Source organism: Anaeromonas frigoriresistens, from assembly GCF_016820655.1.
Classification (GTDB): domain Bacteria; phylum Bacillota; class Clostridia; order Tissierellales; family SIT17; genus Anaeromonas; species Anaeromonas frigoriresistens.
This window is the reverse complement of the sequence record NZ_WSFT01000016.1, coordinates 115,344-169,642: the sequence shown is the minus strand read 5'-3', so window position 1 is coordinate 169,642 and position 54,299 is coordinate 115,344. Positions and strand designations below refer to the sequence as shown.

At 28.6% G+C, this 54,299-nt stretch carries 76 protein-coding genes and 1 riboswitch (1 of these 77 only partly in view); of the genes, 69 read left to right on the top strand and 7 right to left on the bottom strand.

Going from position 1 to position 54,299, the window contains the following annotated elements; translation table 11 throughout:
* Positions 1–46 precede the first annotated feature (46 nt).
* From GOQ27_RS03635 to GOQ27_RS03610, 6 genes are all read left to right on the top strand, one after another.
* Positions 47–1,186 (top strand): hypothetical protein, encoded by a 1,140-nt coding sequence (locus GOQ27_RS03635; RefSeq protein WP_203365459.1) that lies wholly within the window; start codon positions 47–49, stop codon positions 1,184–1,186.
* 72 nt (positions 1,187–1,258) lie between these two features.
* A complete protein-coding gene (locus tag GOQ27_RS03630) occupies positions 1,259–1,735 on the top strand; it encodes a pyridoxamine 5'-phosphate oxidase family protein (RefSeq protein WP_203365458.1) in 477 nt (158 codons plus the stop codon).
* A 377-nt stretch (positions 1,736–2,112) separates the two neighbouring features.
* The gene (locus GOQ27_RS03625) at positions 2,113–2,577 is read left to right on the top strand and encodes a GNAT family N-acetyltransferase (RefSeq protein ID WP_203365457.1); all 465 of its coding nucleotides are present in this window, start codon (positions 2,113–2,115) and stop codon (positions 2,575–2,577) included.
* A gap of 277 nt (positions 2,578–2,854) precedes the next feature.
* Positions 2,855–3,649, top strand: coding sequence for a class I SAM-dependent methyltransferase (locus GOQ27_RS03620; protein WP_203365456.1), 795 nt, complete (start codon positions 2,855–2,857; stop codon positions 3,647–3,649).
* Positions 3,650–3,847: 198 nt separating this feature from the next.
* Entirely contained in the window at positions 3,848–4,618 is a 771-nt protein-coding gene (locus GOQ27_RS03615) for a class I SAM-dependent methyltransferase (RefSeq protein ID WP_203365455.1), read from the top strand.
* A 197-nt stretch (positions 4,619–4,815) separates the two neighbouring features.
* On the top strand, positions 4,816–4,986 hold the full coding sequence (locus tag GOQ27_RS03610; protein WP_203365454.1) for a hypothetical protein: 171 nt from the start codon (positions 4,816–4,818) through the stop codon (positions 4,984–4,986).
* Here GOQ27_RS03610 and GOQ27_RS03605 read toward each other — a convergent pair.
* A complete protein-coding gene (locus GOQ27_RS03605; RefSeq protein ID WP_203365453.1) occupies positions 4,983–5,645 on the bottom strand; it encodes a pentapeptide repeat-containing protein in 663 nt (220 codons plus the stop codon). The genes GOQ27_RS03610 and GOQ27_RS03605 overlap by 4 nt on opposite strands.
* Before the next feature lie 946 nt (positions 5,646–6,591).
* Between GOQ27_RS03605 and GOQ27_RS03600 the strand changes: the two genes are divergently transcribed.
* Positions 6,592–8,532, top strand: coding sequence for a S9 family peptidase (locus tag GOQ27_RS03600; protein WP_203365452.1), 1,941 nt, complete (start codon positions 6,592–6,594; stop codon positions 8,530–8,532).
* Positions 8,533–8,746: 214 nt separating this feature from the next.
* Here the strand turns inward: GOQ27_RS03600 and GOQ27_RS03595 are convergent, their stop codons facing one another.
* On the bottom strand, positions 8,747–9,160 hold the full coding sequence (locus GOQ27_RS03595; RefSeq protein WP_286673009.1) for a YmaF family protein: 414 nt from the start codon (positions 9,158–9,160) through the stop codon (positions 8,747–8,749).
* Between the two features lie 485 nt (positions 9,161–9,645).
* On the opposite strand from GOQ27_RS03595, the gene GOQ27_RS03590 reads away from it, so the two are divergent.
* From GOQ27_RS03590 to GOQ27_RS03580, 3 genes are all read left to right on the top strand, one after another.
* Positions 9,646–9,831: a hypothetical protein gene (locus GOQ27_RS03590; protein ID WP_203365451.1), complete on the top strand. Its 186-nt coding sequence runs from the start codon at positions 9,646–9,648 to the stop codon at positions 9,829–9,831.
* Positions 9,832–9,848: 17 nt separating this feature from the next.
* Complete coding sequence (locus GOQ27_RS03585) at positions 9,849–10,121, top strand: DsrE family protein (protein ID WP_252187729.1); 273 nt, start codon at positions 9,849–9,851, stop codon at positions 10,119–10,121.
* A 416-nt stretch (positions 10,122–10,537) separates the two neighbouring features.
* Complete coding sequence (locus tag GOQ27_RS03580) at positions 10,538–11,602, top strand: GNAT family N-acetyltransferase (protein ID WP_203365449.1); 1,065 nt, start codon at positions 10,538–10,540, stop codon at positions 11,600–11,602.
* A gap of 199 nt (positions 11,603–11,801) precedes the next feature.
* Here GOQ27_RS03580 and GOQ27_RS03575 read toward each other — a convergent pair whose 3' ends face one another.
* Complete coding sequence (locus tag GOQ27_RS03575) at positions 11,802–12,242, bottom strand: DUF3221 domain-containing protein (protein ID WP_203365448.1); 441 nt, start codon at positions 12,240–12,242, stop codon at positions 11,802–11,804.
* A 142-nt stretch (positions 12,243–12,384) separates the two neighbouring features.
* Complete coding sequence (locus GOQ27_RS03570; RefSeq protein ID WP_203365447.1) at positions 12,385–12,555, bottom strand: hypothetical protein; 171 nt, start codon at positions 12,553–12,555, stop codon at positions 12,385–12,387.
* 636 nt (positions 12,556–13,191) lie between these two features.
* Between GOQ27_RS03570 and GOQ27_RS03565 the strand changes: the two genes are divergently transcribed.
* The 39 genes from GOQ27_RS03565 (at position 13,192) to GOQ27_RS03375 (ending at position 38,197) form a co-directional block, all read left to right on the top strand.
* Positions 13,192–13,986, top strand: a complete 795-nt coding sequence (locus GOQ27_RS03565) for an alpha/beta fold hydrolase (protein WP_203365446.1) — start codon at positions 13,192–13,194, stop codon at positions 13,984–13,986.
* Between the two features lie 110 nt (positions 13,987–14,096).
* The gene (locus tag GOQ27_RS17420) at positions 14,097–14,882 is read left to right on the top strand and encodes an aminoglycoside adenylyltransferase domain-containing protein (protein WP_203365445.1); all 786 of its coding nucleotides are present in this window, start codon (positions 14,097–14,099) and stop codon (positions 14,880–14,882) included.
* Between the two features lie 78 nt (positions 14,883–14,960).
* A complete protein-coding gene (locus GOQ27_RS03555) occupies positions 14,961–15,401 on the top strand; it encodes an HIT family protein (RefSeq protein WP_350445871.1) in 441 nt (146 codons plus the stop codon).
* Positions 15,402–15,459: 58 nt separating this feature from the next.
* Complete coding sequence (locus GOQ27_RS03550) at positions 15,460–16,071, top strand: HD domain-containing protein (RefSeq protein WP_203365443.1); 612 nt, start codon at positions 15,460–15,462, stop codon at positions 16,069–16,071.
* Positions 16,072–16,136: 65 nt separating this feature from the next.
* The gene (locus tag GOQ27_RS03545; RefSeq protein WP_203365442.1) at positions 16,137–16,997 is read left to right on the top strand and encodes a damage-control phosphatase ARMT1 family protein; all 861 of its coding nucleotides are present in this window, start codon (positions 16,137–16,139) and stop codon (positions 16,995–16,997) included.
* A 120-nt stretch (positions 16,998–17,117) separates the two neighbouring features.
* Positions 17,118–17,930 (top strand): arylamine N-acetyltransferase family protein, encoded by an 813-nt coding sequence (locus GOQ27_RS03540; RefSeq protein WP_203365441.1) that lies wholly within the window; start codon positions 17,118–17,120, stop codon positions 17,928–17,930.
* A 51-nt stretch (positions 17,931–17,981) separates the two neighbouring features.
* The gene (locus GOQ27_RS03535; RefSeq protein WP_203365440.1) at positions 17,982–18,578 is read left to right on the top strand and encodes a GNAT family N-acetyltransferase; all 597 of its coding nucleotides are present in this window, start codon (positions 17,982–17,984) and stop codon (positions 18,576–18,578) included.
* 84 nt (positions 18,579–18,662) lie between these two features.
* Complete coding sequence (locus tag GOQ27_RS03530) at positions 18,663–19,106, top strand: hypothetical protein (RefSeq protein ID WP_203365439.1); 444 nt, start codon at positions 18,663–18,665, stop codon at positions 19,104–19,106.
* Positions 19,096–19,656 carry a non-canonical purine NTP pyrophosphatase gene (locus GOQ27_RS03525; RefSeq protein WP_203365438.1) on the top strand — a complete coding sequence of 187 codons (561 nt, stop codon included), beginning with the start codon at positions 19,096–19,098 and terminating at the stop codon, positions 19,654–19,656. Before GOQ27_RS03530 ends, GOQ27_RS03525 begins: the two co-directional genes overlap by 11 nt.
* 152 nt (positions 19,657–19,808) lie before the next feature.
* Entirely contained in the window at positions 19,809–20,210 is a 402-nt protein-coding gene (locus GOQ27_RS03520; RefSeq protein WP_203365437.1) for a hypothetical protein, read from the top strand.
* Between the two features lie 69 nt (positions 20,211–20,279).
* Positions 20,280–21,155 carry an AraC family transcriptional regulator gene (locus GOQ27_RS03515; RefSeq protein ID WP_203365436.1) on the top strand — a complete coding sequence of 292 codons (876 nt, stop codon included), beginning with the start codon at positions 20,280–20,282 and terminating at the stop codon, positions 21,153–21,155.
* Between the two features lie 261 nt (positions 21,156–21,416).
* On the top strand, positions 21,417–22,070 hold the full coding sequence (locus tag GOQ27_RS03510; protein ID WP_203365435.1) for a Type 1 glutamine amidotransferase-like domain-containing protein: 654 nt from the start codon (positions 21,417–21,419) through the stop codon (positions 22,068–22,070).
* 81 nt (positions 22,071–22,151) lie between these two features.
* Complete coding sequence (locus GOQ27_RS03505) at positions 22,152–22,295, top strand: hypothetical protein (protein ID WP_203365434.1); 144 nt, start codon at positions 22,152–22,154, stop codon at positions 22,293–22,295.
* 41 nt (positions 22,296–22,336) lie between these two features.
* Positions 22,337–22,696, top strand: a complete 360-nt coding sequence (locus GOQ27_RS03500; RefSeq protein ID WP_203365433.1) for a DUF6483 family protein — start codon at positions 22,337–22,339, stop codon at positions 22,694–22,696.
* 221 nt (positions 22,697–22,917) lie between these two features.
* Positions 22,918–23,319: a VOC family protein gene (locus tag GOQ27_RS03495; protein WP_203365432.1), complete on the top strand. Its 402-nt coding sequence runs from the start codon at positions 22,918–22,920 to the stop codon at positions 23,317–23,319.
* 53 nt (positions 23,320–23,372) lie between these two features.
* On the top strand, positions 23,373–23,957 hold the full coding sequence (locus tag GOQ27_RS03490) for a GNAT family N-acetyltransferase (protein ID WP_203365431.1): 585 nt from the start codon (positions 23,373–23,375) through the stop codon (positions 23,955–23,957).
* Positions 23,958–24,136: 179 nt separating this feature from the next.
* Entirely contained in the window at positions 24,137–24,577 is a 441-nt protein-coding gene (locus GOQ27_RS03485; protein WP_203365430.1) for an NUDIX domain-containing protein, read from the top strand.
* 42 nt (positions 24,578–24,619) lie between these two features.
* Positions 24,620–25,105, top strand: coding sequence for a hypothetical protein (locus tag GOQ27_RS03480; RefSeq protein ID WP_203365429.1), 486 nt, complete (start codon positions 24,620–24,622; stop codon positions 25,103–25,105).
* Positions 25,106–25,165: 60 nt separating this feature from the next.
* Positions 25,166–25,501 carry a YqfO family protein gene (locus GOQ27_RS03475; protein ID WP_203365428.1) on the top strand — a complete coding sequence of 112 codons (336 nt, stop codon included), beginning with the start codon at positions 25,166–25,168 and terminating at the stop codon, positions 25,499–25,501.
* A gap of 18 nt (positions 25,502–25,519) precedes the next feature.
* Positions 25,520–25,663, top strand: a complete 144-nt coding sequence (locus GOQ27_RS03470) for a hypothetical protein (protein WP_203365427.1) — start codon at positions 25,520–25,522, stop codon at positions 25,661–25,663.
* 127 nt (positions 25,664–25,790) lie between these two features.
* Positions 25,791–26,018: a GNAT family N-acetyltransferase gene (locus GOQ27_RS03465; protein WP_203365467.1), complete on the top strand. Its 228-nt coding sequence runs from the start codon at positions 25,791–25,793 to the stop codon at positions 26,016–26,018.
* Positions 26,019–26,040: 22 nt separating this feature from the next.
* Entirely contained in the window at positions 26,041–26,331 is a 291-nt protein-coding gene (locus GOQ27_RS03460) for a hypothetical protein (protein ID WP_203365426.1), read from the top strand.
* 43 nt (positions 26,332–26,374) lie between these two features.
* On the top strand, positions 26,375–26,935 hold the full coding sequence (locus GOQ27_RS03455) for a nitroreductase family protein (protein WP_203365425.1): 561 nt from the start codon (positions 26,375–26,377) through the stop codon (positions 26,933–26,935).
* Positions 26,936–26,996: 61 nt separating this feature from the next.
* Positions 26,997–28,007: a serine hydrolase domain-containing protein gene (locus tag GOQ27_RS03450; protein WP_203365424.1), complete on the top strand. Its 1,011-nt coding sequence runs from the start codon at positions 26,997–26,999 to the stop codon at positions 28,005–28,007.
* Positions 28,008–28,018: 11 nt separating this feature from the next.
* Complete coding sequence (locus tag GOQ27_RS03445) at positions 28,019–28,507, top strand: GNAT family N-acetyltransferase (RefSeq protein WP_203365423.1); 489 nt, start codon at positions 28,019–28,021, stop codon at positions 28,505–28,507.
* 233 nt (positions 28,508–28,740) lie between these two features.
* Entirely contained in the window at positions 28,741–29,565 is an 825-nt protein-coding gene (locus GOQ27_RS03440) for a GNAT family N-acetyltransferase (protein WP_203365422.1), read from the top strand.
* Between the two features lie 269 nt (positions 29,566–29,834).
* Positions 29,835–30,224, top strand: a complete 390-nt coding sequence (locus GOQ27_RS03435; protein WP_203365421.1) for a hypothetical protein — start codon at positions 29,835–29,837, stop codon at positions 30,222–30,224.
* A 204-nt stretch (positions 30,225–30,428) separates the two neighbouring features.
* A complete protein-coding gene (locus GOQ27_RS03430; RefSeq protein ID WP_203365420.1) occupies positions 30,429–30,917 on the top strand; it encodes a GNAT family N-acetyltransferase in 489 nt (162 codons plus the stop codon).
* Between the two features lie 39 nt (positions 30,918–30,956).
* The gene (locus tag GOQ27_RS03425; protein ID WP_203365419.1) at positions 30,957–31,208 is read left to right on the top strand and encodes a hypothetical protein; all 252 of its coding nucleotides are present in this window, start codon (positions 30,957–30,959) and stop codon (positions 31,206–31,208) included.
* 175 nt (positions 31,209–31,383) lie between these two features.
* A complete protein-coding gene (locus GOQ27_RS03420; RefSeq protein WP_203365418.1) occupies positions 31,384–32,211 on the top strand; it encodes a flavodoxin family protein in 828 nt (275 codons plus the stop codon).
* 45 nt (positions 32,212–32,256) lie between these two features.
* Entirely contained in the window at positions 32,257–33,303 is a 1,047-nt protein-coding gene (locus GOQ27_RS03415) for an alpha/beta fold hydrolase (RefSeq protein WP_203365417.1), read from the top strand.
* 75 nt (positions 33,304–33,378) lie between these two features.
* Complete coding sequence (locus GOQ27_RS03410; protein WP_203365416.1) at positions 33,379–33,645, top strand: putative signal transducing protein; 267 nt, start codon at positions 33,379–33,381, stop codon at positions 33,643–33,645.
* A 72-nt stretch (positions 33,646–33,717) separates the two neighbouring features.
* Positions 33,718–34,140, top strand: a complete 423-nt coding sequence (locus GOQ27_RS03405; RefSeq protein ID WP_203365415.1) for a hypothetical protein — start codon at positions 33,718–33,720, stop codon at positions 34,138–34,140.
* A 122-nt stretch (positions 34,141–34,262) separates the two neighbouring features.
* Positions 34,263–35,177 (top strand): AraC family transcriptional regulator, encoded by a 915-nt coding sequence (locus tag GOQ27_RS03400; protein WP_203365414.1) that lies wholly within the window; start codon positions 34,263–34,265, stop codon positions 35,175–35,177.
* Positions 35,178–35,341: 164 nt separating this feature from the next.
* Positions 35,342–36,151, top strand: a complete 810-nt coding sequence (locus GOQ27_RS03395; RefSeq protein WP_203365413.1) for a CPBP family intramembrane glutamic endopeptidase — start codon at positions 35,342–35,344, stop codon at positions 36,149–36,151.
* 49 nt (positions 36,152–36,200) lie between these two features.
* Entirely contained in the window at positions 36,201–36,725 is a 525-nt protein-coding gene (locus GOQ27_RS03390) for a GNAT family N-acetyltransferase (protein ID WP_203365412.1), read from the top strand.
* A gap of 73 nt (positions 36,726–36,798) precedes the next feature.
* A complete protein-coding gene (locus GOQ27_RS03385) occupies positions 36,799–37,230 on the top strand; it encodes a nuclear transport factor 2 family protein (protein ID WP_203365411.1) in 432 nt (143 codons plus the stop codon).
* A gap of 128 nt (positions 37,231–37,358) precedes the next feature.
* Positions 37,359–37,667 (top strand): hypothetical protein, encoded by a 309-nt coding sequence (locus GOQ27_RS03380; protein ID WP_203365410.1) that lies wholly within the window; start codon positions 37,359–37,361, stop codon positions 37,665–37,667.
* An 83-nt stretch (positions 37,668–37,750) separates the two neighbouring features.
* Positions 37,751–38,197: a protease complex subunit PrcB family protein gene (locus tag GOQ27_RS03375; RefSeq protein ID WP_203365409.1), complete on the top strand. Its 447-nt coding sequence runs from the start codon at positions 37,751–37,753 to the stop codon at positions 38,195–38,197.
* A 37-nt stretch (positions 38,198–38,234) separates the two neighbouring features.
* Here the strand turns inward: GOQ27_RS03375 and GOQ27_RS03370 are convergent, their stop codons facing one another.
* Positions 38,235–38,615, bottom strand: coding sequence for a helix-turn-helix domain-containing protein (locus GOQ27_RS03370; RefSeq protein WP_203365408.1), 381 nt, complete (start codon positions 38,613–38,615; stop codon positions 38,235–38,237).
* Between the two features lie 143 nt (positions 38,616–38,758).
* Here GOQ27_RS03370 and GOQ27_RS03365 point away from each other — a divergent pair, with 143 nt between their 5' ends.
* The 8 genes from GOQ27_RS03365 to GOQ27_RS03330 all read left to right on the top strand — a co-directional run bounded on the left by GOQ27_RS03365 (position 38,759) and on the right by GOQ27_RS03330 (position 42,814).
* The gene (locus GOQ27_RS03365) at positions 38,759–38,965 is read left to right on the top strand and encodes a hypothetical protein (RefSeq protein ID WP_203365407.1); all 207 of its coding nucleotides are present in this window, start codon (positions 38,759–38,761) and stop codon (positions 38,963–38,965) included.
* On the top strand, positions 38,928–39,290 hold the full coding sequence (locus tag GOQ27_RS03360; RefSeq protein ID WP_203365406.1) for a cupin domain-containing protein: 363 nt from the start codon (positions 38,928–38,930) through the stop codon (positions 39,288–39,290). The genes GOQ27_RS03365 and GOQ27_RS03360 overlap by 38 nt, the downstream gene beginning before the upstream one ends.
* Before the next feature lie 140 nt (positions 39,291–39,430).
* Positions 39,431–39,805 (top strand): GntR family transcriptional regulator, encoded by a 375-nt coding sequence (locus tag GOQ27_RS03355; protein ID WP_203365405.1) that lies wholly within the window; start codon positions 39,431–39,433, stop codon positions 39,803–39,805.
* Position 39,806: 1 nt separating this feature from the next.
* Positions 39,807–40,673 (top strand): ABC transporter ATP-binding protein, encoded by an 867-nt coding sequence (locus GOQ27_RS03350; protein WP_203365404.1) that lies wholly within the window; start codon positions 39,807–39,809, stop codon positions 40,671–40,673.
* A complete protein-coding gene (locus GOQ27_RS03345) occupies positions 40,666–41,328 on the top strand; it encodes an ABC-2 transporter permease (protein WP_203365403.1) in 663 nt (220 codons plus the stop codon). The genes GOQ27_RS03350 and GOQ27_RS03345 overlap by 8 nt, the downstream gene beginning before the upstream one ends.
* Before the next feature lie 366 nt (positions 41,329–41,694).
* On the top strand, positions 41,695–41,916 hold the full coding sequence (locus GOQ27_RS03340) for a YdbC family protein (RefSeq protein ID WP_203365402.1): 222 nt from the start codon (positions 41,695–41,697) through the stop codon (positions 41,914–41,916).
* Between the two features lie 24 nt (positions 41,917–41,940).
* A complete protein-coding gene (locus tag GOQ27_RS03335) occupies positions 41,941–42,261 on the top strand; it encodes a putative heavy metal-binding protein (RefSeq protein ID WP_203365401.1) in 321 nt (106 codons plus the stop codon).
* Between the two features lie 220 nt (positions 42,262–42,481).
* Positions 42,482–42,814 carry a hypothetical protein gene (locus tag GOQ27_RS03330; RefSeq protein WP_203365400.1) on the top strand — a complete coding sequence of 111 codons (333 nt, stop codon included), beginning with the start codon at positions 42,482–42,484 and terminating at the stop codon, positions 42,812–42,814.
* 36 nt (positions 42,815–42,850) lie between these two features.
* Here the strand turns inward: GOQ27_RS03330 and GOQ27_RS03325 are convergent, their stop codons facing one another.
* A complete protein-coding gene (locus GOQ27_RS03325) occupies positions 42,851–44,179 on the bottom strand; it encodes an amino acid permease (RefSeq protein WP_203365399.1) in 1,329 nt (442 codons plus the stop codon).
* Between the two features lie 173 nt (positions 44,180–44,352).
* On the opposite strand from GOQ27_RS03325, the gene GOQ27_RS03320 reads away from it, so the two are divergent.
* From GOQ27_RS03320 to GOQ27_RS03290, 7 genes are all read left to right on the top strand, one after another.
* Complete coding sequence (locus GOQ27_RS03320; RefSeq protein ID WP_203365398.1) at positions 44,353–45,543, top strand: anaerobic nitric oxide reductase flavorubredoxin; 1,191 nt, start codon at positions 44,353–44,355, stop codon at positions 45,541–45,543.
* Between the two features lie 68 nt (positions 45,544–45,611).
* Positions 45,612–45,693, top strand: a riboswitch (NiCo riboswitch).
* 74 nt (positions 45,694–45,767) lie between these two features.
* A complete protein-coding gene (locus GOQ27_RS03315; protein ID WP_203365397.1) occupies positions 45,768–46,640 on the top strand; it encodes a cation diffusion facilitator family transporter in 873 nt (290 codons plus the stop codon).
* Between the two features lie 44 nt (positions 46,641–46,684).
* The gene (locus GOQ27_RS03310; protein WP_203365396.1) at positions 46,685–47,581 is read left to right on the top strand and encodes an acetamidase/formamidase family protein; all 897 of its coding nucleotides are present in this window, start codon (positions 46,685–46,687) and stop codon (positions 47,579–47,581) included.
* A gap of 182 nt (positions 47,582–47,763) precedes the next feature.
* On the top strand, positions 47,764–48,366 hold the full coding sequence (locus GOQ27_RS03305) for an LPXTG cell wall anchor domain-containing protein (RefSeq protein WP_203365395.1): 603 nt from the start codon (positions 47,764–47,766) through the stop codon (positions 48,364–48,366).
* Between the two features lie 13 nt (positions 48,367–48,379).
* Positions 48,380–48,973, top strand: a complete 594-nt coding sequence (locus GOQ27_RS03300) for a class D sortase (RefSeq protein ID WP_203365394.1) — start codon at positions 48,380–48,382, stop codon at positions 48,971–48,973.
* Positions 48,974–49,058: 85 nt separating this feature from the next.
* A complete protein-coding gene (gene corA, locus GOQ27_RS03295) occupies positions 49,059–50,111 on the top strand; it encodes a magnesium/cobalt transporter CorA (RefSeq protein WP_203365393.1) in 1,053 nt (350 codons plus the stop codon).
* A gap of 27 nt (positions 50,112–50,138) precedes the next feature.
* The gene (locus GOQ27_RS03290) at positions 50,139–50,966 is read left to right on the top strand and encodes a metallophosphoesterase (protein ID WP_252187728.1); all 828 of its coding nucleotides are present in this window, start codon (positions 50,139–50,141) and stop codon (positions 50,964–50,966) included.
* 21 nt (positions 50,967–50,987) lie between these two features.
* Here GOQ27_RS03290 and GOQ27_RS03285 read toward each other — a convergent pair whose 3' ends face one another.
* Complete coding sequence (locus tag GOQ27_RS03285; RefSeq protein WP_207751256.1) at positions 50,988–51,647, bottom strand: Crp/Fnr family transcriptional regulator; 660 nt, start codon at positions 51,645–51,647, stop codon at positions 50,988–50,990.
* 103 nt (positions 51,648–51,750) lie between these two features.
* Here GOQ27_RS03285 and GOQ27_RS03280 point away from each other — a divergent pair, with 103 nt between their 5' ends.
* The 5 genes from GOQ27_RS03280 to GOQ27_RS03260 all read left to right on the top strand — a co-directional run.
* On the top strand, positions 51,751–52,071 hold the full coding sequence (locus GOQ27_RS03280) for a cupin domain-containing protein (RefSeq protein WP_203365392.1): 321 nt from the start codon (positions 51,751–51,753) through the stop codon (positions 52,069–52,071).
* 4 nt (positions 52,072–52,075) lie between these two features.
* Positions 52,076–52,558, top strand: a complete 483-nt coding sequence (locus GOQ27_RS03275; protein WP_203365391.1) for a permease — start codon at positions 52,076–52,078, stop codon at positions 52,556–52,558.
* The gene (locus GOQ27_RS03270) at positions 52,555–53,085 is read left to right on the top strand and encodes a permease (RefSeq protein ID WP_252187727.1); all 531 of its coding nucleotides are present in this window, start codon (positions 52,555–52,557) and stop codon (positions 53,083–53,085) included. The genes GOQ27_RS03275 and GOQ27_RS03270 overlap by 4 nt, the downstream gene beginning before the upstream one ends.
* A 119-nt stretch (positions 53,086–53,204) precedes the next feature.
* Positions 53,205–54,017, top strand: coding sequence for a zinc transporter ZupT (gene zupT / locus GOQ27_RS03265; protein WP_203365390.1), 813 nt, complete (start codon positions 53,205–53,207; stop codon positions 54,015–54,017).
* A 53-nt stretch (positions 54,018–54,070) separates the two neighbouring features.
* A protein-coding gene (locus GOQ27_RS03260; RefSeq protein ID WP_203365389.1) for a sigma-54 interaction domain-containing protein crosses the window boundary here: on the top strand, positions 54,071–54,299 show its beginning. It continues 1,622 nt past the right edge of the window; the window shows 229 of its 1,851 coding nt (coding positions 1–229); the start codon lies at positions 54,071–54,073; its stop codon lies beyond the right edge, outside the window.

Below are 54,299 nucleotides of genomic sequence, written 5' to 3'. Positions count from 1 at the left end.
ATAATTCACTAGTTAATTTGATGCAAGATGAGAAAGGAGCTAAAAAATGAGCACATATCACGGCCCAGTAACTCAAAAACCCATCAGTGAAATCGCTAAATACTTAAAGAACTTGATACCAGCGAATATACCTGAGACTTATGCGCTGAAACCCATGTTTGAAAACGTTGCAAGTGAAGAAGATATACGAAATGGCGTTGTTGCCTTCAGGGATTTTTTATATTTATTTTGTGAGCGCCTCATCTCAGACGGGCATTTATATTTCAAGCTTAAAAAAAATCCAAAGAAAGCGACAGACTATCCGTTTTTATATAGTATTACAGACCTATTAGCTGACATAGGTTATCATAGTAAGCTGGCTGAAAGCGGCGATTCATTATTGATAACTGAAATACCGTCATTTACCGCCTCAATTGATGAGAAAGGAAATAAAAAGAAGCCTAAGAACCCTGTTTCTAAGCTTATTGTATGTTTGCGTTTTTTAGCTCACTGCGGTTTTGTTTTTACCGGTATTGATTTAGAAGCAAAGACGGTTAATATTTCGAAAGGACAATTATTAGAAGTATCATATCCTAATGCGCCCATCTTGCTAACGGGGTTAAAAGCCATGTCGATTGCAGATATAGAACTGCGAGTGAAAAGGTATAAAAACGACAACAATCACGATAATCTTTTACGGTGCGATTACAGGTTAATAAAAGCAAAAGATACGGACGTACTCGATGTTTTAAATGATTTTTTGCACCCGTTACCTGAAAAAGTTCAAAAGTTTGCATTAGATTTACATCGGCATTATATAGATATGGGAATGACTTGCGCAACAATCATATCAACATTTGAAGTTCATTTTGCTTATTCATATATAAAGAATAGCCAGCGGGTCTTATCCTCACGGGATGTATATCAGCTAAGAACATGGGAGTTTGCTCTATCTACAAGATATGGTTATTGTTTAGTTGTAAGAGCCAAAAAAACAGATAAATATCCAGATGTTATTGAAAAACTTCCTTTACCTTTACAGAAAAAAATCGCAAAGGGATATGGCTGTGATAGGAAGTTGCGTAATGAACCTTGTCAGGGCGGTTGTCAGGGGATACGCTTACCTTTGGATGACTCAATATTAAATATCAGCAAAGGTATTGAAACATGGTTAGATAAAGAAGTGTTGTATAAATTAAGAAAATGAGCACTTTCCGCTTAATTAACGGAAAAGTGTTTGAGTTAAAATAAATTACATACTGAATGGAGGAAATTGAAAATGAACAAATACAAAAACGCAATCAAACTTATGGAGGAATTCTGTGGAAACGGTAAAGACAATCTTATTGCCCTTGCGACGATATCATTATCGCCGAACGCTGCCGACAATCCTCGCCCTGCTGTTCGCATGGTTGACGCATATTATGAAGACGGCGTGTTTTATGTTTCTTCATCTTCGTGGAAAAACAAAACGCTGGAGATTGAGAAGAACAATGAGGTTTCCATCTGCGGACTAGACTTGTTTGCAGCTCAGGGTACGGCTGAGAATCTTGGCTGGGTTAAGGACGAGAAGAATGCGGAAATCAGAGCGAAGATGAAAAAATACTTCGCATGGTTCGATGATCATGGCAACGAGGAAAGTCCGGACTCAATCGTTTTACGCATCACCCTCACAGAAGGAACGATTACTGACAACGAACAAAAATACGGCGAATGGCAATATAAAGTTGATTTTGTGAATAAAACAGCGGAGTAAATCAATCTGTCCATAATAAGCACTTGTAAATATACAAGAAGTACTATATGAATGCTGTAGTGATTCTATGAAATCACAAGTGATGTGTTCATACGAGAATTAGTATGCTCTTAACATTTAGAAATCAAAAGGAATAGATGTGTTACTTCAGATTTGAAAGACGTTTTGCAATACTAAGTTATAGTTTCTGAACGTGAATTCTCAACACATAACACAGCAATTCCCAACACGTACCTTATTATACAAAATGTGGAGTGTTTTCTTAGTTAGTGAATGTTAAAATATAGAATAGTATAGAAATAGTGGGGACGCGTCGGGAATTGTGGGAACGTTAGATGACAGTTGAAGCTAAAATTCCTATAGATAGGAGGTTAAATATGAAATTGAGAAGGATTGATATTAAAAAAGATAAAGATATAATTATTAGTTTTAGAGAAGATACATATAGAATAAGTTTCGGAACTGAAGAAGGGTTTAATGAAGCCTCATACATAGAACGAATGAAAGAGAGAGTCAATAAGTTTCCTAATGGGCAACTAATAGTTGAAAAAGAAAACAAAGCCATAGGTCAGTTAGGACTTCTTACTCGAAATAATCTTGAGGATTATATTGGATATATAAACTTAATATATCTTATACCTGAGTATCGTTACAAAGGTATTGGTGAGTCTTTGTTAAAGTATGCTGAAGGTTTTTTTAAGCAATTAGAATTAACTGAGTATCATCTGAGGGTTTCAGCTACAAATAAAAAAGCCATTAATTTTTATACTAAATTTGGAATGAAAAAAATTGAAGAAGAAAATGAAAAACAGCCAATATTTTTGATGAGAAAAGTTCTATAGAGTAGTATCTAGGTGTATATAATACTCTTACTACAACCATCATCTAACAAAGTTTTTTCACAAGGGTGCACTAGGGACAAGTCTTGAGGAATTGTGCACCACACATTCTCACTGGGAGCAAAGCTCCACTAAGGGGTATTCCTTTGAGGTCTAGTTCAAAGGTGTCGCAAACACGGAACCATTATACGCAATATCAATATGAGTTGGGCTCTGTGGTCTTTAATTCGTTATTGTTTTAGATAACGAATTGAACATTATTAAATTAGGTGGTGCTTATATGCGTAAAATGAATAGAGTAGAGAATGTCACTGAGCAATACAAAAACGACGATAATTTGTCAAAACGAATAAAACTGCACTCAAAACATAGCATAAATAAACAAGGTTGGTATCCATGGCTTTTTGAACACTACGAGTTTGAAAATGGATATCGAATACTGGAACTTGGTTGCGGAAATGGCAATCAGTGGCAAGGTCGTATAGATAAACTTCCCACATCTTGCACACTAATATTATCAGATTTTTCAGAAGGTATGGTTAAAATGGTATGGAAAAAATATTCTTGTCATAAAAATATGCTTTCGCAAAAAATAGATATACAGAATATTCCATTCCCTGATAATTGTTATGATGTTGTTATTGCTAATCACATGCTATATCATGTTTCAGACTTGTCAAAAGCTATTTCTGAAGTACATAGAGTGTTGAGAAGTGACGGCAAATTTTATGCATCAACAAATGGGAACGGCGGTATGAGAACATATTTGCATAATGTCAGGAAATTCATTAATCCTAATACAACTGCATTATCAGATGGTTTTTCTTTTAGCCTTCAAAACGGTACAGAACTCCTAAGTAAATACTTTTGTGATGTGCAAAGCTATAATTTTGAAGATTCATTGCACATCACAGAAACTCAGGATTTGATTGATTGGATGAAATCGACCATAACCATTTCAAACTATTCTGAAAGTGATTTCGATAAATTATACGATTATTTTGAGAATATCAGGATTAAACAAGGAGCAATTGATATTCCGAAAGAGTTGGGATTATTTGTTTCAAAAAAGTAGTTTCTGCTATACAAATTAAGTGAAATGAGAAGCTAAATTGATTTGATACATTTATAATTTGCAAATTCGATGAGTTATAAATATGATACTGCGTATAACAGAGGCTTAGCAGACATCGGAAAGCAGTACTTTAGGGAAAGTCCGACGTCACTAAGCTTCAAAGCGTTATGCAAAATCTATAGAAAATGAGGAGATATTATGAGTTCAAAAGGAACTGAGACAGAAGTCATTTTTAATAATAGAGGTAAAAACTATTCTAAATACAGGCCAAGTTATCCTAGTAGAATAATTGAGTTTTTAAATGAAGAGATAGGACTTAATAAAGAGGGAGTAGTCGCTGATATAGGCTCAGGCACAGGCATTTGCACTAAGATGTTTTTAGATAATGGAAATACTGTCTACGGTATAGAACCAAATAAAGAAATGAGACAAGAAGCAGAGTGGTTTCTGAAATCTTATAAAAACTTCTATTCAATAGATGGTTCTTCTGAAGATACAAAATTAAAACCTGAATCGGTTGATGTTATTACAGTAGCTCAAGCTTTCCATTGGTTTAGACCAGAGCCAACAAAACAAGAGTTTTTAAGAATTCTTAAGCAGAATAGTTCAATTGTTTTGATGTGGAATATTAGAAAATCAAAATCTTATGGTTTTATGAGAGCGTATATAGACATTATTAGAAAATATAGAGAAGAATCAAATATTAAATCAGATGAAAATGTTATTCCTAAGTTCTTTGATAACAAAAAAGTTTGTGAGAAAGTGTTTTCAAACCTACAGGAATATGATTTTGAAAGATTAAAAGGTGAATTAATATCTTATTCATATATACCAAATAAAGGAGATTCTAGATATAATATGATGTTATCAGAGTTAGAGAACTTATTTGAAAAATATAATGACGATGGAAAAGTGATTTTGGAATATGAGACTAGACTTTACTATTGTAGAATGAAACAAAAAATCTAGAAATACTTCGCATAACATAGACTTTTCATCATATTACGTAAAGATGTAGGACACTGGAAAGTCTAAAGACGTTATACAACACTAAACTTTAAGGAGGACAAATTTGAAAATTACAACAAGCACTATGTGTTAGGATAGTTGTCGTATAGAATATTAATGTATAATATAATTATGACAATAATCTAAGGAGAATTGATATGCCCAAAGATAATAAAAGAAATAAGCATTACTCAAAAGAACTTAAAGAATCTGTAATCAAAAGACTAGAACAGCCCACAAACGATACTGTCACAAGTCTTTCTAATGAATTAGGAATACCACGAACTACTATTTATATCATATGTATTATACCACTAACACTTTCTTAAAAAGGATCTTTGATTTTTAATCCTAGTAACGTTGATAATGATACAGCTTGCAACGATGATACACAGGCTCCTCTGATCTCATCAATACCAACACCAATGTTGCTTATATCGCAAGTACTCATATCCACACCTTTTAGTTTCGTCCCAGAAAACTGACAACACTGTAGTTCTGTATCCAAAAATTTATTATCATTAAACTCTGATGATTGAAAATCTGCATAGGTAAAAATTGAATCCGCAATCACAAGTTTCTTACAATGCGAAAATCGAAAATTGGCATATCTCCCATTACTATTGCTAATAACAACATTTAACAACGAAGCTTCCGTAAAATTCGCACCAACTAATTTACAATTTTCAATTTGAACTCGATTGAAAATAGAACCACTTAAATCAATATTAGATAAATCACAATTTTCAAAACCAACATCTTCAATATCCGCTCTTCCAAAAGATACATCAGTGAAAGTCACATTACGAAATGCTACATTCTTAAAACTTACCTTTTCAGCATTTTGACCTTCTATTTTACAATTTGAAATCAATTTACCAGCAACCTGATCTTCATCATAAATTTTCACATCAAAATCAGTTACTAATGGCAAGTTTCTTGGTATCTTTGGTTTAGCGATTCTGATAACTCTCTCAGTTTGGCTCATACTAACTCCCCTTATATCTCTATATTTACGGCTGACATTTCTCATCACATAGCAAAACTCAAATTTTGTAAAAAAAGTATTGATTTTTCATTCGTATTGTATATAGTGAATACATGGCATCTTTTCACAATACGCAAACCCTCCTCGCTGAATCTCTTCACAGTTAAACCTTTAAATTCATAAGATTCAGCCTTCTTCAAATTGTTTGATTCACTGTTATTAATCAATTAATTGTAAAACGAAATTCATTGCATATATGAATTTTGGATAACCAACAAAATAAATGATATTACTTGTTACTGCATTTGTCAATATTTGTATCATTTAGTATCAATGGGTCATCTGGCTATATCCAAGTTATATAAACGTTTAATTTTTTTTAATTATTAACAATAGCGAATTCATCTTTTGCGTTTATTTAATATTTACACAGTGAATCGCCCTATGTGTTAGGATAGTTGTGGTATAGAATATTAATGTATAATATAAATGATTTAATAAAAAATAGTGTAAAGTAGTTAATAAAATAATATGAATTTTATTATGAGTAAAAAATAAAAAAGATTTTTGCAAGTCTAGTTACCGACTCTATTACACAAAAGTATTTTAGATTTAGTACAAAAGAATGCTGTAGTTACCAACTTTATTACACAACTCCAGTTGTCGAAAAATAAAGTAGAAAAAATTATACCAATCTATAGAAAAACAAAGCCCATTGATGGAAAGAAAAAATTCTTTTATTAATGGGGTTTGTTATTTTAAAGACTGACATACTGATGTCAGTCTTTGTTTTATATAATTAAATAGGAATCAATGAAAAGTTAGTACATCGCAAATATCATAATGAATAAGAAAAAATTTAACAAATGAGGATTTAGTAAAGCAAATTTTCCAGATGGAAGACGGATTTTTTTTGGAAATAAAATTATTTAGAGGGGGTTTATTAATGAGTATTATTAAAGAAAAATATCTAAGTTTAGAAGAGATTGCTTCGGTCCCAACCTTATCAGGTACAAACTTAAGTGAGAATGGCAAAAATGTGGCATTTGTTAAGAGGACAGCTAATTGGGAAGACAATAAATATAGGAATCATGTATGGATATATGAAAAAGATAAGGGTGAGTGTTATCCATTAACAACTGGAGATATAGTTAGTACAGACCCATCATGGTCTCCAAATTCTAGAGATATCGCATACCTTAGCCCAGTTGGTGACGGGAGCAACAAGAAAAATCAGATATTTTTTAAGTCAATTGATAAGGACAATAGTGTTCAAATTACAGCTGAGAAAGAAGGAATCAGTAAATTTAAATGGGAGCCTGCTGGCAAAGGTTTTTATTATCTTACACAGTCAGAAGAATCTGAGGAAATCAAGAAACGCAAGGAACTATATGGAGATTTTCATCATATAGATAAGGAGTATCAGAATAATTCTTTATATTACATTGAATTAGAAAAAGGGATACAGAAGGATAGAGTTGCTTATCAACTAACGGATGGTAAGGATTTTCATATCCAGGAATTTGATATATCAAATGATGGAAAAAAGATTGTAATTATGGCTACACCAAGTTCAAATATGAGTGATTTTAATAAGAAGGATATATACTTACTAGATATAAAAGCAGGAGAATTACAAAAGATGAGCATAGATAAGTTATTAAGAGGGGGAGTTTGTTTTTCTCCTAATGGTAGTAAAATATGTTATTCAGCAAGCATAAGGGAGAAGGATTACTATAATACCCATATACAAGACAATACAATAGAGATATATGATATTAATAGTGGTGAGCAAATTCAACCTTTAACAGATTTTGATAGTACGGTAATTCCATTACGTTGGACAGCTAAAGGAATTTTAATTACATGGCAGGATAAAACTAATTATCTTATTGGATTATTATCTGATGATGGCAATGTAGAAATATTAAGTGATAAAATAGATAGCTTTATAATGGAAGCTTCTATAACAAGAGATGGAAATCATATAGCATATAATAAGGCCACAGCAAATGAAATCTTTGAAATTTATTTAGACAATGATAAGATAACCAACGAAAATAATTTTTTAAAAGGAAAGCTTAAAAGTAATAGAGAAATTATCTCGTGGAAAAGTAATGATGGTCTTGAAATAGAAGGAATTTTATCAATTCCAATAGAGTTTGACTCACATAAAACTTACCCTTTATTGGTAGTCATTGATTCCGCATTCCCAATGCCTTCAGTCTGTTTTAATGAAAAGTATCCTATTGAACAGTTTATCGAAAAGGGGTTTATAGTTTTAGAGCCAAACTACAGGGGAACTTCAGGGTATGGTAATGAATTCTTAAAATCTAAATATAGAAAACTGGTAACTGCTTACTACGATGATGTTATATCTGGAGTGGATGAACTGGTGGACAAGGGGATTGCAGATAAAGATAAAGTAGGGATTATGGGATGGAGCCACGGAGGATATATATCATCCTTCTGTTCTACATTTAGTAGTAGATTTAAAGCTATATCCGTTGGAGGTGGAATTACTAATTGGATTACCTATTATGTAAATACAGATATTCCTTACTCTGTTAGGATGAATTTAGGAGATAATCCATGGAATGATCCAGAGATATATGCTCAAACATCACCAATGACATACATTAAATCAGCCTGTACTCCCACATTAATCCAACATGGTGAAGATGATGCAAGAGTTCCAATACCAAATTCATATGAGCTATATCAAGGACTAAAAGATATGGATGTCGATACAGAATTAGTTATATTTAAAGGAATGGGGCATAGTTCTGATCAACCAGGAATTAATGTAGCTATTATGAAGCAGAATTTGATGTGGTTTTCACACTATATTCTTGGAGAAAGCATGAAAGATTTTAGGGTTTTATGATTAATAAATGGGTATCCTCACAGGATACATAAGGATGAAACAGTCTTCATAAGAAGCTTTTTTCTTATTTAGCCAATTAACATTTTAGCATATTTATCTCATAAGTGCTTTTATAATGCAAAAAAATGTTGTGGTACATTATTTTCATGCACCCCAACATTTATTATAGAACCTTAAATAAACCTCCTTTCCTATTGGGTGTAATATGGGATAATTAGAAATTATGATTAGGAAGTTCAGAAAGGTTTCTCTCTTCCATAGCTATTGGATTTTGAATAAGTGTGGAACCTTTAAAAATATGATTATGGAAAAATACACAAGATGATACTCCTGTAAATCCATGAACATGACCAATAATATCACCATTTTGATCTCTTACTGGAATAGGGGGACCAGTTTCAACTTCAATTTGATGAAAATGATTAAAGAAAAAATCAGAGTTCACACTTAGGATATGAACATGTCCTCCTGGTCTTTCAATAACAGGTCCAGTAACTCCTGCAAATCTGTGATTATGAAGTAATTCTGGACTGTTCTCGGGAGCACCTAACATTGTGCTTCCTAAAAACTCGTGAACATGGGTTTGAAATTCGTCACATGTTTTATTATTATTATTATTATTATTCAATCTTTACCTCTCCTCTCTTAAGGTAGTACATAATATGAAAGAATGAATTAATTGTTCATATTTTAAATTGTTAAAGAAGCATAATTACTAGTTGGTAATCTTAAATAGAGTAAAGGTTAAATTATATTAAGTGTTTTATTCTAAAAGGACATTAAAGTTAGATGGAGTGTTTAGGGTTAACACTAGACCCATATATGAATATATTGTAGTGAAATGAAAATATTAAGGAGTTAATATAATGAGTGAAGTAAAAGGATTATTTGGATGATTCGCTGGATTTGGAAACTTTGGAGAAGGAAGCGAATTATTATTTTTCTTTTTATTACTAGTACTACTATTTAGTTTTGGTGGTTTCGTTGGGTTGGGAAAATACTAAGTAAAGTATATAGGCTATAATAGAGATCAATTCAAAGGGATGGTATAATATTGTGCCATTCCTTATTTTAATATATATAATAAGTAAAATGTAAGTTAGGGGTAAATCAATGTATAATATGAATCCTTATATGGAGTATGTACCATGTCTTCCGTATTTTCAATATGATTGGATGTCAATGAATGAAAAGCAAAAGGAATCACAAAAAGATAACCATTTAAAAGTATTATTTGAAAAATTAGTTGGAAATAAAGTTGATATTTTACTCAATGGAAGAGCGGAGATAAAGAAGTAGCTCTTAATATGGTATTTATGTATGTACTTAATTCAAAAATTAGAAATTGGTGGAAAGACATCACATTAATAATTTGGGGATTATATTCAAAGTTATTAAGTGAAGGTAAGAATTTACAAGACCATATTTTTAAAAAGATGGAAATAGGGGTTGAAATAGTTGCATGTAGAGCATGTGCAGATAGCTATAGAGCTACAGATAAACTAGAAAATTTAAATATTGAAGTTAAATATATGGGAGAACTACTTACTAAGTATTTAAAAGAAGGTTATAAAACCATTACTTTTTAAAAAATATAATTTATTATACCTACGTCTATCCATATATTTTTTTATTAATAAGATTAAAAGTTGTGTCATCCTGAACATAGTGAAAGATCTTATTTTTGAAAACACTTTTACTATAATGAATAATGAAATGAACAGTTTTTATTATAATATATTTTACTCTACATAAAAGAATGTGAAAAAAGAAAACAATAGAAGGAATTACATGATAAAAAGAGAAGTATATAAAGAATATTCTAAATATTATCGAAAGAGGCAAATCTTTAAGTTCATATTACCTTAGAATTCTTGTATATAAAAAAAGAGAAACAAAAAAACAAAAAGAGGTCACCTAAAATAAGAGCAAGTTATTTGAGTTTTGTTAAGAAAAGAATAAGTGTAATGGATATTAAAAATAAATAATTATAGGGAGATATTAAATGATTAAATTAGAACGTAAAGAATTTAAAAAAGTAACTCATTTAATTAAAACACAAGATGAGTTATCTGTATTTTCTGTTATCAATGGCAGTATGCCTGGGGAGATATATGTTAACGATATTGAACATCCAACTGTAGCACTAATAAAAACTAATGAGTGTAGTCTAATTACAGGTGCATCTAATGATGAAGATTTTAATTCTCAAGTAAATTCAAAAGTTGATTTTTGGGATCAATTAACTCCCGATTCAAGTGAATGGATTGACAAAATACCAACTATTCATAAGAATTCTTTTATTAGAAAATACATAAGAAGACATTATGAATTAGAGATTGATAAGTTTTTAGAATGTGATTTGAAATTACCGGAAGGATATGAAATAGAAAAAGTGGATTTATCAATTATAAAACTAAAAGACTATGATAACTCAGATGAAGTACTGGGTTGGCTTGAAAGTTGGGGTGATGATGAAAAATTTCAAAAATATGGTTCAGGATATTTCATACATAATAATAAAGTAATAGTAAGTTGGTCATTGAGTGATTGTTATTTTGAAGATAAGATTGCAATTGGAGTACATACGGATGAAAGATATAGAAATAATGGTTTAGGAAGAATGGTTGTATCTGCAACCATAAAAGATTGTTTTGCTAAAGGATACAAAAAAATTGATTGGCTTTGTGTTGACTCAAATAAAGGGTCTATCACAATAGCTGAAAAATTAGGGTTTACATACAAAAATAATTATTACTCTTTTTCTTCATATCCACCAATTGAAAATCTAACTGATTTAACTGAATTAGAGTGGCATGAATGGGCTGAGTATTTAGAGGATGCATCTAAAACTGAAGGAACCCTTATATTAGATTGTCTCTATTCTTATATAAAATCTAATGATGTTGAAAAGACGATTAGTATTATGAAGAATATAAACACTCAAAAAATTACTATTGATTATTTAAAAATAAAAGATTACATAAATGAACTACAAACCTATGGTATGTGCTCTAACTTTAATAAAAAGATTTGGTGTGACTTTTTCAACGAAAGTATTTCTGTTTAATAATAAATAATATATCTATATAACTAATAATATCAAAAAAATATTAAATAGAAAAAGGCTACTGACCATTCTTTATATAAGTAGACCGATCTTATTAAGAAAATGATAAAAGGAGAGTCCATTTGTGGCTCTCCCTTTAAAAGTAGAAAGTTATTTTAATAGAATCAATTTCATTTCTAATAAGCTAAAAATCCTTAGATTACTCTCCATCCTGCTCATCACTTTCATTCTTAACTGGATCATCAGGAATAATATTAATTTGCTTAGCATCAGCTTGGACTGGATATGATTCCTTTACTTCTCCTTTAAAGAAGATTTCTACATACATCCCCACTTCTAAGTCTTTAAAATTAACAGTATCATTTGAATAAATTTTTGTATCAGGTAAAACTGTGACTATTGCGTTATCATATGTAGCACCATTATCTTTAGGTCCTTCCACATGAATTGTACCTAAAATAGAATCATCTTCAGATACTGTTATCTCAGTGATATTACCAGCAACACCATATTCTACAAATTGGCTATCACCATCTGTTGATGAATTATCGTCACTTGAGGGTGCTTTAGAATCCTGTGTACATCCTGCAATTGATATCATTAATAGAATTATAATTAAGAATATGCTAAATTTTTTCATCCTAATATCTCCTCTCTTGATTTTATATATTAGACTTAAGTAAGATGAAAATTGTTCCATGAATTATTAACAATTATAAAAATAAAGGAGTTCTAGGAAAAAAGAAGAACTTACTAGGGAAATCACACATAAAAAATAAGAGTCATGAAACATGACTCTTATTTTTTATGTGTGATTTTTCATAGTCCATAATAAACTGTTGTTTTAATCTTGTCATTTCATTATATGTATCTATACTAATACTCTGATTTTTTAAAAGAACATCAGCATAATCAATAAACTTCTTGCAAACAATGTATAACTCCTTGTCCATAAATATTACCTCCTATGATTTAGAAAGATTAATATATTTTATTATAAAACCCAGGGTAATATTCATAAAAAATATAAAAACTAATTTTTTTAATGAAATATGTCCAATTTTATCATTGATTGTTATGTAAAGTATTATGACGTTTATAAATTAATAAATATTGTATTAGTAGTTAAATAGGTATATTTTGACTAAATAATTCTATGTTAGATCTTCCCTGTATAAATCTCACATAAAATATTATTTTATAAGTTAGTACTGAATAGATATAATATAAAGAATATTCTTTATATTATAAAATATATTCGAGGGTTTTTTTATTATAATAAGGTATTATTGACATTATTTGATAATTTATGAAATAAGAAAATATACTTATCAAAAAATATATTGTTAAAAAAATAATATTATATAAAGGCATATCCAGTAGGCTCTACTACCGAAGTAATTCTAAACTAAGTGAAGAATCTTTCTTTTGAAAATCCTTTATTTTTAATATTAAATTTATTTATATTAAAAAGATGGAAGAAAAAGAAAAATTAGCAGGGATTATATTAATAATTAGAGAATTATATATAGAATATTCAATGAACTTTAAAATTGATAATATAGTTTTGAAGGAGAGATATTAATTAAATGGAGAATTTAAGATTATATGGAGATAAACCATATGAAGCGATAGTTGTACATGGTGGACCAGGGGCACCGGGTAGTGTTGCACCAGTAGCAAGAGTATTATCTAAAAAAATCGGAGTTATAGAACCTTTTCAAACTAAGGATTACATAGAGGAACAGATTAATGAGTTAAGAGAGGTAATAGAGAAATACTGTAATAAACCAATAACATTAATTGGTCATTCATGGGGTGCATGGTTATCTTATATGTTTGCAGCAAAGCATTCAAAATATGTAAAAAAATTAATTATAGTTGGTAGTGGACCCTATGATGCAAAATATCTTCATTTAATGAATAATACTAGAAATAGTCGTTTCACTGAAGAAGAAAAACAAAGAATAAATCAGTTGAGCGAGTTATTACACAATTTAGATACAGATAACTTAAACCAGGTGTTTAAAGAGCTTGGAAATATAATGACTAAAGCAGACTCATATAGACCTATAGTTAGTGAAAATGAAATAGTTAAATATCAACCTAAAATTTTTATGCAGATTATGCCTGAGATAAGCGAATTAAGAAAGAAAGGGGAGTTATTAGATATAGGAAATAATATAAAAAGTCCAGTAGTTGTAATACATGGAGATTATGATCCACATCCTTATCAAGGGGTAAAGGAACCATTATCAAAGGTTATTAAAAATATTAAGTTTATTTTATTAGATAATTGTGGTCATTATCCATGGAATGAACAACATGATAAGGATAGATTCTATGAAATCTTATTTGACGAACTTAAAGATAATTTTACTTAAAGCTATAGTGTACAACTGACAAGTTTGTATATGATAATTTTGAGTATTTTATAAGAAGTATTCTAATTTAAGTAATAATATGAATGATTATCTACTAAGGAGTGTACAGTGTGGAACCATTTAAAATATTAGATATTATAGTTAATAAATTTAAGGAAATATTAGGTTTTAATCTTGTTGGAGTATACTTACATGGTTCATTAGCTATGGGATGTTACACTGATTCAAGTGATATAGATTTTCTTGCAGTGGTTAGAGAACCTCTTAGTATAACAATGAAAAAAGAACTTATATCATCAATATTATATATAGATAATTTACCTGAGAAAGGTATAGAAATGAGTGTTATTTTAGAAAAATATGCAATCAATTTTATTTATCCTACTCCCTTTGAACTTCATTACTCTAATTTTCATCGAGATAAGTATCTTTCTAATGAAGATTATATTTGTGGAGATGATGTAGACAAAGATCTGGCAGCACACATGACGATTATTAAACACAGGGGTGTTTGTCTTTACGGTGAAGATATAGATGAGGTATTTGATAATGTGCCTAGGGAAGCTTATATAGATTCAATATTTTATGATATTACAAATGCAAAGGATGATATAGTGGATAATCCAGTTTATATTATTCTTAATTTATGTAGAGTTCTATACTTCATAAAAGAAAATGTTATATCTTCAAAGCTTGAAGGGGGAAATTGGGGCAAAAAGATACTACCACAAAAATATAAATATCTTATAGAGGATGCATTGAATGTTTATACAGATAAATTAGATAAAATGAGATATAGAAAGGAACTATATATTAAATTTGCCTATTATATGTTAAATGAAATTAATCTTTATGATTACTGCGAATTACCTAAAGATAGAAACCTATTATGCTAGGTTTACCAAAAGGACTAGTAAGACTTAAACCTTATAATCCTCAGTGGGTTTTAGAATTTGAAATGAAGTCTTTGAGTTATACTTAGTATAAAAAAAGGAGTTATATATATGGAAAACTGTATGTTTTGTAAAATTGTTCAAGGTGAAATTAAAGCAAATATTATATATGAAGACGAGTTAGTGATTGTTTTTTTAGATATAGATCCAATAAATAAAGGACATTTATTAATAATACCTCGAAAACATAAATTAGATTTAGATGAGTTAAGCTTTGAGGAGTCATCCAAAATTATGGAAGTATCAAAAATGATGATAAGGGTTTTAAAGAAACAATTTAATCTGGATGGATATAGCATTATGCAAAATGGTGGAGAATTTAACGATATTGGACACTATCATATGCATGTCTTTCCAAGATATAAAAAGGATGGATTTGGATGGACTTTTGGGGAAGTAGAAGATCATGATTTAAGTGATATAGGTAAAAAATTCATAAAAGAAATATCAAATACTAAATGATAAATATAATAACTTAAAGTTTTTATATTTGTGAGATAAGAAAGGGGAATTTTCAAGTATGAGAGATTATTTAACCTTCCAAACATCCAATAACTTTAAATCCGATATAAAAGAATACTTTATTAAATTTCATAATGAAGAAACATATCAACATACCTTAGATGTTGTTGAAGAATTATATAATATAAAAGGAGAATATGGATTTATTGAAGAAGGAAGTGAAACTGCTTGTTATTGTCATGATTTAGGAAGAGTTGTTAAGTATGATGAAATATTGGATTTTTGTAAAAAAAATCATATTGAAGTAACAGAGGAAGAAAAATTACTTCCATCAATTTTACATCAGAAGATATCTAGATATATTGCAGAGAAAGTATTTAATATAAAAGATAAGAGGATATTGGATGCAGTAAGATACCATACAACATCACGAGCAAATCCAAGTGTTATAGAAATGGAAGTTTTCTTAGCTGATAAAATGAGTTGGAAAGAAGAAGGATATAAAGAAATAGCTGATGAAATTAGAAATGTAATAAAGGTTTCTAAAGAAAATGCTATGTTATATTATCTAAGGGATTTAAATAAAAATAAAGAAAGCTTAAAGTTGTATCATTTAGATTCAATCAAAGCATTTGAGTATTTTAAAGAGTCTTACAGTCACCTAACATAGTAGTGTTGATATTTTATGATAAGTATGTAAAACTAAAAAATGACTGGTAATAATGGAGGTACAAAATGAAGATATCTAGGGAGTGCATTCACTGTCTTGCGAGACAAGCTGTTGAAATCGCAGAAGAAGTGACAGAGGATAGGGCAGATCAAGAAAAAATTATAAGAGAATCATTGAAAGAGTTAAGTGAGATTGATTTTAATCTATCAGCACCTGAAATAGCTTTTAAAATGCATCAACATGCTAAGAGGATCACTGGAAATAATGACCCATATAAAAGACTAAAGGAAGATTACAATAGTATGGCAGTAAAAATATCAGAAAAAATAATAGAAGAAAAATGGCTTGAAAATGCAGCAGATGAATTTGATTTAGCTTGTAGATTAGCTATTGCAGGGAATATTATTGATTTTTCAGTAGGTATAGATGCAAAGTATTCAGATATCGTTAAATCCATAGAAGATAGTATTAAACATGATCTATTTGGAACAGGATCAATTGCTCTAAGAGATGCGATTAATAATTCAAAAAAGATAATGTATATTGCAGATAATTCAGGGGAAATTGTATTTGATAAGTTTCTACTGCAGGAACTTCCGAAAGATAAAGTCACATTTGTTGTAAAGGGTGGTCCAATAGTTAATGATGCTACAATGGATGATGCAATTGAAATAGGAGTAGTAGATTTAGTAAATGTAATAGATAACGGTCATACAGCACAAGGAACAATACTTAGTGATTGCTCAGAAGATTTTAGGAATGAATTTGATAAAGCAGACCTCATTATCAGTAAAGGACAAGCTAACTTTGAAACACTAAGTAATGTTGTTGATAAAAAGATCTTCTATTTATTGAGAGCAAAATGCAAATCCGTAGCATCTGAAATTGGTTGCAAACATATGGATTATGTTTTGACTAATTTATAAGTAACTTCTTATTGATTAATCAAGAGGTTAATATAAAGAAGAAAAACGGGGTGTATAAATGCAAGAGTTATTAAAATTGTTATCTATTACTGATTATTTATGGTTATAAAGGAGAATAAAATGGAGATACAAAGTTACTTAGAAAGGATAAACATAGATTTAAATATTAATATAGATGTTAATTTTAATTCATTAAAATTAATCCAAAAACAACATCTATTGACCGTCCCATTTGAAAACTTGGACATACATCTAAATAATAATATTAAAACAGATGTTCAATCATTATACAGAAAAATAGTGATTGAGAAACGTGGAGGAATATGTTACGAACTAAATTGGTTATTATCTTACTTGCTGAAAAGTATTGGATTTAGTGTAAAAGTATTAGGTGGAAAGGTTATAGAACCAAAGGGATCATATTTTGATCATATGCTAATATTGGTAAATTTGAATGAAAAAAAATACATTGTTGATGTAGGATTCGGTGATAATTTTTTAGAACCTCTAGAGTTTGAATTAGACATTGTTCAAAAAGATAATAAAGGATTATTTAAAATAGTATCAATTGATAAGACACACTTTGAGTTAATGAAATATTCACAGGAATTAAACAACTTTAAAAGAGAATATATTTTTAAGACTAAAGAGATGCAGATGAATAATTTTAAAGATAGAATAAACTATTTTACACATAATGATGAATCAATTTTCAAGAAGAACATTTTTTGTTCTCTTGAAAAAGAAGATGGAAGAATATCATTAAAGCATGATAAATTAATATCTACTAATATGAAAGTTAAAAGTATAGAAAAAATCAATTCATCAAATGAATATATTATTTACTTAAATGATAAATTTAAAATACAGTTAGATCCATGTGAATATAAAAAGATAAAGAAGATTTGGAAGAAGAAGAGTAGTGAAAATTAAAATTTTTTAAATAGAAATTATAATAATTCCTGATAAAGAGAGGTTAAAGAAATGCTTGATAAATCTATTCCATATTTTAATATAATTATGCGCCGTAATGCAGGTATAGATATTCCAGAGGTAAAATTACCTGACGGGTATTATTTTTCAATGTATTCTATTGGTGATGAAGAATATTGGGCAGAAATAGAAACATCAGTAGGAGAATTTGATAATATTTCAGAAGCTATAGAGTATTTTAATGATGAGTATTTACCTTACTCAAAAGAGCTGGAACGTCGCATGATATTCATAGAAACAGAAAGTGGTGAAAAAGTTGCTACTTCAACAATATGGTGGAACTATACTGGAGAAAAGAAGGATCCCTCACTAAATTGGATTGGAGTAAAACCAGAATATCAAGGGCTAGGATTAGGGAAGGCAATTGTATTTCAAACTTTGAAAAGAATGTTAGAGGTTGATGGGGATGAAAAGGTATATCTTCATACTCAAACATGGAGTTATAAAGCAATAGGTATTTATCTACAGGCAGGTTTTCAGTTCCTAAAGAATGAAACCTTTGGTGAGTATGAAAATGATTATTCTAAGGCTTTGGAGATATTGGAAAATAAAATAAGGATTGATATTTTGGACTTTAGATGTATATAACTGATGTTCTATAGTTAAATAGAAATAATAGTCAATAAAGACAAAGTATTTATCAATTTTTGAAGTTTAAGATAGGGGGATGAGATGAAAAAGATTTGTATTATTTCAATAGCAATATTATTTCTTTGGTTTTCCATGGATATGACGGGATTTTCAATTGGAGGATTAACTCTTGTAGAATCGGCATGGAATAGTATTGATGGCGTGATGTGGCTTATGTTTTTGGGATTATCAATTTTATTTATTTTTAAAGAAAAAACAGGTAAATATATACTCACAATATTTGTGTTACTTTGGACAGTTATACAGTTTGTTTTTCATTGGCGTTATACATTATTTGGAGCATCTGAGCAGAAAATCATTTCATATAATAGATATTTTAAAGAAACATATCATATTATACCTGAATCCGATAAAATATTAATTCCTGACTTATATCATATAGTTTTATTTCTTTTAATTATTGAAACTTTAATTTGTTTAATCCTATTTTTAAATAATAAAAAAGAGTATAAATATGAATTATAAACTGATTTATATTACAGGTAATGATATTAAGTTTAATGTTGCTCTTAAAGTATTTGGTAATACGCAGATTGATCTTGTACAGAATAAATTAGAAACTCCAGAAATCCAGAGTAAAAGTGTAGAAGAAATAGCTAAATTCTCAGCAAAATGGGCAAGTAAGAAGTTAAATCAGCCGGTTATAGTAACAGATGCAGGATTTTATATAGAAGAATTAAAGGGGTTTCCTGGACCCTTCATAAAATATGTAAATGAATGGTTTTCTGTGGAGGATTATATTAATTTGATGAGAGATAAAACTAATCGAACTATTATTATAAAGGATTGTTTAGCTTATTGTTATCCAGAAGAAGAACCTATTGTTTTTACTGGTGAATATAAAGGGAGGATAGCCCAAAAACCAGGAAATAAAAAAGGTAGTCCTATTGAACAAATTTTTATACCAGAAGGGTATGATAATACTATCTCAGGTATACCTGAAGAAGAAATGTTATCATATTGGAGTTACGGGGATATAATGACGAAATTTAAAGACTATATTTTGAATAAGTAAGGTATAGTCATTTAATAGAAGAGGAGACTAAGGATACCTCTTATGAGGGTGAATTATTGTACTCTATAAAAAAGTAGATGGTAGTAAATTAAGGGGGAAGACAGATTGAATAACTTAATTACAAAAAAGGCTTAAAACTTTTGGGTATATCTATGATTTTTAGATTAATTTCCTTCATATATTTTAGTTTTTCTTGGCAGTGGACAAATCCAGTTATAAAATCATTAAACATACTTATTGGTATACTTTTTTTAAGCTTGTGGTTTATATATGGATTTAAAAACAGTTTAGGATTTAAACATGGTTTTATAATTGGAATAAGTGATGCTATAATACTTTTAGTTTTAACACTCATTTTATATATTACTAGAGGTAGTTATTATATTGGACCAGTAACTATGATGCCATGGATAATACCTTTTTTGGGCATCTCTGATACATTCAAATATATATCTAATATGTTACTGTGTATTATACCTTTTATTTCTATAGTATTAACCGCTTTAGGAAGTTCTTTAGGGATTCATTATAATAAAGAGTCCTATCATACATAATATGGCATAGAAAGACGGAAATCACTTTTCTATTCTTGATACACTTATAATTGAAAGGAGGTTAAGGATATGAAGTGGCTAGAAAAAATGAATAAATCAATTAATTATATAGAGGAGAACCTTACCAGTGAAGTTGACTACGAAAAAGTAGCAAGATTATCCTGTTGTTCAGTGTATCACTTTCAAAGAATGTTTTCTTATATAGTAGATGTACCATTATCTGAATATATAAGACGAAGACGACTAACTTTAGCAGCCTTTGAATTACAGAACAGTGATATTAAAGTAATAGATTTAGCCCTTAAGTTTGGTTATGAATCCCCTGATTCATTTTCTCGAGCTTTTAAAAACCTACATGGGGTTACACCTACTTTAGCCCGGGATATGGGTATTCAATTGAAGGCCTATCCTAGATTATCCTTTCATATTTCAATTAAAGGAGATGTTGAGATGAATTACAGAGTAGTGGAGAGAGAAGGATTTGATGTATTCGGGAAAAGTATTACAATAGGCCTAAATGAAAATCCCTATGAGATTATCCCTAAATTTTGGCAGGACTTTCAAGAGGATGGGACATATCAAAAAATATGTGAAAAGGCAGGAATAGAACCTTACAATGGTATTTTATTAAACGCTGCTTTATATGATTTTGATAATGATGGCACTTATAGAAATAAGTATATGATTTACACTTCAGTTCCTCAAGGAAAAGAAATACCAGAAGATTTTGATACTATCAGAATACCTAGTGCTAAATGGGCAGTTTTCTCTGACACTTATGATAGTCCAGAAGATACTAGTAATCTAATACAGAAACTATGGAAAAGAATTTTTTCTGAATGGTTTCCTACATCAGAATATGAATTAGAAAAAGGGCCCCAATTAGAAGTATATACTGAAAAGGATAATAAAGTTGAAGTTTGGATACCTATTAAAAAAAGATAAAGTCATATCACTATAACTTTTTTAGATAATTACCTTCGATATTAATTTAATTAATATCGAAGGTAATTAATTTATTAAGGATAAATGTTACTTAAAATACTAAGAATTAAAATTCTATTCTTTGTTTATGAAAAAATTAGCAAATTGAAAAGAAATAGAAGGAGTTATATAAACTAATAAAGAAATATATATATAGAATATTTCAAACATTATACCTTATTGTATTGAATGAGATATTTACAGTAAGAAAGGATGAGAATAATGTTAGTTTTTCATAGTGACCAGTTAGACTCAAATAAAGAAATTGATAAAAGAGTATTAGAGATAATGGGGAAAGGTAATCCCAAGTTTGGATATATTCCATCCTGTGCTGATATTGAAAGAACATATTATAACTTGAAGAAAGATTATTATAAGTCATTAGGAGTTGATTTAGATATATATTTTGACTTAGATCAAGAATATGATAGTTCTAAAATAGATAGACTTCTTGAATGTGATGCAATTTTTCTTTCGGGAGGTAATACTTATTATTTCATGAATAATATTAGAAAAAGAAAATTTGGTAAAGTATTAGAGAAGTTTCATAAAAAAGGTGGAGTTATAATTGGAGTTAGTGCAGGAGCTATGGTACTTACTAGTAGTATTGAGAGTTCTAATATCTGTGGAGATATTAATGATACTAACCTTGAAAATTCTGATGGATTAAATTTTGTAAATTTTGATTTCGTACCTCACTTAAATATTCAAAGCAATATGATTGAGGAGTTAAAAAAGTATAGTCTAGATAATAAAAGTAAAAAAATATTTGTATGTAATGATGGAAGTGGCTTGATTATCAATAATAATAAAATAGAAATTATAGGAGATGTATACTTAACATATAATGGAGATTTAATTCCAATGATTGACTAAATAAAGAGGAGAAATTAGGATGACTATACAAATATCTAAACTAGAGAAAAAAGATATTTAACTCTATAAGGTGATAGAAGAATGAAAGATTATAGACAGAATAAAAGAAATTTTACTAATATTAAAGGTAAAAGGGCTATTGGTACGATAGGAGCTGAGCATAACTATTTTTACCATAATAATTTTAGAAAATTAGACTGGGAAATAATATATCCATTTAAATGAAAATTAAGTAGATAAAACTTAGAAAGGTTTGTGAAAGCTTTATGTTTCAACAAGATTATGTAATGAGAATGATAAGAGATATAATAAGGTTTTTAGCAAAAGTATTATTAAAGAAAGATACTGTTTACTATGAGTTTGTGGAAAAAGAGAATTATACACAAACAGACTACTTGCATAAAGAGTTAATTACCTTAATTCAAAAAGGAAAAATTAATGAAGCAGAGAATTTATTATTTAAGAAGTTAGATCCTTCTAATAAAAAACATATAGAATTAGCTTTAGATTTTTATCAAAGGCTTAATAGTCTAGATGATAAATTTCTAGAAGATAATGATTTTTCTAGAGAAGAAATTGAAGATGGAGTCAAGGAAATAGCTAAGAAGTTTGGAATCTCAATATGAAATAGATTAAAGATTGGTTAGAGCAAATACTATTAGCTGATGTTTTTATGACGGATGTACCTTTATTAAAGGATAAAACAGATAAATATCTGTCACTTAAACAAAGATAGGAAAATTAAAAATATTAGAGTAAGCAACTCTGAAATGAATTTTTCTGTGAAGATTAGGCAGTAGACAATTAAAATAATTAGAATTATTAAATAGAAAGGATTGATTATTAGTTGGGGAAATTTCATCATATATGTATACAAACAGATAAGTATAAAGAATCACTGGAGTTTTATACAGAAATATTAGGATTTAAGATAGTTAAGGAAAGTCAAGGGTTTCATAATAGGTTATATAACTCATGGCTAGAACAAGAAGGGTTTATGATTGAATTACAAACAAATAAACTTGGTGAGGTACTAAGAAAATACAATAAAAATACTAAAGGTATTGTTCACTTTTCTTTGGTAGTAGATGATATTGATAAAGAATACTTACGAATTAAAGATTTAAAACATGCCAATTTTAAATCTAAAAATGGTGAAGACATTTATGAAATAGAAGGGGGTAAATTATTTAAATTATTTGCTCCAGAAGGTACAATCATAGAGGTAAGAAATCCAGAAGGAATATAATACTAAGTATAGTTAAAGATAGTCGTTAAATTGATTTAAAGGAGGAAATTATAATGCATGAATTACTATTAGATATACCTCTAAGTTTAGAAACGGATAGATTACATTTAAGGTGTTATAAGCCTGGTGATGGAGAAGTATACTTTCCTATGATAATGAAAAATAAAGAGCATCTTTCAAATGCAGCTAATCCTCGATTATTAGGTATAGAAAGTAAAGAAGAAGCTGAGATATATTTAAGGGAATTGATTAATGATTGGAATTCTCGAAAGAGATTTGTTTTAGGGGTGTGGAATAAAGAAAACAATAAATATGTAGTTGAAATATGGATAGAAGCTAATGACTGGAAGAATAAGATTTTTGAGATAGGGTGGTTTGTTAATGTAGAGTATCAAGGAAAAGGCTATGTAACAGAAGCTGCCAAGGCTTCATTAAAGTTTATATTTGAGAATTTAGGAGCACATAAAGTAATAGTAACAACGGGAGGTAATAATCCTAGGAGCTATTCAGTAGCTGAAAGGTGTAGGTTTGTCAAAGAAGGGTGTCATAGACAACAAAAGAAGCTAGAGGATGGAAACTATAGAGATACTTTATATTATGGGTTATTAAGAAGTGAGTATAAAGATATTTACGAGTAGAAATTAATAGATTAAAATGCTTTAAAAATGGAGTTGTAAAATTATGGCTCTTTTTTAAATTAGCAAACTAAACATGTTGAAGGGAAATATATATAAGTAAGATGAGTGCTGTGGAATGAAGAATATACAATATATCTTAATTAAAGTAGTAAGAAGTTAAGAAAAGGAGTAAAGTAGCTATGTTAGAGGTTAGAGTGAATGAACCAGATAAGGATTTAAAATATAAGCAAAGGGTAGGAGCATATGGAATCCTTAAAAATGATAAAGATGAAATTGTCATTGTAAAGACTAGTACAGGATATTTTCTACCGGGAGGAGGGGTAGAAAATAATGAAAATTATGAAGAATGTTTACAGAGAGAATTTATTGAGGAAGTAGGTTTTAAAGTAAAAATTGTAAGTAAGATTGCAATAATTTCTTGCTTTTTTTATTCCACTACAATGAATATAGACATGGAAAGTAAGGGTTACTTTTATATATGTGATCTAATTGAGGAATTGAAAGAGGATACAGAAGAAGATCATGAATTAATTTGGTTATCTTATAAAGAAGCTATAGATAAGTTATACCTACTAAATCAAAAACGAGCCGTAGAGATTTACTCTCAATCTCTAAACTAAAAAGGAAGAAAAACAAAAAATCTATAAGGAGAGAAGTATTGTATGAAGGATGTTTTTTTAGAATTTATATTAATATCTAGACATATAAATGAAAAGTTTAACGTTATTCCAGTATTATATGGATCCTTAGGATTACAAGTTTTGACTAATATAGATTTAAATCCTCAGGATATAGATATATTAGTGCCTCAAAAATACATATGCGAAGAATGGAAATCTTTTAAAGCCTCAATAGAAGAGCTAGGGTATGAGTTTAGAGATTTAGATGAACATGATTTTAAAAAAGAGGGCCGTAAAATTGCATTTTCCTTTGAAGAAGATTTGGAAGAGTTTGTGAATATTGATTATAATAATTTGAAAATACATCAATACAATGGAGTGTTATATAAACTTTTAAACTTAGAAGAATATCTAAAGGTGTATTCCAAATCCCTAGAGGATGGATATAGAAGAGAAAAGAATAATTCTAAAGATAAGGAAAAGATTGAGTTAATAAAAGATTTATTACATACTTCTAATAATTATTAACTTTAGAGAAGAATTTCAATTTTGGGTTATTAAAACTAGTAGAAATAAAGGAGTTAGAATATGGAGTATAAAGATTTTAAGATAGAAATTTATTTACCAGAAGGTTATATTGAAGATATGAGAAAAGAATTAAATGATATGGGAGCTTGTAGAGTTGGGGATTATGATAATGTTATATCTTTTTCAGAAGTAAAAGGATATTGGAGACCATTAGAAAGTACTACTCCATTTCATGGAAATAAAGGAGATATAAATTTTGGATCTGAATGTAAGATGGAGATACGATGTGGTATTTCTTATATAAAGAATGTCTTAGATAAAATATATGAGATTCATCCATATGAGGAACCATTAGTAAATGTGATACCATTAATAAATTCCTATTTTAGGGAATAATGAAAGACATATAGGATTATGAAGGAAGAAAAACAGTTAATGCAAAGTAATTTTAGATTAGCGGAATTTGAAGATAGAGATAGTATTATAGAATTATTAAATAAAGTGACACTAGACTTACATAAAAAAGTATCAATCAATGGGATCATCCTTGGGAGATAGATTTAATTAATATAGAAATAGAGGATAAGCTGATCCATGTAGTAACCCTAGATGAGATTATAGTAGGAACTTTCTCTATCAAGGATATAGGAGATATAAATATAGACTTAATCAAACCGAATAGTAAATATATATATATAGAATAGCAGTCTTACCTACATATCAAGGAGGGAATTTAGGAGTAAATATTGTAGATTATGCTCTTAATTATTCAAAGAATATAGGTAAAGAATTGTATCTAGATTGTTGGGCAGGGAATAAAAAGTTAAGGAATTTTTATTCTAGCTCTGGGTTTCAGATGATTGGAGAAGTTCAAGAAGAAGATTATTTTATTAGTGTGTTTAAATCAGTTTAAAAGACTATGGGAGGAAGGAATTTTGAAGAAAAAAATAACTTTATTATTTATCATAGGTATATTTACTATTTTTATTACGACAGGATGTCTACCTGGTGACGGTACATATACATCATCAGATCCAGCAGGATTCTTCTGGGGAATTTGGCATGGGTGGCTTGCTCCAATTTCTCTAATAATTGGATTTATTAAAGATAATATTAGAATTTATGAAGTGAATAATACAGGCTGGTGGTATGATTTAGGATTTTATATAGCTATTATCAGCGGTTTTGGTGGAATATCCTTTTTCCGTAAAAAAGATAAGAATTAACCCAGGTACTTAATATATTTAATAAATATTAAAGGAGACTTATATGAAGAATATACTTGATTACATATATCAAAGGAGAAGTATTAGAAGATATATTGATAAGAAAGTGGATAAAGAGATTATAGAAAGCTTAGTAAAAGCTGCCATGGCAGCCCCTACAGCATGTAATAATCAACCTTGGGAATTTATTATTATAACAGAAAAGGAAGTAATGGATAATCTTAGAGAGAATTTAACCTTTGGGCAGTATAATGCCACTGCAGCAATAGTGGTTTGCGGAAATATGAAACTAGCCAAAGGTGGTATGAGAAATTACTGGGTACAAGATTGTAGTGCTGCTATGGAGAATATACTTTTAGCTGCATCAGGATTAGGATTAGGAGGAGTGTGGATAGGAGTTCATCCAATACCCAGTGTCATAGAACCAGTATCGGAGGTTTTATCTATCCCAGATTATGTAGTACCTCTAGGAATAGCCTATATTGGATATCCAGCCGAAGATAAAGAACCCAGGACTCAGTACAATGAAAAAAGAGTGTATTGGGAGAAATATGATGTGACAAGAAAACATAGAGCTAGACCTAAGAACTTAAAATATAGATAGGATGATAATAAAAGAATGATGATATATTTATTAGAGACTAATTAAGATTAGGATGATTATTATGAAATCAAAATATGAAATTAATAAATTAAATGAAGAATTAAAGAATAAATATCACGGTAAAACTCCAGGTATTTCAATTATGGCTATTAAAGATAAAGATATAGTATATAATGAACAATTTGGACTAGCCAATTTAGAATATGAAATACCTATGACGACAAATACAGTATTTAATATAGCATCTATAACTAAGCAATTTACAGGTATGGCAATAATGATATTGGAAGAAAGAGGTCTTTTAAAATATGAAGATATGATAACTGACTATTTTTTAGAGCTAACTAATTATCAAGGGGTTAAGATCCGTCACCTACTCAATAATACATCTGGTATAGAGAATTACTATAGAATTATTGATAGATTAGGAATATCCCCTTCAAATATAAGCAATAAAGAAGTATTTGAACTCTTGATTAAAGAGAAAAAGTTATTATTTGAACCTGGGAGTAAATTTGATTATTCTAACTCAAATTGGGTTTTACTAGCTCTGTTGATAAAAAAGATCACGGGAGTATCCTATAAGGAATTTATCGAAAAAAGTATATTTAATAAATTAGGGATGAAAAATTCAATAATATTTACTAAAAAGCAGCAAATAGTTAAAAATAGAGCCTATGGATATAGATATGAGTATAAAAATATCTATTGTGATTATGTAGAATCACTAACTGTAGGGGATGGAGGAATATTTACAACTATAGAGGACCTTTATAAGTGGGACCAAGCTTTATATACAGAAGAATTAGTGAGCAAGGAAAGTATAGAGCTATCATTTACTAATGGATCAGTGGATGGAGAAGAAGCTTATGGTTTTGGATGGAGTATAGGAGAAGATGATAGTGGTACTAGGAAAATCTGGCATACTGGGTTAGATGCTGGATTTAGGAGTGTCATAACTAGATATCTAGATAGTAAATTCACTGTAATAATACTATCTAACTCATCAGCATGCTCTTGGGATGAGAGAAAAGGTATTACTAATGAATTGTACAATATATTTAATAGATAGGAGAATTACATATGGATTATATAGTAAGGACAATGATAGAAGCAGATGCTATTCAGATATCTAAATGGAAATATGAAGAACCTTATTCACTCTATGATATGGAATATAGCAAAGAATTCATAAAGGAATTTTTGGATGGATCCTTTTTTGTTGTAAAGAATGAGGATGAAGAAATAATTGGATATTTTTGTTTTGGATTAAGTGCACAAGTACCAGAAGGAAATAAATATAGAGTATATGATGAGAAGGATATAATTGATATAGGATTAGGTATGAATCCAAAATATACTGGACAAGGAAAAGGCATAGAGTTTTTAGAAAAAGGAATAGAATTAGCTAAAGAAAAGTTTTTAATAAGTAAAGTTAGACTCACAGTAGCCGATTTTAATAAAAGAGCTATAAAGACCTATGATCGTCTAGGCTTTAAAAAAGAACATATATTTGAGATGAAAAGAGAAAACAAGACTATAAAGTTTATTACTATGAAATATGAAAATTAGCAGCATGACAGATATAGAATATTGCCAGGGAAATATGCTGTCGAAACAACTCAATATTATGGATGAAAAGAGTCTAAGGAAGTAGGCTCTTTTTTATATAATTAGTAAAAAAATCAATAAAAGGGTTTAAAGATATAAATAGAGAAATATATATAGAATATTCAAAAATATTTCAAGAAGATATATATTTGAATAGATTGCAGTAATTAGTAATAATTTTAGGAGGAAATCTAATGAAAAAAATTGAAGAATTTACAAAAGAAATTAAAAGAGATATTTTAGATTTTTTATATAAGGATGAGTTATTCAATGTCTTTATTATTCATTTTATAGAAAATGAATGGAAAAATATAGGTGAACTCTATATATCAGAAGAAAATAAAGAAATAACAGGAGTATTACATATGAAATTTGATGGAAATTCATATTTTACAAATTTCTATACAAAAGATGATAAGAGATTAAAAGAAATTGCACAACAGATTGAGAGTTTAAATTATAAAAGAGTATTGCTTGCAGGAAAGCTAAAGGATGTTAGAAAAATCATAGAGCTATTAGATAAAGAACAAGATGTGACTCCTAATATTTACTATAAATTTGAATTGAATTCTTTTAACGATAGAGGTATAAAAATAGATAGCAATTTTAGAAGGGCAGAAGATAATAACAAAGATATAAGTAAAATTAAAAGATTTTTAGTGGGATTCTTTAAAGCAGAAACTCCAGAAGAGATTAATAATATAACTAATGAACAAAAAATACTAGAAGAGTTAAAGACAGGTATATATTTTCTAGAATATAAGAATGAAACTATTGGGATGGCTAGATTTAGCAGTATTACACAAAAATATATGGATATTACTACGGTATATATAGATCCTAAATATCAAAAACAAGGATTTGGAAGAGAACTTATGAAAGGTATGATAAGGACTGCATTGTCTCTAGATAAAATACCTGTGACACAGACATCAAAATTAAATATAGGTGCTAGAAAAACCTATGAATCATTAGACTTTATAAAACAAGAGGATTATGCTTTTGAATTTATTAAATGATATTGAATATAAGGAAATTAGATTTAAAATTTAGGATTAAGTATGATTACTAGATGGGGGATAAAACCATGATATATGGAAAAGAAAAAGTATTTGAACTTCTTGTAAATCCCAAGGAATTTCCTAAGACTTTTAATAAAGCTTTAAAAGAAATTGGAAGAATGGACTTGTGTATCTAATTATAAATGAACTGATATATTAAATAATGAGATGATTAAAGTTTTTAATATTTAAATTAATAGAGATAAGAATATTTTTTAGGGGGAAACATGAAAAAGATTAGAGCAATTTGTATAGTATTAATGATATTTGTAGTCATTATCATAATTATGTACAATGAGGTAATGTTTCAAGAAGAAAATCCATTGAAACTGGGATTTGCAATAGCTAAGCTTAATTTAACTAAAGAAGAAATAGTTAAATTTGATGATTATCCTGTAAAAAGATATGTAGTTAAATTTAATGATGATAGATCTAAATATGATGTCAGTAATAAATCTTGTGATATATTTATTGAACAAAAAGAATCTCAAGGGTGGAAATTCATAGAGCTAATGGGATCAGGTTTAATGTTCGAAAGAGATGGAGTAAAGAGGACTGCAGGAATAAGGATGGTTACAAGAATGTATATGGTAATATTAGATTTTACTGAAGAATAGTATTTATGGGAGTGAATATGAAATTAAAATCACTATATTTAAAGACTAGAATTCATATACATAAAGGAGATTCTAATAAAGAGTCTCTTTTTTATGAAAAAAAGGAAGTGAATAAGAGGATTTAAAGATATAAGGGAAGAATTGTATATAATATTCTAAATATTCTTTATAAGTATATACTGAAAATAATTAAGGAGGGATTTTTTGAAAATACGAGTTGCTACAGTAGAGGAAATGAAAAAATTATGGGGATATAGTGATTCGCCTACTTATAATTACTTTGTAGATGGTATAAATAGTGGAAATATTGAATTCTGGGCTATTGAGAACTGTGAAGATAAAAAATTGATAGGTGAATTATATATCTTTTGGAACTCAGAGGTACCAGAAGAAGCTAATGGTATAAATAGAGCATATTTATGTGCTTTTCGAGTGGAAAAACCATATCAAGGGAAAGGGCTAGCAAGTAAATTAATGAAAAGAGTTTTACATAGAGTAAAAGAGAAAGGCTTTAGAGAGGTTACAATTGGTATTGATAATGGTGATTATGAAAGATTGAAAGGTATGTATAATTCTTGGGGATTTAATGAATTGATAAAGAAACAACATTATGACTATCATTATTTAGATTCAGATAATAATCCAGTTTACTTTGAAGAAACAACGGATTTATATTTGAATAGATTAGAATAGAAATGCTGAGGTGTTTTTTTATCATTAGGAGGTAATAAAGTGAAATGTTATGAAATTAAAAATTGTCCTTTTAAGGGTACTGATCATTCAACATCAAAATGTCCCCCTCATAAGCTAAAAGTAGGATGCTGGGAGTATGACTGGGTTAGTTATTATAACAAAATGCCAGAATGTAATGAAAAGTTAGAGTGGCGAGAAGTAATGTTGAAGAGATGTACTAATTGTAAAGTATATAAGCTTCATAGAGAAGATATGAATGTAATATTAGAAGCATTAAAGAATTCTAAATAAAAAGAAGAGGATATGTTAGATAAAATGAAAAAAATATTAGAAAACTGGGATTCAAAGAAACACATTTTACTATCAGCAGTGGTGGCTATATTTTTTCACTTGATATTAAATAATCTAAATGGACCAAGTGTAGACTAGGGGTAATTATTTATATTTGCGGTAAGGGGGAAAAAACATGAAGATATTAGCGATAATGGGAGCTTCAAAAAATGGAAATACAACTGAAGTTATAAATTATTTTGAGAAAAAATTAAAACAAACCATGAATTGTCAATTTGAATACTTATATTTATCAGATTATAATATTGATTTCTGTACTGGATGCCATAATTGTATTTTTGATGGGGAAGATAAATGTCCCCATTTTTCAGAAGTACAGAAAATAGAGGATAAGATTTTAGAGGTGGATGGAGTAATATTGGCTACTCCAGGATATATGTTTAGTGTTACTGGAATAATGAAGAATTTTTTAGATCATGTAGCTTATAATTGTCATCGACCAAAGTATTTTGGTAAAAAATTATTTATAATTGCTAATTGTACTAAATGGCAAGAAGAAAGTGTATTTAAACCTATGGAAACTTGGGCTAAAGGATCTGGATTTTCTTTTGTTGGAAAATTATATGTAGATATATTACCTTTTCCATTAAAAGATAAAGAATTAGATAAGCGAAGAAATCTAATACAAAAAGGGGCAAGAAAATTTATTAATGAGCTAAGGAGAGAAAATCAAGTTAATCCTACATTTGGAGATATAGTTACTTTTCATGCCTTTAGAACCTTGAGTAAAATTGCTCCGAAAATATTAACAGCAGATTATAAGTATTATAAGGATAAGGGTGCTTTTGAGAAAAGTTCTAGGTGGTATATTTCAAGTAATGTTAGTTTTATTAAACATAAAGGAGCAAACATAATAGAAAAGAAAATTGAAAAAGAAGTAAGTAATATGATTGATCATGATGAAATGAATGAAATAGAAGGAAGATATAAAACTAATTTATAATAACTTTTAATTTAATGAAATCAAATAATGAGAGGGATTTACTTTATGAAATTTATAAAAAAGCTTTCAAAATATATTATAGTAACTTTGATAATATGCCTACTTATCATATTGTTTTTACCATCTAGAACTCCAAAAATCTCCGGGTATAATAGCGTGGCTACTATACAACAGGTTAAAATAGGTGGGTTTCAACAATCTATTATGATAAGAGGTAAAGATAAGAGTAATCCCATTTTACTTTTTTTACATGGAGGGCCAGGTTATTCTCAGATATCTTATGCTCGAAAATATCAAGAAAAGTTGGAACAAGACTTTCTTGTAGTTAATTGGGATCAAAGGGGTTCAGGCAAGTCTTATTCTCGAAGTATTCCTAAAGAATCTATGAATAGAGAGCAATTTGTAAAAGATACAAAGGAATTGATTGATTTCTTGTGCAAAAAATATGATAAGGAAAAAGTGTATTTAGTAGGTCACTCTTGGGGTTCTGAACTTGGTATGTTTGTTATAGATAAATATCCAGAAAAAATATTTGCTTTTATAAGTGTAGGTCAAGTAGTAAATGGCATTCAAAATGAGATTATTTCTTATGACTATGTTTTACAAAAGGCTAAGGAGAATGGAGATAAAAAAGTTTTAGATGATTTAAGAAGAATTGAAAGACCCCCTTATAAAGATAGTGTAAATGATACAACAGTTCAGAGGAAATGGCTATCTAAGTATGGAGGTGTTGAAAGAAAGGTAAATACCTTAAATGACATAATTTTAGGAAGTGTTTTTTCTCCTGAATATACAGGCATTGATGGAATAAAATTTGCTTTAGGGAGTAAGTTTACTGCAGAAGCTATGTGGGGTCAAAACTATGATTTGAACCTGAAAGAAGATATTCCTGAGGTGAAAGTACCTATATACTTTTGTGTAGGTAGATATGATTATAATACTCCATTTGTACTAACTGAAGAATATTATGACAAAATTAAAGCACCTAATAAAGAACTTATATGGTTCGAAAAATCCGCACACTTTCCACTGTTTGAAGAACCAGATAAATTTGCTGATATAATTATAGATATTAAAGATAATATTCAATAAATAATATACTTTTTATAGAAGATTATAATGTTATAGTAGTAGAATTATATGCAGATAATTCATGGAGGTGTTTTTATGTTTAAGAAAAAAGGAACCAAAAAGAAAGATGATACAAATCAAATAGAACTTGTAGTCCTAAAGACTGTAAATAATAATATTGAAATGGCCATTCTAAAAGGTATATTAGGTGATAACGATATTCCATACATCGTTAAGGATCATGGAGCAGGCGGACACATGAGAATAATTAGTGGTGATTCTGCACCCTTTAGAACTGATATACTAGTGGATAAGGCTGTCTATGAAAGAGCAAAAGAGATTATTGGGCAGATTACATTCTAATAAGTTATACATTAATCGTTAATAAAGGCATCATAAAATAATATTTTATTTTTATAAGAAAAGAGTGAGAATATGGGAAAATCAAATATAATTAGATTATTATATTCAATAATGTATATTTGTACAAGTATCATTAATTTAATTATTGCATTAACATCCTATGAAATGATTTTCTCATTAGCTGATACGGCTTTAATACCATTGCTCGGGGAAATTATACGTAGTGTACCAGAATATATGTATTTTATTGGTCTTTTGTTATTTATGGTTTCTCAGATTATATTTGCAATATTACTACTTAGTAAAGGTGTTTTTGTAAAGCTTGGGTTATTAGGAGCTATTGTTTTTCATATAAGCATTATTCCTTTTGGATGGTTTAATTTCTTGAATATTTTCATTGCTATTCCTCTAATTATTTTATTGAGAAAAGACTTCACTAAAACAATACCTGACTTAATTTTTTCTAAAAAAATTGAAACCAACACAGATATATAAGAAAAATAAAAATAAGAGTACTTACTAAATAATGTCTTAAAAGAGTTAAAGATATTATTCAGCAAAACAAGTCAAGAAGTTAGTGTATATAAAACATTATACTTATTGTAGGAGGTGAGATCATGGAAAGTTGGGAAAAGATTAATGCAGTTCAAAGGATGCAGGAATTTATAGAAGATAATATAACTAAACCAATCTCTTTAAAGATGCTAGCACAAGCTGCCGGATATTCTCCGTGGCATTCTGCAAGAATTTTTAAAGAATTAGTAGGAAAAACACCCTTTGAATATATTCGGTGCTTTAGACTTTCTCAAGCAGTAATTAAACTGAGAGATGAGGATAAAAAGATAATTGACGTAGCATTTGACTTTGTATTTAATTCCCATGAAGGGTTTACTCGAGCATTTTCAAAACAATTTGGAATGGCACCTTCCTATTATAGTAAAAACACACCACCAGTGAAACTTTTTATACCTTATCCTATCCGTGATTATTATCTTACTTTACAAAAAGGAGAGAATTCTATGAACAGAGAAAGTAATACTGATACTGTTTTTGTTCAAGTGGTAGATCGCCCTAAAAGAAAATTAATATTAAAAAGAGGTATTAAAGCAAAACATTATTTTGGATATTGTGAGGAGATAGGATGTGATGAGGTGTGGGGTATCCTTACAAGTATAAAGGAAGCTATGTATGAACCAATTGGTATGTGGCTGCCTGATAATTTAATTGAACCTGGCACTTCTACTTATGCCCAGGGAGTGGAGGTACCAGAAGATTATACTGGGGAAGTACCCGAAGGATTTGACTTAATAGACCTACCATCTTGTAAGATGATGGTTTTTCAAGGTGAACCCTTTGAAGATGAAAAGTTTGAAGATGCCATTTACCAATTATGGGAAGTTATGAAAAATTATAATCCTGAAATATATGGATTTAAATGGGCAGAAGAGGATGGTCCTAGATTTCAATTAATGCCTATGGGATATAGAGGATATATCGAAGCAAGACCTGTAAGAGAATTAAATAATGAATAAAATAATATAAATAGATGGCTAAGTATGCTTAGTCATCTATTTATATATAAAAATAAGACTAAAAATATTAAAGGATATATATGAATATATATAGAAAGTTATATTTAAGGTTTTTAAATAATTTTAATAATACGTGTAGATTATTGAGAGGAATGTGATATGAATTGAAATCAAAAGAATTATTAAGGTTTTTTATATATACTTTTTTAATCTCTTGGAGTATATGGGGTATAGCTATATTAAAATCTTATAGTGTATTGGAATTTTCACCTTCATATAAAATTTTTATCTATCTTGGATCATATGGGCCATCTATTGTAGCTATAATATTAACTGCTATTTATGGAGGAAAGGATAAAGTAAGAAGATTATTGAAAAGTGGACTACATAGAAAATATAATATGGGTTCATGTTTTTATATGTTTTTATTAATGCCTGGTATTTTATTCTTTGCTTATCTATTTACAAACTATGCTTGGGATTTAAAATTTGAGCTCCCTCTTTTTCAGAAACCACTATTATTAATTGTAGTATTTTTTTATATACTTATTTTAGGAGGGCCCCTAGGGGAAGAGTTTGGATGGAGAGGTTTTGCTCTAAATAGATTGTTAGATAAATATACACCTGTAACGGCAAGTATTTTACTAGGATTTATATGGACTATATGGCATATTCCCTTATTTTTTATTGAAGGCTCAGTCCAGCAAGATATTAATTTTGTAGGATATATGATATTTACTATTATACTATCAATTTTAATCACTAACTTATTTATTAAAACAAATAGAAGTGTATTTGCAGTAATAGTATTCCATACAACGAGTAACTTATCTATAGGACTTTTCCCAATATTCACATCATTAAAGGGAGGAGTTAGTATTTTGTTTTTCATGTTACTATTCCTAAGTATAATTATATTATTAAATAAAGATAGAATGTTTAAAAAGAGAAAGGAAAAATTAGAGGAGAATTAATAAAAACACAATTAAATTTATATTTTAATAGACTAGGGGGACATATATAATGGAAAAAATTACTATTGAATTAATTTCTCGATCTAATGCAATAGAAGTATTAGAGTTTGAAAGAGAAAATAGACAGTTTTTTGAATCAACTCTTCCATCTAGAGGAGATAAGTACTATGAAGAAGAATTTTTTATGGAAATAATTGAGGAGATTATTGAAGAACAAACAGAGGGGCAATGCTATATGTATGTCATTAGAAATGAATTGGGGAAGGTAGTAGGTAGAGTTAATTTATTTTCTGTAGTAAGAGGAATGTTTGAAAAAGCTGAGATAGGCTATAGAATCGGACAAAAGCATAACGGAAAAGGATATGCCACAAAGGCAGTTGAACTAGCTATAGATGAAGGATTTAATAAATATAACTTACATAGAATAGAGGCAGGAACCTCACCAAATAATATTGGTTCACAAATAGTATTGATAAAGAATGGGTTTCAATTTATTGGAAGAACAAGAGATGTAATAAGAATTAATAATAAATGGGAAGATGGAATTCTTTTTGAAAGATTAAATAATAAATAGAAAGGAAGGAAGGGAGTTTACTGAATATGTCTATAAAATATTAATAAGAATTTAAAAATGGGGGAGTACTTTTATGAAAAAAATTATATATAGTTCAATTCTAATTATTTTTCTGCTTATAAGTGGGTGTACTTCTGAAACATCAGAAATTCTAGATAAGGATGAAGAAAAAATAATGGAAACAGCTTTAAATTATATTGAAGGATGGTATGAAGGGGATGAGTCTAGAATGGAAGAAGCTCTACATCCAGAGATGATTAAAAGACGCTTTGAAAATGGAGAGTTAACTGAGCTAGATACTTCTCGTATGGTGGATAGTACTAAGAGAGGTGGGGGAGTAAATGCACCAAAAGAGAACTTTGAAATAGAAGTTGAAGTTCTAGATAAATCAGAGAATATTGCATCCGTAGTTACTAGATCAGAATATATTGATTATCTTCATTTAGCTAAGGTGAAGGATAAATGGGTCATAGTAAACGTACTATGGGATATGAATAGAAATTAGAAAGATATCATAATTTTTAAATCATAAAATAATAGTAAAAGAATTATAACAAATTGGCATTCCTCTAAAAAGGACTCAATGATATACTTATATAAATAAGAGGATAAGAGTAGTAGGGAGATGGTATTATGAAAGAAAAGCAGTTTCATAAGTGGACAGAATTAAGGGAAAAAGGTAAGACAAAGTACGTATGGATATATGGTGTTATATTTTGGGGAATTCCAGTAGCTATTTTAAGTGAAATTTTAGTACAACTTTTAGATGGAAATTATAGTTTTGGATTTTTATATAATAATGATTTCTACTATAAGTTCTTAGGGAGACTCATTATATTCTCTATAGCTGGTATATTCTATGGTTTGTCTTCTTGGAAATCTAATGAGAAAAAATGGAATGTGGAAAAATATAAATATAGTAAAAAGAAAAGAAAGGATTAATCCTTTCTTTTAGTTATTATAGGGTATAGATTAAATGGGTAAGAAAAGAGAATTAAATTAAATATAGTTGGAGGGGTAAAGTAATGAAGAAATTAATAGGGTTAATCTTAATATTTAGTAGTATAGTATTTTTTATAGGTTGTTCAAATGATACTGAAAATAGCCCAGTAGATGATAAAGCTAAAGGAGTCGAGTATGTAGTTATGGAAAATGCACCTCAAGATGTAGAAAATATAGTAAGTGATATTCGAAAAAATAGAGGATTTAAAATAATAGATTCAGAAGAGAAAGGAAACTTTATATACATAGGTCTCGGTGAAAAACCTACTGGTGGATATAATATTGCTGTTGAAGAAGTTGAAAGAGAAGAGAATTTTATTAAAATAAGTATTATGGAATATCAGCCCAAAACAGATGATATGGTAACTCAAGCTTTAACTTATCCTTATACAATTATCAAGATAGAAGAAGAGGTTGAGGATATAAAGGTAATAACTACTGATGGAAAAGAATTAGATAGTATAAAGTAGAATTAGAGAAAGATACCTAACATAGGTATCTTTTTATTTATTGTAGATAAGGAAGAATTGTTATTAATAGTTTTTTAAACATCTCTAGCTCGTGAGAAGAGCATTTTTTTAATAATTTTAATATTTCTTTATATTTTGTTTCATCTTCACCATAGAAACCATAAATTTCATTTATTGATTCGCTATTTTGAATTTCATTACCAAAAATGAGATAATCTAGAGAAACGTGGAGATGTTTTGCTATACTGATCATAGTTGGTAGACTCATCTGTCTCTCTCCTCGTTCTAATTGACCTATATAATATCCTGAAAGATTTATTAATTCAGCAAAATTTTCTCTAGAAATATTAAGTTGTTTTCTTTCATCTCTAATTCTTTGACCAATTTTTTTATTATTTATATCTATATTATTTTTCATGTAAACAACTCCTCACCTTACTTAATACTTTAACTGATTTTAAACTATATTTAAATTTGCTTATTGCATATACTTAATATTTGCTTATTGTCAATTAATAATGTAAAATTATATATGTATTTTAAATATATGGAGGTAATGCAGTGAGAATAGAAGATCAAATATTAATAGGGAGGAATATTCTATCTAATGCCATTGACATGAATATGAGTAAAGAAATAATACTTAAGATAAGCGAAAAAGTAGATAATTATATAATCAGATACTATATTAATGATAAAATTGAAAGAGATATTAAAAAGGAGAATGTTTATGTTGAAGATTGGATCTGTTTTGAACCATATGAATAGTATAACCGATTATTGGTCACCTAAAATAATTGCCGAGATAGGTGATAAGTATGTTAAGTTAGCTAAATTTAAAGGCGATTTTATTTGGCATAATCATGAAAATGAAGATGAATTATTTTATGTTATTAAAGGAAGTTTTGATTTACATTTAGAAGAAGAAATAATAACTTTAAATAAAGGCGATTATTATGTAGTAAAAAAAGGACTTAACCATAAGCCAGTAGCTAATGAAGAGTGTCTTGTAATGTTAATAGAAAAGAAAAATACAAAACATACTGGTGATATAGAGACAGATGTAACTAAATCTATAGAAGAACAACTTTAATTATTCTTATTTAACAGAGATATCGTGAAGATATCTCTTTTTTTTATTTATATATTGACGGAACTGTTATTACTGTATATAATGTATATGTACAGTAATGATTGGAAAAACTTCAATTCTAGGAGGTGGATTGATAACAAATGAATATTATAGTATCTAACTCATCTCATGCACCCATATATGAACAAATAGCAAAACAAATAAAAAATTTAATTATTCAGGGAGATTTAGAAGCAAATGAAATGCTACCATCTATTAGGAATTTAGCAAAAGAATTACAGATAAGTGTAATAACAACTAAAAGAGCATATGAAGAGTTAGAAAGAGATGGATATATATCTACAGTTAGAGGTAAAGGCTCTTTTGTGGCAGCGAAAAGCAAAGAGTTATTAAGAGAAATGAGAATACGAATAGTAGAAGAGAAATTAAGTGAAGCAGTAGAGGCAGCTAAATCTATTGATCTTAGAGAAGAAGAATTATATAAAATGATTAAGTTATTTTATGAGGAGGTATAATATGGAACCTATATTAGAAATAAGAAATCTAACTAAGGAATTTAAAGATTTTAAGCTAAACAATATAAATTTAAAAATGGATAAAGGTTATGTTATGGGGTTTATAGGACCCAATGGAGCAGGAAAAAGCACTACTATAAAATTGATATTAAATTTACTCAAACGAGACAGCGGAAGTGTTAAAGTGTTAGGTCTAGATAATATCAAAGATGAAAATAAAATAAAGGATAAAATAGGCTTTATATTGGATGAGAATTATTACTATGATGAACTAAATATAAATGAAATAAAGAAAATTATATCTTCTTATTATACTAAATGGGATGACAATACTTTTAATAAATATATAAAAGATTTTAACCTTCCAAGGAATAAAAAAATTAAGAATTTATCTAAAGGTATGAAAATGAAGTTTTCATTAGCAATAGCTTTATCTCATGATGCTGAATTATTAATAATGGATGAACCTACTTCTGGATTAGACCCTATAGTAAGAAATGAACTATTAGAAATCTTATACGAGGTAATTCAAGATGAAAATAAAGGAGTATTCTTTTCCACTCATATTACATCTGATTTAGATAAGATAGCAGATTATATAACCTTTATAAAAGATGGAGAGATTGTCTTTAGTGAAGCTAAAGACGACATCATAGAGAATTATGGATTGATTAAAGGATCAAATGATCTTTTAAACAATGAAGTAAGAAAAGAGTTTATTGGTCTAAAGGAAAGTAAATTCGGCTTTGAAGGTCTAATTAAGGATAAATATAAAATTAAGAAATTATTTAATGATGATGTAATAGTAGAACGTCCCTCTTTAGAGGAAATAATGCTATATTTTACAAGGAGGAGTATAAATGTATAATCTGATATTAAAGGATATTTTTTTGATAAAAAAGAGATTTATATTAGCATTATTATATATACCTGCTATGGCCTTAGCTTTTCAAGGTTCAGGGTTAAATATGGCAGTAGTCGGAATAGTAGGTGGCACATATATTTTAATTACCACGGCTTGTGCCTATGATGATAAAAATAACTCTGATATTATGTTAAATAGCTTACCTATAAAAAGATCTAAAATAGTGTTATCTAAATATATTACTATATATTTTTATACAAGTATAGGGATAATAAGTTATCTCTTAATATCTAACTTAATAAATATTATGAATATAAATATTGAGTTTTACACTATAAATCTTGAAGGGGTTATAGGAGTCTTGTTTTCAATAACTTTAATCAATAGTATATATTTTCCTATATATTTTAAACTAGGATATTTAAAGACAAGAGTAGTTAGCATGTTGTTATTTATAGGTATGTTTGTAGGATTTGGTTCGTTTTCTTCATTATTAGTAAATAATAAAATTTCTAATGAATTCCTATTACATGTATTTTCTGTTATAAACACACAATCAGATATAGTAATTTCTTTAGTTATGATAGGGATAATGATATTAATTCAGTCAATTTCTATTATGATATCTTTAAAATTTTATAGAAATAGGGAATTTTAAAAAACATATACCTTATACCCCATTAAAGTATATGTTTATTCAATATAAGATGTGTTTATATAAGAAATCAGAATAGGTATTATACAATAATAATAAATGATTAATGGGGAGCCGATTCGATGAAATTCATTGATAGTATTAAATTATCTTCACTTATTATTTTCGCTATATTTATGCTTTTAGCACCATTAGTATTATTAATTATTAAGGTATATAGAATAAACACAATAAAATAGTAAAATAGAAGTCTAGTTATATCTAGACTTTATTTTTTTGTTAAGTTTTATATATCAAAGAAGGAAATCTATATATAATATAGAAATGAAAATATATAGATAAAAATATATGCATAAGGATGGGATAAAAATGGCTAATATAAACTATGAGATATTAAAAACTATAGGTGAAATCTCAGATTCAAATAAAGGATGGACTAAGGAATTAAACTTAATAAGTTGGAATAATAGAGAACCTAAATATGATCTAAGAGACTGGGCTCCTGAACATGAAAAAATGGGTAAGGGAATAACCTTAACAGGGAAGGAATTAAGAAAGCTGAAAGAGATATTAAATGAGATGGATATTTAATTAATAATATAGAGGAGGATATATATGATATCTACAACAACCCCAACTATAGAAGGGAAAAGAATTATTGAGTACAAAGAAATAGTTTTCGGAGAGGTTATATCTGGTATGGACTTTATTAAAGATTTTGCAGCGGGATTAACAAATTTCTTTGGTGGTCGGTCAAAATCCTATGAAGGAGAGATGATTCAAGCAAGAGAAGCTGCTTTAGCTGAAATGGAGCAAAGAGCACAAGCACTAGGAGCTAATGCAGTAATAGGTGTAGATATTGACTATGAAGTGTTAGGTCAAAATGGAAATATGTTAATGGTTACTGCATCAGGAACAGCAGTAGTGGTAGAATAGCTGGATGAAAATGATCTTCAGTCTACTGGAAATATATGTAGAGAGCATCAACATCACGGACATTGTAATGACTAAAAATTAATACTAATGCTAAAAAACTCCTATACTATAGGAGTTTTTTAGAAGATAAAAATCATTGATATAAAAATAACGAAATGATATTGTCAAAATAATAACAAAGGTATATAATGATAATATATAAGTGGGAAAGGGGTATATTATGATTAAATACAAAGTTGTAGCAGTAGCCTATAGGGATGTAGAAGAGACAATTATTAAAAGAATATGTAAAAATTCGATAAAGGATATTAATTCAATTGATGATTTAGACAGTACTGATGAATTTTGTACAAGAGGATTTAATATGAACAATAGGATATGTATTTATTTAAACTGGTTTAGGGATGAATTCAAGAAAAAGTTAGAAGAAAATTATAAGATAGCTCTAATGGAAATGCCATTTAAAGAGGGAGTTCATAGGTCTGAGTTTCTAGATTTATTAGATGAAGAGTATGGAGAAGAAGTATTGGTATTAGGAAAAGTGGATGTATAAAAACAAATGAGGAATACCCTTTTAAAAGGGTATTCCTCATTTGTTTTTTGTTTTAAGATTATTTAAAAAGTATATAACCCAATATAATAACAGAAGGACAATACCTGCAATTAGCCCTTTTCCTTGACCGGGCACTAGGGGCATACTAGCTATTATGACTATAAGAAATATTAATGCAAACCATGAAGTATATGGATATCCAGGAAGTTGACATTTTCCACTAGGAGGACAACCATTTTTCTTTCTAAATTTGTAATGGCTTATTATAATTACAATGTATGTAAATAATAATGAAAATCCTCCAGAACTAACTAAAAATAGATATACTTCCTTAGGTAATAAAAAAGATAATCCGAAGAATACAAGCATTGCTAATCCAGAAAAAATAATACCTTTGTATGGAGTATTTTTCCTTTCTTTAAGCCATCTTGGACCATAGCCTTCATCGCATAAAGATTTTAACATTCTTCCTAATCCAAAAGTAGCTGCCAGCATTGTTGATAAAATTGCAGATATTAGAATTATATTTATGAGATTAGCCGCCCAATCTACTCCATTCACTTGTAGTGCAGCAACAAAAGGACTTATATCCTCTGTTAGTTGGTCTGTTGGAATAAGGGGTAGTAAAAACATTATTGATACAGTATATAACCCAACTAATCCCAATACTGTAAATCTTATAGCTCTAGGTACGTCTCTATGGGGATTAGAAGTTTCTGAGGCAGCTAAACCGATAATCTCAAACCCCGCATAGGTAAAAATAACTATAAGCATACTTCCGGCTATGCCTTTTAAGCCATTGGGTAAGAAAGGTTCATCTACTAAAGCTCCCTTTCCTATAGCGGGATTATCAAATCCAATACCTATAATTAAAAGTATAGCTAAAATAATAAACCCTATAATTGCTAATAGCTTTATGGCTGCTAAACTACTTTCTAATTTACTAAGCTTTTCAGCGCCGAATAAGTTCATTATTGTTATAACAGTGATAATAAATGCACCGGTAATAGGTATGGGAATTTTGGGAAGCCAAACCTTAAGTAATATTGATACTGCTACTGCTTCACTAGACATTGCTAATACTAACCCTGTCCAATAAACCCAACCTACTACAAAACCTAAACCTGCTCCATAGGCTCTTTCTGCATAGGTTCTAAAGGAACCAGGAGTGGGATCATGGACTGTCATCTCTGAAAGTGCAAACAGTATAAGATATACTAAAGCTCCACCTAAAATATATGCAAGGATGACTGCAGGCCCTGAAGAGTTTATGGGAATAGCAGATCCTAGAAAAAAAGATCCTCCTACTACAGTGCCTAATGCTAACATTGTAAGTCCAAATACTGATAAACCTTTACTATTCATTAATAGTCCTCCAATTAATAATAAGATTATGAATATACATTATTAAATCTATTATTAGCAACTGAATATAAATATATTTATCTCTTAATGAATCTATTTTTATAAGAGAAAACTTGTTATTTCTATAACATAATGGGTATATTCTAAAAGAGAATAAATTAGGAGGGGTTTTGATGAGTTTTAAAGTGAATGATAAGATAACTTGGGTAGGTATAAAGGATTGGGAACTTAGAGAATTTCATGGGGATGAATATTCAACTAATAGGGGGACATCTTATAATTCATATTTAATTAGAGATGAAAAAACTGTACTTATAGATACAGCATGGAGACCGTTTGCTAAAGAGTATGTGGAAAAATTAAAAAAAGAAATTGATTTAAAAGAAATTGACTATATAATAGCAAACCATGGAGAGATAGATCATAGTGGTGCTTTACCAGAATTAATGAGAGAAATTCCGGATACACCTATATATTGTACTAAGGCAGCAACGAAATCAATCAAAGGTCATTATCATGAAGATTGGAATTTTGTCGAGGTTAAAACTGGAGATGAACTTAATATAGGAGAGAGTAAATTAATTTTTGTAGAGGCAAAGATGTTACATTGGCCTGATAGCATGTTTACTTATATGACTAATGATAATATTCTATTCAGTAATGATGCCTTTGGACAGCATTATGCTGCAGATCCGATGTTCAATGATTTAGTTAATCAAGAAGAATTATATCAAGAATCAATTAAATATTATGCCAATATACTAACACCATTTTCTCCTTTAGTAACAAAAAAGATTAATGAAGTATTAGATTTTAATCTTCCAGTAGATATGATATGTACCAGTCATGGAGTTATTTGGAGAGATAACCCTATTCAAATAATTGAAAAGTATTTAGAATGGGCCGATAACTATCAAGAGAATCAAATCACCTTAGTATATGATAGTATGTGGCATGGAACTAGAAGAATGGCCGAAGCAATAGCTGAAGGTATTAAAGAGGTACAAAGGGATACTAGAGTAAAATTATATAATGCAGCTAAAAGTGACAAAAATGATATATTAACAGAAGTATTTAAATCTAAAGCTGTATTAATTGGATCTTCTACCATAAATAATGGGATATTACATTCAATTGCAGGTCTATTAGAGATGATGAAAGGTATGAAATTTAAAAATAAAAAATTTGCATCCTTTGGAAGTTATGGATGGAGCGGAGAAGGCGTTAAAATAATAAATGAACAATTTAAAGAGGCTAAATATGATATTGTTAACGATGGTATAAAAGAACTATGGAATCCAGATGATAAACAAATAGAAAGATGTAAAGAATTCGGAGTGAAATTTGCTAAGGATATTTCTTAAGTTCTAATAAATCCATAAAAATTTTAAGGAACAAAATTAATATACTTAGCATAAAATGAATTAATAATTTAATACGACATAGATCAGGCGAATGTTATATCATTGCAGCCGGGCTTAACAGGCAACAGGTATAAAACCTGTGGGACTATTTTTTATAGTGTCACAGGTTTTTCCTATTTAGAATATAGTTTAATGGGAGGGAGAAGAAAAAAGGAGGTATATTAATGGCAGATAATTATAAAAAAGTCACTAAAATATTATGGATAATTTTATTTGCTAATTATTTAGTAGCACTTGTAAAGATTGTAGTAGGTAACATGATACATAGTTCTAGTTTGGTAGCAGATGGGTTTCATTCCTTTGCTGATGGTTCATCAAATATAGCTGGATTAATTGGAGTGAAGATTGCTTCTAAACCGGTAGATAAAGATCATCCCTATGGGCATAAAAAATTTGAAATGTTATCTAGTTTATTTATATCAGGAATGTTATTTTTTATATCAGGTAAGATTATATTTGATGCATTTCAACGATTTCTTAATCCGGTTGAATTAAAAGTTAGCTTTTATAGTTTGATAGCTTTAGTTATTACATTAGGGATAAATATAATAGTATCTTCTTTAGAATTTAAGAAAGGTAAGAAATTAAATAGTCATATACTTATATCAGACTCAATTCATACTAGGAGTGATATATTTATTTCCTTAGGAGTTTTAACTACACTTATTCTAATAAAATTAGGATTACCTTATATCATTGATCCAATAGTATCATTAGTTGTATCAATGTTTATATTACATGCTGCTTATGAAATATTTATATCAAGTAGTCAAGTATTAGTAGATAAAGGAGTAATAGACTCTAATGAAGTAAAAAAGCTAGTTTTTAAATATCCCCAAGTCAAGAATGTGCATAAAATTAGAAGTAGGGGAAGGGAAGATGATGTTCATTTAGACCTTCATATAATGCTTGATCCTAGTATGACAATAGAAGAATCCCATGATTTAATTCATACTATAGAAGAAGATATGAGGAATGAAATTAATGATAGCATTCAAATAATAGCCCATTTTGAGCCTTATGAAAATAGAGATTAGGTAAAAAATAAGAAAATTTGATATAGTAAAACAGGGGGGATTATATGAAAAAAATTAGTAATAAAACACATGTATTAAAAATGTCTTCTAAGAACAAACCTGTAGAAAGTATTGATTCGGGGGAAATGGTTTCTTTTGAAACTTTTGATTGCTTTAGTAATACTTTGAAAACAGAAGAAGATTTATTTAGCTCAGTTGGGTGGGATAAGGTCAACCCTGCTACAGGACCACTATACATAAATGAAGCTAAACAAGGGGATATATTAAAAGTAGAGATTATTGATATTAAAATTGATAGTAAAGGAGTAATGGCAATCGCTCCTGGATTTGGAGTTTTAGGTGATATATTTAATGAAGAAAAAACAAAAATTATTCCCATAGAAAATAATAAAGCAATATTTAATAAAAAATTGAGTTTTGAGATACGTCCTATGATCGGAGTTATAGGCACTGCTCCTAAAAGTGAAGATATACCTACAGGGACTCCTGAAGCCCATGGGGGAAATATGGATTGTAAAAGAATAGTTAAAGGGTCTACCCTTTATCTTCCTGTTAATGTAGACGGAGGATTATTAGCTTTAGGAGATCTTCATGCTATAATGGGAGATGGAGAAATTTCTGTATCTGGAGTTGAAATAGCAGGTGAAGTCATAGTTAAGGTTTCGATTATAAAGGGGAAACATTTACCTTTGCCTTTATTAATTGAAGGTAGAGAGGTAATGACAATAGCTTCTGCATTAACATTAGATGAAGCTTCAAATCAAGCTACTAGAAATATGCACAAATTCTTAGTACAGGAATTAAGTTTGGATAAACATGAAGCTACAATGTTATTATCAGTTGCTGGAAATTTAAAAATATGCCAAGTAGTAGATCCGCTAAAGACAGCTCGGATGGAAATACCCCTTGATATATTAGATAAGTATAATTATAGAATTTAGTACTAAAAAAGATATAGGTTAACCTATATCTTTTTTAGTATATAAAAATATAGAATAAATCCCCTGGACAAGTAATAGAATTAATAAGGGATGTATAAACATATAAGTAATGTTAATAATCATAGAAGTAAAACATAAATGTATCTTAAAAATTGAATAAATGAGAAAGTGGGTCATTCTATATGGTAAAAAAGAAAAAAATAGGTCTTATAATTTTAGTAATTGTATTATTCTTTACTACTTTGACTACTACAGTATTTTCAGATGACGTTAAGATAATTAGAGAAAAAGAAGGACTAATTGTAGAACCTAGTACTAAGTCCTTTGATTTGACTACGTTAAAACCTGGAGATACAGAGAAATCAAAGCTTACTATAATAAATAATGGTAAGGATCCTCTAGAGGTATCTATAGGATTAGAAAGAGTAGGTAAGAAGCAGAAAATTGATTTATTTGAACAACTGGAATTGACATTGAATTATGGCAGTGAACAAATATATATAGGTAAGATGTCTGATTTAGAAGATATGAGTATTTCTTTAGGTAATTTAGATATAGATACAATTAAAGAATTAGTAGCTACAATTCATTTACCAGGACCTGAAACTGGAAATGAATATCAAAATAAAGAAGTAGAATTTAATTGGGTATTTACAGCAAAATCAAAAGATAGTGGAGTACTGCCTAAAACAGGTGAAGATATTCCCATTTTAATATATACTATAGGCGTATTAGCATTAGGAACAGGGGCTTTCTTACTTTTTAAAAAGAAGAAAGTAAACTAAAGGGGAAGTATAAGTGAAGTTACGGATATTAGGGATAATGTTAATAGTATTAGGTATTTCTTTTATTATGTATCCTAAATTAAAATTCTACTATTATACAGATAAACAAAAGGATATTTTAGAACAATGGCAAGAAGATTTATCGAGAATAGAAGTTAATAATAATATTGAAACTAATATGATAGAAGATAAGAAAAGAAATGAATATATATCTAAAAATATTGATGGAGTTCTAAAAATTAAGAAAATAGATTTTAATCAACCTATATTAATAGGAGCAACAAAAAGTAACTTAAATATATCGGTAGCAAAAATGAATAATACTGCCCCTATGGGACAGGAAGGTAATTATGTTATTGCAGGACATAATAGTAGAACCTATGGAAGTAATTTTAATAGATTAGATGAAGTTAATATAGGGGACATATTGGAATTAAGTAATGAGAAAGAAAAATTTAAATACATAGTATATGAAAAACTTATAGTTTCTCCTGATGATGTATGGGTTATTGAAGGTGATAGAAATAGAAAAACTATAACACTAATTACTTGTGATTATAGCACTGATCCTTCTTCTAGGCTGATAATTAAAGGGGAGATAAAATAAAGAGTTTTAATCTCTAGAGATTAAAACTCTTTATTTTATCTCATTTAGGGTATAAATCTAAAATACAAAACTACTGGAGGTATTTATGAGACCATCTAATTTTAATTTAAAAAAAATTGGTAAAGCCCCTGGAACATTAACTTATACAGGTAATAAAACAAGAGATAAAACTATATTGGAATTAATAACCTATAATGATGAATCTTATAAGAAAGAACGACAGGATAATATTGAATCTATTTCTTTTATGAAAGAAGATATTAATTGGTTAAATATATATGGATTAAATGATACAAATCAGATTGATGAAATAGGGGAAAGATTTGAGATAAATAATTTATTACTAGAAGATATATTAAGTATAGGACAAAGACCTAAAATAGATTATAATAGTAACTATGTTTTTATAGTTTTAAAAATGTTATCCTTTAATAAAGAAGAGTTTAAAATTGAAGAGGAACAGGTTTCTTTTGTATTAAAAGATAATTTTTTATTAACCTTTCAAGAAAGAGAAGGGGATATATTTGATAAGGTAAGAAATAGGATAGAGAGTGTAGACTCTGATATTAAAAAATATGGAGCAGATTATTTATTATATTCTCTTATAGATAATATTGTTGATAATAATTATTTATTATTAAAAGAATTACAGACTATGATAGATAAAGTAGAAATCTCAATTATAGAGGAAAATTACGATGATAAATTAAAGGATATATATAAACTTAGAAAAGAGTTAATGGTGGTTAAAACATCAGTGTGGCCAATAAGAGATATCCTTTTTGAATTGATAAACAGAGTTTCTTTAATAACATCTGATGTGAAAGAATATTTTAAAGATGTAAATGATCATGTAGCTCAAATAATGGATTATATAATGATATATAGAGAAACGATTAATGGTTTATTTGATACAAATATGTCGGCTACCAGCAATAGGATGAATGAGATAATGACCACACTAACTTTATACTCTACTATTTTTATCCCTTTAACATTTATAACAGGAGTATATGGAATGAATTTTGTACATATGCCAGAATTAGATGAAAGATGGAGTTATCCTCTATTTTGGGTTATATCAATTATTGTGTGTGGGGGTATGGTGACCTTCTTTAAAAGAAAGAAATGGTTATAAGATAGATCAAATTTAAGGAGGATAATATTGAAGCAAATTATGATTATTATAGGAGTAATTATATTTATACTAATAGTAGTGTTTTTATATTTAGAAAATAATTTAATAGAAGTAACCAAGATAGAAGTAGACTTAGATAAAGATATAGGGGGATTTGAAGGCTATCGAATAGTCCATTTATCTGATTTACACAATAAAAAGTTTGGAGATAATCAAGATAAAATAATTAGGATACTTGAGAATTTAAATCCAGATATTATATTTTTCACAGGAGATTTGATAGATAGTAGAAGAAAAGGCATAGATAATGGGATCGCTTTATTAGATAGGGCATCTAAGTTAGCTGAAGTATATTATATAACTGGCAATCATGAGGAAAGAACTGAGAGATATTTGGATCTATATAAGGAGCTTAAAAAAATAAATATTGATATTTTAGAAGATAGTAAAAAGACTGTTTCAAAGAATGGTTATGAGTTGAGTATTGTTGGTTTAAGAGACAGTTCTATTCAAGGGTTATATGGTGAAAATATATCTGCAACATTATCTAAGTTTCAATTGGAAGAAAAGGATATAAATATTTTATTAGCTCATAGACCTAGCTATATAGATTATTATAGTAAGTATCCTTTTGATTTAGTATTTTCAGGACATGCTCATGGAGGACAAATTAGGTTGCCTGTGATAGGAGGGCTATTATCTCCTGGTCAAGGGTTATTACCTAAGTATGATAGTGGAGTATATCTTGAAGGAAAAACCCGTCTCATAGTAAGCAGAGGATTAGGTAATAGTATATTTCCTCAAAGAATACTTAATAGACCTGAAATAATATTGACGATACTTAATAGTAAATAAAAGATAAGGAGATATTCTATATTAATTTAGTATATCTCTTTTTTTTATTGTTATTGATTTCCTTGTATAATCAATTAAACCTTCACGTTTCATTTTCATAAGTTCTCTAGAAAGAGAAGGTCTGTGTACTCCTATTTTTTCTGCCCATTCTTTTTTAGTCATACTAAGTTTTAATGTTAAAGAATTTTGAAGGTTATATTCATATTTCAAATAATCTAATATACATGCCCTAATAGTTTTTAATGATATATCATGAATTTTATTACTTATAATAATAGTTTTATTAGAAATAGATCTTAAAATTTCCGATAAGAAATTGCTATCTGTCTGACATAATTTCAAAACTAATGATTTTTTCATTTTTAATATTACTGAATCAGACTTAGAAATTACATTCATGGGATAAAAATTATTATCAGCAAATATCAAGTGACCTCCAAAAGAATCTCCAGGGTAAAAATTAGTGATAGTTAATATATTTCCATTTTGATCTAGATTTTGTACTACTAACTTTCCAGAAAGTAATATATCGAAGGATTTGCATTCCTCATTTTGAAAATAAATTATTTCATTTGTTGAATACTTTTTTATAGAAAGATCATCCTCATTAAATAACTTTTCTAGTTTTTCTTTTGATAAGTTCTTAAATAAAGAATTTGACTGGATAATGTTAATATACAATTTAGAAGTAATAAAAAATCATCCTTTCGTAACCATGGTTACAGATTTAAGTTATATAAATAATTATAATAAATATGAAAGTAAATATAAAGGAGGAATTTTAATGATTGAAAAAATTTATAAATTTAGTGATAGCAGGGAAAAGACAGTAGAAAAGATTGTAAATGATGATAATCTTCATTTAAATCATATGATATTTCCAAAGGGAGAGGGCTTACCTCAGCATAATGCCAACTCTAATGTATATATGATTGTAATAAGAGGAGAATTATCTTTACAATTAGATGATCAAGAAGAGCAGAAACATGACAAGGGAAGTATAATAAACATTCCATATAAAACATTGATGAATGTAAATAACAAAAATGATGAATTACTTGAGATATTCGTAATAAAAGCCCCTAATCCTAGTGATATGAGATAAGAATATGGATATATTTAGTATTATATTTTTAATCATTTCAATAATAGGGTTACTAATATCTTTTATTAAGGATAAAGATAAAACATTAAAATCCATGAAAAAAAATATGAAAATGATGAAAAATATGTTTGGTAGTATATTTGGTGTATTATTGCTAATAGGACTAATATTAGCAATAATACCTCCAGACATGATAAAGAAAATAATGGGAGAATCAAATATTTATCTTTCTACGATATTCTCGACTATTGTAGGTAGTATAACATTAATTCCAGCCTTTGTTGCTTTTCCATTAGCTGGATCTCTAATAGATGCTGGAGCAAATATTGCTCCAATTGCAGGGTTTCTTACAACTCTAACTATGGTAGGAGTAGTTACTTTTCCAATAGAAAAAGAAAGATTTGGCTTTAAGTTCTCTATACAAAGAAATCTGTTGAGTTTTGGATTTGCTATTATTATCTCTATTGTTATGGGGGTGATTATTTGAGGGGACTAAAATTCTTTAAGAAGAATAAGTTTCTTATATTTATCATATCTATATATCTAATTATAACTCTGTTTAATATCAATTTAGCAAGTACATCTTTGAATAATAGTAGTTACTATATCAAAGAGATGCTGCTGGTAATGCCTATCATATTTATAGCAATAACTCTAATAGATGTGTGGGTACCAAAAAAAGTTATTATAGATAGATTAGGAGATAATTCTGGTAAAAAAGGTATTTTATTATCCTTTATCTTAGGAAGTATATCTGCTGGACCTATATATGCAGCTTTTCCTATGGCTAGTGCTCTATTAAAAAAAGGAGCAAGTATATCTAATATAGTAATTATTATTAGCTCTTGGGCTGTAATAAAGATCCCTCTTTTAGCTAATGAAATTAAATTTATTGGATTTAAATTTATGATAGTAAGATGGATTTTAACTGTGATTTCTATTATGATTATGGCTAAAATAATATCAAATAATATTAATATAGAAGAAATAAATCCTAAAGAAAAAATCATATAATATAAAAACACTTTGTATTTTAAAATACAAAGTGTTTTTATATTATAGCTATATTAATAAAAAAAATTGGTATATACTATAATATGATTATAGATATTATACAATAGGAGGTGAAAATCATGAATCCTGTTTTATTTGCATTTGGACTTACTGTATTCGCAGGATTGTCTACTGGTATAGGTAGTGCTCTAGCTTTTTTTACTAAAAAAACTAACACTAAATTTTTATCTGCTTCTTTGGGTTTTTCTGCTGGAGTGATGATATATGTCTCTTTTGTAGAAATCTTTGTAAAAGCAAAAGAATCATTAGTAGATGTACTTGGTTTAAAGACGGGAAGTTGGATAACGGTATTATCATTTTTTGGAGGTATATTTTTAATAGCTATAATAGACAAATTAGTACCAAGTTTCGAAAATCCTCATAATGTTCAGACTATAGAAGCTGTAGATAATGCAGATAGTAAAGATATAGAAAATAAAAATAGTTTAAAAAGAATGGGACTAATGTCTGCATTAGCAATAGCAATACATAACTTTCCAGAAGGTTTAGCAACTTTTACGGCTGCATTAAAAGATCCTACATTAGGTATACCTATTGCTGTAGCTGTAGCAATTCATAATATTCCTGAGGGGATTGCTGTTTCAATACCTCTATATTACGCCACAGGAAATAAAAGAAAAGCATTTTATTATTCTTTTGCATCGGGTCTTTCAGAGCCATTAGGTGCTTTGGTAGGATATCTGTTGTTATCAAGTTTCTTTAATGATCTAACCTTTGGTATATTATTTGGAATGGTCGCTGGAATAATGGTGTATATTTCATTAGATGAATTATTACCTGCTGCTCAAAAATATGGAGAACATCATATTTCGATATACGGTCTTATACTTGGAATGATAGTTATGTCATTAAGTTTACTATTATTTATATAGATAATTAAAGGTGATTCTAAAAGGGATCACCTTTTTAATAAGGAGTGAATAAATTGATTTTTAATAAAGAATTGACTAACTCTATTACTGATGAAGCAAACGAAGGACTTATTTTTATTGATAATAAAGGTGATATTCAACTATATAATAAGAGAGCTAAGGAAATATTTGGAATAATATACGATTCAGGGATAGGACATAAAGGGGGCCAAATAAAAGAAGGAGATATTGTCATAATTGCAAATAATAATTTAGGACAAGATGATGGTGAATTAACGCCTA

Coding starts and splice junctions, on each gene's coding strand:
- GOQ27_RS03635 (WP_203365459.1), top strand. CDS start 47: ATGAGCACATATCACGGCCCAGTAACTCAAAAACCCATCAGTGAAATC.
- GOQ27_RS03630 (WP_203365458.1), top strand. CDS start 1,259: ATGAACAAATACAAAAACGCAATCAAACTTATGGAGGAATTCTGTGGA.
- GOQ27_RS03625 (WP_203365457.1), top strand. CDS start 2,113: ATGAAATTGAGAAGGATTGATATTAAAAAAGATAAAGATATAATTATT.
- GOQ27_RS03620 (WP_203365456.1), top strand. CDS start 2,855: ATGCGTAAAATGAATAGAGTAGAGAATGTCACTGAGCAATACAAAAAC.
- GOQ27_RS03615 (WP_203365455.1), top strand. CDS start 3,848: ATGAGTTCAAAAGGAACTGAGACAGAAGTCATTTTTAATAATAGAGGT.
- GOQ27_RS03610 (WP_203365454.1), top strand. CDS start 4,816: ATGCCCAAAGATAATAAAAGAAATAAGCATTACTCAAAAGAACTTAAA.
- GOQ27_RS03605 (WP_203365453.1), bottom strand. CDS start 5,645: ATGAGCCAAACTGAGAGAGTTATCAGAATCGCTAAACCAAAGATACCA.
- GOQ27_RS03600 (WP_203365452.1), top strand. CDS start 6,592: ATGAGTATTATTAAAGAAAAATATCTAAGTTTAGAAGAGATTGCTTCG.
- GOQ27_RS03590 (WP_203365451.1), top strand. CDS start 9,646: ATGTATAATATGAATCCTTATATGGAGTATGTACCATGTCTTCCGTAT.
- GOQ27_RS03585 (WP_252187729.1), top strand. CDS start 9,849: ATGTATGTACTTAATTCAAAAATTAGAAATTGGTGGAAAGACATCACA.
- GOQ27_RS03580 (WP_203365449.1), top strand. CDS start 10,538: ATGATTAAATTAGAACGTAAAGAATTTAAAAAAGTAACTCATTTAATT.
- GOQ27_RS03575 (WP_203365448.1), bottom strand. CDS start 12,242: ATGAAAAAATTTAGCATATTCTTAATTATAATTCTATTAATGATATCA.
- GOQ27_RS03570 (WP_203365447.1), bottom strand. CDS start 12,555: ATGGACAAGGAGTTATACATTGTTTGCAAGAAGTTTATTGATTATGCT.
- GOQ27_RS03565 (WP_203365446.1), top strand. CDS start 13,192: ATGGAGAATTTAAGATTATATGGAGATAAACCATATGAAGCGATAGTT.
- GOQ27_RS03550 (WP_203365443.1), top strand. CDS start 15,460: ATGAGAGATTATTTAACCTTCCAAACATCCAATAACTTTAAATCCGAT.
- GOQ27_RS03545 (WP_203365442.1), top strand. CDS start 16,137: ATGAAGATATCTAGGGAGTGCATTCACTGTCTTGCGAGACAAGCTGTT.
- GOQ27_RS03540 (WP_203365441.1), top strand. CDS start 17,118: ATGGAGATACAAAGTTACTTAGAAAGGATAAACATAGATTTAAATATT.
- GOQ27_RS03535 (WP_203365440.1), top strand. CDS start 17,982: ATGCTTGATAAATCTATTCCATATTTTAATATAATTATGCGCCGTAAT.
- GOQ27_RS03530 (WP_203365439.1), top strand. CDS start 18,663: ATGAAAAAGATTTGTATTATTTCAATAGCAATATTATTTCTTTGGTTT.
- GOQ27_RS03525 (WP_203365438.1), top strand. CDS start 19,096: ATGAATTATAAACTGATTTATATTACAGGTAATGATATTAAGTTTAAT.
- GOQ27_RS03520 (WP_203365437.1), top strand. CDS start 19,809: ATGATTTTTAGATTAATTTCCTTCATATATTTTAGTTTTTCTTGGCAG.
- GOQ27_RS03515 (WP_203365436.1), top strand. CDS start 20,280: ATGAAGTGGCTAGAAAAAATGAATAAATCAATTAATTATATAGAGGAG.
- GOQ27_RS03510 (WP_203365435.1), top strand. CDS start 21,417: ATGTTAGTTTTTCATAGTGACCAGTTAGACTCAAATAAAGAAATTGAT.
- GOQ27_RS03505 (WP_203365434.1), top strand. CDS start 22,152: ATGAAAGATTATAGACAGAATAAAAGAAATTTTACTAATATTAAAGGT.
- GOQ27_RS03500 (WP_203365433.1), top strand. CDS start 22,337: ATGTTTCAACAAGATTATGTAATGAGAATGATAAGAGATATAATAAGG.
- GOQ27_RS03490 (WP_203365431.1), top strand. CDS start 23,373: ATGCATGAATTACTATTAGATATACCTCTAAGTTTAGAAACGGATAGA.
- GOQ27_RS03485 (WP_203365430.1), top strand. CDS start 24,137: ATGTTAGAGGTTAGAGTGAATGAACCAGATAAGGATTTAAAATATAAG.
- GOQ27_RS03480 (WP_203365429.1), top strand. CDS start 24,620: ATGAAGGATGTTTTTTTAGAATTTATATTAATATCTAGACATATAAAT.
- GOQ27_RS03475 (WP_203365428.1), top strand. CDS start 25,166: ATGGAGTATAAAGATTTTAAGATAGAAATTTATTTACCAGAAGGTTAT.
- GOQ27_RS03470 (WP_203365427.1), top strand. CDS start 25,520: ATGAAGGAAGAAAAACAGTTAATGCAAAGTAATTTTAGATTAGCGGAA.
- GOQ27_RS03455 (WP_203365425.1), top strand. CDS start 26,375: ATGAAGAATATACTTGATTACATATATCAAAGGAGAAGTATTAGAAGA.
- GOQ27_RS03450 (WP_203365424.1), top strand. CDS start 26,997: ATGAAATCAAAATATGAAATTAATAAATTAAATGAAGAATTAAAGAAT.
- GOQ27_RS03445 (WP_203365423.1), top strand. CDS start 28,019: ATGGATTATATAGTAAGGACAATGATAGAAGCAGATGCTATTCAGATA.
- GOQ27_RS03440 (WP_203365422.1), top strand. CDS start 28,741: ATGAAAAAAATTGAAGAATTTACAAAAGAAATTAAAAGAGATATTTTA.
- GOQ27_RS03435 (WP_203365421.1), top strand. CDS start 29,835: ATGAAAAAGATTAGAGCAATTTGTATAGTATTAATGATATTTGTAGTC.
- GOQ27_RS03420 (WP_203365418.1), top strand. CDS start 31,384: ATGAAGATATTAGCGATAATGGGAGCTTCAAAAAATGGAAATACAACT.
- GOQ27_RS03415 (WP_203365417.1), top strand. CDS start 32,257: ATGAAATTTATAAAAAAGCTTTCAAAATATATTATAGTAACTTTGATA.
- GOQ27_RS03410 (WP_203365416.1), top strand. CDS start 33,379: ATGTTTAAGAAAAAAGGAACCAAAAAGAAAGATGATACAAATCAAATA.
- GOQ27_RS03405 (WP_203365415.1), top strand. CDS start 33,718: ATGGGAAAATCAAATATAATTAGATTATTATATTCAATAATGTATATT.
- GOQ27_RS03400 (WP_203365414.1), top strand. CDS start 34,263: ATGGAAAGTTGGGAAAAGATTAATGCAGTTCAAAGGATGCAGGAATTT.
- GOQ27_RS03390 (WP_203365412.1), top strand. CDS start 36,201: ATGGAAAAAATTACTATTGAATTAATTTCTCGATCTAATGCAATAGAA.
- GOQ27_RS03385 (WP_203365411.1), top strand. CDS start 36,799: ATGAAAAAAATTATATATAGTTCAATTCTAATTATTTTTCTGCTTATA.
- GOQ27_RS03380 (WP_203365410.1), top strand. CDS start 37,359: ATGAAAGAAAAGCAGTTTCATAAGTGGACAGAATTAAGGGAAAAAGGT.
- GOQ27_RS03375 (WP_203365409.1), top strand. CDS start 37,751: ATGAAGAAATTAATAGGGTTAATCTTAATATTTAGTAGTATAGTATTT.
- GOQ27_RS03370 (WP_203365408.1), bottom strand. CDS start 38,615: ATGAAAAATAATATAGATATAAATAATAAAAAAATTGGTCAAAGAATT.
- GOQ27_RS03360 (WP_203365406.1), top strand. CDS start 38,928: ATGTTGAAGATTGGATCTGTTTTGAACCATATGAATAGTATAACCGAT.
- GOQ27_RS03355 (WP_203365405.1), top strand. CDS start 39,431: ATGAATATTATAGTATCTAACTCATCTCATGCACCCATATATGAACAA.
- GOQ27_RS03350 (WP_203365404.1), top strand. CDS start 39,807: ATGGAACCTATATTAGAAATAAGAAATCTAACTAAGGAATTTAAAGAT.
- GOQ27_RS03345 (WP_203365403.1), top strand. CDS start 40,666: ATGTATAATCTGATATTAAAGGATATTTTTTTGATAAAAAAGAGATTT.
- GOQ27_RS03340 (WP_203365402.1), top strand. CDS start 41,695: ATGGCTAATATAAACTATGAGATATTAAAAACTATAGGTGAAATCTCA.
- GOQ27_RS03335 (WP_203365401.1), top strand. CDS start 41,941: ATGATATCTACAACAACCCCAACTATAGAAGGGAAAAGAATTATTGAG.
- GOQ27_RS03330 (WP_203365400.1), top strand. CDS start 42,482: ATGATTAAATACAAAGTTGTAGCAGTAGCCTATAGGGATGTAGAAGAG.
- GOQ27_RS03325 (WP_203365399.1), bottom strand. CDS start 44,179: ATGAATAGTAAAGGTTTATCAGTATTTGGACTTACAATGTTAGCATTA.
- GOQ27_RS03320 (WP_203365398.1), top strand. CDS start 44,353: ATGAGTTTTAAAGTGAATGATAAGATAACTTGGGTAGGTATAAAGGAT.
- GOQ27_RS03315 (WP_203365397.1), top strand. CDS start 45,768: ATGGCAGATAATTATAAAAAAGTCACTAAAATATTATGGATAATTTTA.
- GOQ27_RS03310 (WP_203365396.1), top strand. CDS start 46,685: ATGAAAAAAATTAGTAATAAAACACATGTATTAAAAATGTCTTCTAAG.
- GOQ27_RS03305 (WP_203365395.1), top strand. CDS start 47,764: ATGGTAAAAAAGAAAAAAATAGGTCTTATAATTTTAGTAATTGTATTA.
- corA (WP_203365393.1), top strand. CDS start 49,059: ATGAGACCATCTAATTTTAATTTAAAAAAAATTGGTAAAGCCCCTGGA.
- GOQ27_RS03280 (WP_203365392.1), top strand. CDS start 51,751: ATGATTGAAAAAATTTATAAATTTAGTGATAGCAGGGAAAAGACAGTA.
- GOQ27_RS03275 (WP_203365391.1), top strand. CDS start 52,076: ATGGATATATTTAGTATTATATTTTTAATCATTTCAATAATAGGGTTA.
- zupT (WP_203365390.1), top strand. CDS start 53,205: ATGAATCCTGTTTTATTTGCATTTGGACTTACTGTATTCGCAGGATTG.